This is a genomic window from Planctomycetota bacterium (genome assembly GCA_016235865.1).
Classification (GTDB): domain Bacteria; phylum Planctomycetota; class MHYJ01; order JACQXL01; family JACQXL01; genus JACRIK01.
In genome coordinates this window covers 57672-115342 of record JACRIK010000018.1, presented here as the reverse complement: position 1 = coordinate 115342, position 57671 = coordinate 57672, and the positions used below count along the sequence as shown (strand labels likewise).

Genomic DNA, 57671 nt, shown 5'->3' with positions numbered 1-57671 from the left:
CGTATTAAGAGTCAAGAATAATGAATATTTATCTATTTTTCCACCGCAGACAGGTAACCGTTGTCATTGGCCACATAAATTATACTATCGCCAATAGCCGGAGTGGAACGAACCTTGCTCTTTGTTTTGTATTTCCACACTTCTCGGCCCTCGTTAAGCGTTATCGCATAAAGATAAGAATCCTCGCTCCCAAAATACATCATCCCATCCTTCCGGGATATTGCCACACCACCGATTAAAGATGCCTTGGTCTCAAACTGCCAGACCGGCTTCTGGAAGATTGTGTCAAGAGCATATAGCGTGCCATCACAGCAGGGAACAAAAAGAATATTACCGTTTATATTCAATGATGCAACTACTTCCTGCTTCATACGGTAAGACCAGTGAACCTTACGGGTCAAGAGGTTAACGGCATAAACAGCATTATTAGTCCCGCCGACATAAAGCATATTCTCATTAATGACCGGCGAAGTCAGCTTTCCGCCCAGTGATAAATTCCAGAGTTTCTCGCCGTTAACCAGATTTATAGCGTGAAGCATGCCATCTTCAGAAGTGATGTAAACAATCTGCTTATCCACAATCCCGGCATTTACTATTTTGGCATTGGCATTATATTTCCAAATAACCGCGCCGTTTCCGCCAATCGCGTAAAGGTTTTTATCCGCGCTACCGATAAGGGTCACATTGCCATCGGGAGAAAAGAAAGCGGAAGCCCTGATGGGGCCGTTTGTTTTCACCTGGTAAATCTTAACAGCGGCATTTGAGCGCACCGCATAGAAGCTATTATCGTTGGCGCCGAATATAATTTGGCTGTTATTTATCATAGGTGACGAGTATATCTCGGTGGGATTATCCGTCCTAAAAGACCATTTTATCTTACCGGTTTCTTCATCAATCGCCTTGAGGTGTCCGTCTCTGGTGGTTATGAAAATCGTGTCGCCGACTAAAAGTGGGCTCGTCTCCAGTTGTGCGCCTGTATCCACAGCCCATTTAGCCGCTTTCTCCAACGCTATCATCATATAAGATTGCTCATATGATTTAACTTCTTTGGAATATCTACCAAACCCCCTTTTGAATACCGTTATCGTAACCGCCTCCTTGACCGGCAGGTAAATCTTTAAGGGAGTTCTGCCCTGCCGGGCGCCGTTAAGAGCCACTTCAGCATCAGAGGGAGTGGATTCTATTTTTACCGGAACCCGGGCGGATTTGGCAATACCGGAACCGGGATAACTATTAAGCAACTGCCTGATGGCTTTGGCAGCCTCATCCAACCGGCCCGTCTTATCCAATTCTTGAATTGTGGCGTATAAATCGTTCGCCTGCTTAAGATATTTTTCAGTATCGTTAATATTTCTTTTGACTGCTTCCAGGAATTCCTCATAGTTTTTAATCTGTTTTTCTGCAATATCCGAACTGCCACCCATTGAGGAAACTTTCTTACTAATGCCTTTCATGACTTCAATCGTCTGGGATTCCACATCCTTCATGATCTTTAGAGCCTCGTCAAAATTATTGTTCTTGTCCTTCACTGCCTGGCCGCCCTGATAAAGCTCCCTAAGATGAATCAATCCCGCATCTATAGTAGCTGTAATTTTATCTTCTTTATTGCGTGTCAGAAGCAATATCTCGTTGATCTCCTTCTGTACCGCTGATTTAGTATATATGGTAAAAGAATGCGGGAAAGAACGGTATCTAATAAGCGCCGATTCATATTCGCCTTTCGCCTTGACTTCATCCGCCTCCTTTTTAACCAGCAAGAATTCCTTATACGCCAAATAATCTCTCAATGAGAAAATGCCGCCCACCAGAATAACCCCTAAAAATACCGACGATATAATGATTAATCGTTTACGCTTTCTGCTCTGTTCCAATTGTATTTTACGCAGCGCATCCAACCGATAGCGGGCATCAGAATGCCGCGGTTCAACGCTCAAAATTTTCTCATACGCCTTGATAAGCAAATTTGTTTTCTGGGAAGGCACTTCTTTTATGGCCTGGTCAATTTCCTCCTTGGATTTATTATACTCGCCCATCTGGAAATAAGCCGCCGCCATATATGCCCTCAAGTCAATATCTGCCTTGGTCAATCCGGCTATCTTCTGGGAAAGCGACAGGATATCACCCATCTTTTTGGATTTGGCATGTATTTTTATTAATTCCTTGCCAACAGCGGCTGCCTCGGATGCCTGGCCTTGTAACACCCATAAATTAAATAATTGAGTGTAAACATCCTCATCTGCCGGCAGGTATACCAGAGCCTTCTTATAAGCCACCGCGGCCAGGTTCATATCATTCTTATCGGCGAGCAGTTTGGCTAATTCCTTATATTTCTGTCCGGCTTCTGTCGGACGTTCCAACTTCTCCAGTATCTCGGCTATATTTTCCAACACCACCCAGTCAGAAGGACTAATCTTCTGCGCTTGCTGGCAGAAAAATAACGCCTGCTCAAACTTCTTCTCTTTAAGAAGCTGCTTGGCATAGTTCTTGATTTCTTCGGGACCGATCTCCTTGATAATCTGGCGCTCTTTGAGACCGTGAACCGCCTTATAGGTCTCGAAAGCATCCAGTGGTGACTCATCCACGATGTCGTGTAATGTCTTAAACCCGCTCACCACGCGGAAAACCAACCTCTCATCCTCGGTCAGGTGAATCTCCGCCAGTTTGTCTTCATAATCCTCTGTTAATTTAAATATGGAGTTCGGATTGTTAAATAAATCCTTTACGTTTTCCCAATCCTGATTACGCTTGTTGATTTTAGCAATCAGGGAATTAACATCCAGTGTCAGGATGGAAACAGGATTTTGGTCGGACATCAGCGGCTCTGTAGGCGGCGGGCCTTCGATAAACTCAAACTTAGCACTCGACCATCTGAAAATATCATAGATTTCATTTTCAATCTGACCATGCACAATCCTTTCAAGCTCGTCCTGCTTGATATAACCAAGATGGCAAAGCACCTCGCCGAGTTTAATCTCGGTTGTTTTCTGGGTGGTCAATGCCTGGGAAAGCTGGGTTGGCGTGATAATCTTTTTTTTAACCAGTAACTCGCCTAAGGGCATCCCCTTTCGTTCGCCGGTTGATAACAGCCTGATACCGTCCTTGGCAAAATATATCTCCTTACGGCTTTTCTCGTCATAGACAACCAAAGTACCTTCCTTGCCTGAAGAAGTAATTAACTGAAAAACCTCGGTTAATGCCAGCGTGGATAAATCTCCCCTTAATCCCATAAATTATCGCACCCCTTCTGTATGATCATTCAATACAAACATCTCTTGTTAAGTCCATCTTATTCATAATTTTCTTTATCCGTTATTAATCCTTGGCTACACTTAATTCTTTCAGGGCTTTTATGGCCCGTTTCATGTCAGCATTGGTCATACCACTAAGGGCCTTTATATCCTTGATTACATCCATTGGCACCTTGTCCTTCTCGCCCAACTCAATTAAGGCAATCGCCGCCCAGCCGCGGGTTTCTTTATTGCCACATCTAAGAAGTTTCATTAATTCCGGCACGGCCTCCTTGTCGCCCAATCTTGCCAGGGCATATGCCGCGGATTTACGGACTTCATAAACCTGCGTTCTGACCGCCCTGACCGATTCTTCAAAAGGCATACGGTTACCGGCCCCGCCCAGTGAATTTATAACCAGCCGGCGCACCAACCACTTATCGTCCTTGAGTAATCTCATCAATTCAGGAGTAACCTCTTTTACCCCCATTTCACCGAGCGCATATGACGCGGCCTGGCGCAGTTCGTTATCATCGCCTTCTTTCAACATCCTCTTTAAATCCGGAATTATCTCCTTAACACCAAAATCCCCCAGGGTAATAATAACCGCCTGGGTCATCGTAACCACACTGAATTGTTTCATCAATTCAGGAATCGATTCTTTAGCTCCTAATTTGCCCAATGCATAAACAGCTCTCTGGGAAACCCCGGGATCCTTGTCGTTTAATAATTTAATTATATCAGGCGCCGATTCTTTCACATCAAGCTCAGCCAGAGTGGAAACAACTACGCCGCGGACATAGCCGGTTTCTTTATTCAGCCATTTTTTGAGATCCGGAACCATTTCGCTGCCGCACAGCCGTCCGAGCAGGTAAATAACCCAGCCGCGGACATAGGCATCATTATCTTTCAGCATCTTCTTTAAGTCAGGTATGGCCTCCTTGGCGTCAAGCTCTCCAAGCGCTACGGCCGCCGAAACATTCAGATCCCTGTCTTTGTGTTTGAGTAATTTGACCAGTTCCGGAATGACTTCACGGTGTCCTAATTTTGCTAGCGCAATAGCCGCGGTCGAACGCGGATATTTTTCGTTATCCTTAAGCAATTTAGTCAGTTCCGGTATTGTTTCTTTGGCGCCCAGCTCTCCTAGGAAAAGAGCCGCATAGCCGCGGATTAGCTCCTGCTTGCTTCCCAGTAATTTTACTAATTCAGGAATCGACTCTTTGGGGTCAACTCTTTCAATCGCATCTTTAACTAATTCGTAATTCCGCCAGCTATCCTCTTTTATCATCAGAGAAATCGACTCTTTGTCGCCGAGTTCCATCAAGGCATAAGCCGCTGACTGCGCCAGGGACTTATCCTTATCCTTGGCAGCCTCTTTAATACGCAACATTTCATCCCTGGCTCCAAGCAAACCCAGAGTACACGCCGCATAACTGCAAATTGCCTTGTCCGTATCGCTGAGCATTTTTACCAAATCAGGAATTGATTCCTTCGCATCAAGTTCGGCCAGCGCCAAAACCGCCGAAACTCGGATACCCCAGTTATTCTTCTTCACCAGCGCTGTCAAATCAGAGATAGCACCCTTATCGCCCATTTTACCCAGCGCATAAATGGCCGCTGTGCGCACCATGTCATCATCGTCATCGTTGATGATTTTTACCAGCGCGGGCACCGACTCTCGGGCGCGGAATTCGCCCATCGCCACCACCGCTGACTCGCGCACATCGCTGCTTTTATCTTTTAACAGCCGCATTATATCGGCGGCCAGGTCATTTGCTTCAAGTTTTCTCAAGGCATCAACCGCGGCTTGGCGCACGGTCCATTCCTTGTCTATCAGGAGCCGTTTTAATTCCAGAATGGCCTCTTTGGCGCCCATCTCGCCCAGGGCATAGGCCGCGGAACTCCGTAATGATTCCTTTTCGGAATCCAGGCGCTTGATTAACTCGGCTGCCCGCCCGTCTTTATTTTCCGCCCCGCCCCGCAGTGCCGCCGCCAAAACAATCAACAGCGCCAAAGAATAAACTAATATATTTTTCATATTTTACCTTTCGTATAGCCCGACCAGATGTTCCCCCAACCCGGGCTACCCAATTTCTGACAAATCCTTAATAAATTCCTTCCAGAGCTCGTATCGCCGGTCATTGAACAGCCTGAAAATACTCTGGTTGAATTTAGGCGCCTGCGGCTTGGCAATCAATTTCATCCCAGCCTCTTGGGGCAGACGTCCGCCCTTCTTGGTATTGCATTTACTGCAACAGGTCACCGCATTGGTCCATTCGGTCGTTCCGCCTCTGGAACGGGGTACAACATGGTCAATGGTCATTGAGTTTAAGGCCTGCTTTTTGCCGCAATACTGACACTGGTAATTATCGCGCATCATGATATTCTTGCGGTTGAACTTAAGCACCCGCCGCGGCAGTTTCCCGTATTCCAGGAGCCGTATCACCCGCGGCACCATTATCTGCACGCTCGGCGTATGGATATAATCCGTAAATTCCCGGCCGTTGGTGCGGGATTCCTCAATCCAGTGGTCAAACCGGTAATTCTCAAACCGGCCGTTGTTCTTATGGATGACCTCGGCAAAATCCTTGGCCAGGAAGACAAAGGCGCGCCGGGCGGAAATCACCCGCAAGGCCGTGTAGAATTTGTTTAAGACCAACACACTGCTGCTGAGAATACTGCCATTACTGTCAGGTTCCATAATTATTAAATAGCCCGGCTGACCTCTTCAATGGTATCCTGGTTTTCCACAGAGGAGATATCGCCCAGCGGTTCGCCCAGGTATTTGCGTTTAATCACGCCCCGGACGATTTTAGCAGAGCGCGTCTTGGGCAGCGCCCTGATAAATTTCAATGCCTCGGGCTTGAGGGTTTTCCCGAGATGCTTTACAACTTGCGCCTTAAGTTCCTCCCGGAGCGCTTCTGAAGGCACTACGCCCGGATTCAACACCACAAAACAAACCACGGTCTCGCCCTTGATGTCGTGCGGTACGCCGATGGCCGCGGCCTCGGCCACTGCATTGTGTTCTATCAGCGCCGCCTCTATCTCGGCCGGTCCGGTCCTCTTGCCGGCTACCTTTATGGTATCATCGCTCCGACCAAATAGGAACCAAAATCCGTCCTCATCCACCTTGGCCCAGTCGCCGTGATACCAAACATTGGGCCATTTGGAAAAATAGGTGTCCAGATACCTCTGCGGGTCGTTCAGGAATCCCTTGGTCATAGACGGCGCGGGCTTCTTGCAGACCAGATGCCCGATACCGCCCCGAATCGGCTGGCCCATATCGTCAAAAACATCTATGTCCATACCCAGGCCCGGACCGCGCAAGGTGCATGGTTTCAATTCGGTTATCGGCATCGGCGACAATAAGCAGCCCACTATCTCCGTTCCGCCTGAAATATTTATAATCGGACATCGTTTGCCGCCCACTTTCTCAAAGAACCACATATACGATTCTCCGTCCCACGGCTCGCCGGTTGAACCGAGTATCCGCAGGGACGAAAGATTATGCTTGGCCAGCCACTCGTCGCCGTAGGTAATCAGCAACCTGATGGCGGTCGGCGAAATGCCCAGTGAATTTATCTTATGCCTCTCGATAATATCCCAGAGCCGGTCCGGCTTGGGGAAATCCGGCGCCCCTTCGTAAATCACAAAGGTCGCTCCGAAGAACGTCACCCCAATCATCTCCCAGGGACCCATCATCCAACCGATATCCGTGAACCAAAAAAAGATATCATCCGGTTTGACGTCAAAATAATAGCCCAGTTCCTTGGCCATCTGGGCCAGGCATCCGGCGTGCGTATGCACCGTGCCCTTGGGCTTGCCGGTCGTGCCTGAAGTATATATAATAATGGAAATATCCTCTGCCTCCAGCGCCTCGGTCGGGCATTCGGCCGGCTGTTTATCGACTATCTCATCCCAGAAACGGTCTCGGCCTTTGGTCATCGGAGTATCTTTGAGTCCCAGCCGTTTTACCACGATGATGTTTTTCAGGGAAGGTATATCTTTGGCTGCGATATCCACCTCTTTCTTGAGCAGAACCTGTTTGCCGCGCCTGAGGCCGCCGTCCGCGGTGAATATCACCTTGGCCTTGGCATCGCTCAAACGGGTGGACAGGGCGGTTGAACCGAATCCGGAAAATATCGGAATCACCACTGCGCCGATTTTGAGGCATCCGAAAAAAGTTGCCACAATCTCCGGTATCATCGGCATATAGATGCCCACTGTATCGCCCTTCCTGATTCCCAATGACTTCAAAGCATTGGCTGCCTGGCAGACCATCTTATTCAACTCGGCATAAGAAACATTACGGATTACGCCATCATCACCTTCCCAGACAAAGGCGATTTTGGGATTTGAGATATGCCTATCTATGCAGTTGTAAACAATATTCATCTTGCCGTTGATGAACCACCTGGCCCAGGGAAATCCCTTGGAGTCATCCAACACCTTGGTGTATGGCTTAAACCACTCCATCCCAAGGTCCTTGAGGGCCGCATCCCAAAACCATTCAATATCCGACGTGGAACGCCTGACTAGTTCATCGTAGTCCTTGATGGAATACTTCTGCATAAAGCGGGTGATATTGCTCTTGGCCAGGTAGTCGCCGTATGGCGTCCAAATGACGTCTTTCATAGCCACAGATTACACAGATTTTATTAATTTATCAATATAATTAGTTGAAATTTATCCGGGTTTCTGCTATAAGTCGTGAAAATGGTTAAAGCGTGTTAATCAAAACATCCGTTTAATCCGCTTAATCCGTTTACTTAATTGTTATGCGTTGCCCATTTTGCAAGAAAGACAACGACCAGGTCATCAATTCACGTTCCTCGGACGAAGGCTTTGTGATTCGGCGCCGGCGGAAATGCCTGGCCTGTAAGCGCCGTTATACCACCTATGAAAAGCGCGAAGAAGCCTCATTAAGAGTCGTCAAGAAAGACGGCACCCGCCAGCCCTTTAACCACGAAAAGATCGTATCCGGTCTGATGAAGGCCTGCGAAAAAAGGCCGGTCTCAACCGAGAAAATAAAAGAGGTACTGAGCCGGATTGAACGGGCCATCTACGACAAATTCGACCGCGAGGTGCCGGCCAAGGAAATCGGCGAACTGATAATGAAGGAACTAAAATCGCTGGACCACGTAGCCTATGTCAGATTTGCCTCGGTCTATCGGGAATTCAAGGATGCCCGGCAGTTCATGAAGGAACTTCAGAACATCCACAAATAACCATTAGAACCAGTTAGGACCCCGAAAGCCTTCGGGGGACTTACTGGTTCTTATCCCGACAGTTTTTGTCGGGGTCATCCGGCCAAAACCATATTTACTCCACCCCGTTAGAGATACTGAACTTGACATTTAATAAAACACCTTTATTCGGATGTTTTGTAAGATTTATATCTTGTGCGCCATTAACACGATCGTCCCTTTGGGACGACCTATCTCTAACTGGGGTCCACCGGGTCATAGCCATGGCCGCCTAAAGGATGGCATCTTAACAGGCGCCGCAAGCCATAAAATACGCCCAGCAATATCCCCTTCTTGTCCACGGCCTGGATGAAATACTCCGAACAGGTCGGCTGGAAACGGCAGACCGGCGGATGCAAAGGCGAGATACCGTATTGGTAAGCCCGAACCAGAAATATGATAATACTGCGCATAAATAGAACAACCCCGCACCCATCCTTTAGGTAGGTACGGGGTTGTTTAATAATATTTATTTAGAACCTCAACGCTATTGCCGCTGAACCGCCAAAACTGGCAGGTATTTCACTGCCGGAATCCTCAACCTTCACATTTTTACTGGCCATCGCTCCGGCCAGGTCCAGGTCAAGGAACAGCAGATGGAACCCCAGGCCATAGGTCATTACCGCTGAGGGAGCCACCGATGCCATATTCTGGTATGTGCCCATGCGCAGTTTCAGGGTCCCGATTAAACTCACCTCCGCGCCTAACCCGAACATCTGCGACTCATAACCCTTTAATAAACTGGATTTGTTCTTGGTCACATCGTAATCAGCCGCCAGGGTAATCATCCCCAGATTCATGGCCACACCCGCCCTTATCTGCGGGTCCAATACCGCATCGCCTCTACCGGCATAGGAAAATTTAGGACTGTTGAGATTCCTGATAACCAGACCGCCCTTGAGAACGTCTGAAAACGATACCAAGGCGCCCGCATCAATACCAAAGGCGGTTGACGACTTGGTGTTTTCCTTGCTATTAACATTATTCATTAGCTTATCGGTGCCTTCCAAGTCGCTGTATTTGATTTCCTGATAGTAGGTCTGGCCCTGCATCAATTTAAGATTAACCCCCACGGACAACGTCTGACCGATAACATCCACAAAATCCCAGCTATGCGAAGCGCCGAATTCGCTGACGATAAGTCCGTTGATAATGACGCCGGTCTCGTTATTCTGGACAGTGGCTGTGCCGCCGGCCAGGTTCTGGGCCATAATCATTATGGTCTGCTGAACTTCCGGGTCTGAGGTATCGGCGCCGCCCTGCTCAGCCAGATAAACAAAGTTATCTGCCTGGAGCGCTGCATCGCCCGCGCCGGCTATCCACCAGGACTGTGAAGCAATATTGGATGCCAGTGTGCTATTGGCCGGAGAACCTAAAGAAACGCTACCGACCGTATTGGTAATGGCAGATGGACCGGAGTTGACAGCCAGGTTCTGGTCATCGCCCACCGGGTCCAGGTTCATATTCATAAATCCATTTCCGAAGACGGTCCAACTCCCCACGGCGAACGATAATCCACCGCTGCCATTAACCAGGAAACCCTGGCCGGGCTGGTTTAATTCAGTTGCCGCAGTGGAAAAGAATCCGATAACCTGCTGCGCCTCGGTCACGGTAAGCGGTGTTCCGCCGTTGACCTTGCCCATCACCGTGTTCCAGTCAATCCCGGCGCCCTTTTGGGCAACCTTATCCAAAGAGGCAACAACATCGCCTTCGGCTGAGGTTACCAATCCGCCGGTAATATAAAGGCCGGATTTCTCATTCTTGGTGGTGGCGCCCGGATTCCAGTAATGCGCCGTGGCGCCGTCCGCCGTGGCTACCCCGGCCCCGCCCATGCCCTCGGCCCGCGGCCCGTATATCGACCATTCCTCGGCATTGACCGCTAAACTGCTTACCATTATGATTGCGACAACCGCTGCTATCCATCTGGTGTTCTTCATCTTTTTGCTCCTCTTAGAGACTGTTAGTTGGGCGGCGCCTTAGCGCCGCACGACGTTACAGACTCTTATTAGTCGCTGTTAGACCTTTGGTCGTTACGACCACAGGAGTCCCGTTAGGGACAGCGACTTATCCCGATTACTCATCGGGAGACCCCGCCGCATGGCGGGGTATCTCTTCTCGGTTTTGATATTTAATATAATTTAATATATCCCTATTACACGAAAATGTCAAGTAAAATATTTATTTTATCCGCTTGTCACTGCCCGGCCATTATTTTCTCTCTATTTTTCTTGATTAGTTTATTTATCACAGGTATATTAACGACCCTCTTGGTAACCCCCACACCAAAGTATTGGTGTGGGGGTAAACCGTGATAATGAATGGCGCCAGTGGCGCCATCTAAGACCCAGTAACTCCCTGTCGGGATAACTGGCTCTAAGAAAGTGAGCACCAGATGGCAGTTGTATTAGACGGCTCTCATTTAACCATTGAAGACCTGGTCAAGATAGCCCGGCACAATGAGAAAGTGGAACTGGCGCCCGTTGCCCTGGAGCGTATCAAGGTCTGCCGGGCCATGCTCGAAGACAAACTCGCCAAAAAAGAGGTCATGTACGGCACCAACACCGGCATCGGCGAATTCTCCGAGAAGATGCTCAACGACGAACAGGTCAAGGAATTCCAGCGTTATCTGGTTTACAACCACGCGGCCGGCATCGGCGAGCCGGCGCCCATCGAACACGTCCGGGCGGCGCTGGCCGGGCGCATCAACGTCCACGCCCACGGCAACTCCGGCTGCCGTCCCGAGATTACGCTAACCATGGTGGCCATGCTCAATAAGGGCGTCACCCCGGTCGTTTGCGCCAAGGGCTCGGTCGGCGCATCCGGCGACCTGGCCCCGATGGCCCAGGCAGCTCTGCTGCTCATGGGTGAAGGCAAGGCATTTTATAAAGGCGAAATATTACCGGGCAAGACGGCCATGGAAAAGGCCGGCATCCCGATTCCCGGACTGCAGGCCCGGGACGGCCTGGCCGCCATCAACGGCTCTAACCTGCTGACCGCCATCTCGGCCCTGAACATCTTCGACATGGAACGTCTAATCAAGCAGTCTGAAATCGCCGCTGCCATGACCATCGAGGCGCTCCTGGGCAACATGAAACCCTACACCGGCAAACTCCACGAACTGCGCGGATTCAAAGGCGCGGTTGACTCGGCCGATAACATGCGCCGTATGTTCGAGGGCTCGGACCTGACCACCGGCAAGATGAAAACCAAGGTCCAGGACGCCTACTCGATGCGCTCCACCCCGCAGGTCAGCGGCGCGGCCCGCGACGCCATTGCCTACGCCCGCTCCCAGGTCGAAATAGAACTCAACGGCGTGGGCGACAACCCGATATTCGTTCCGGAACTGAAACTGACCCTGACCGGCGCCAACTTCCAGGGCTCGCCGGTGGCGCTACCCATGGATATGGCCGGCGCGGCTGTCACCATGGTCTGCGTCATCTCCGAGCGCCGCTTAAACCGGCTGACCAACCCGGCCCTGAGCCAGGGACTGCCCGACTTCCTGGCCCACGAACCGGGATTTTATTCAGGCCTGATGCTCTCGCAATACACCGCCGACTCGCTCATCGTCGAGCAGCGTATCCTGAGCGCCCCGGCATCCATTATGTCCATCCCGGCCGCGGCTGACCAGGAGGATTTTGTATCAATGGGCATGAACACCGCCCTGAAAAACACCCAGATTCTTGATAATGCCTACGGCGTCATCGGCATCGAATTAATGGCCGCGGCCCAGGCCCTGGATTTCAGAGAATTCACGCCCGGCAAGGGCTCGCTCAAGGCCCGGGAAATCATCCGCAAACACGTGGCGCACCTGGAAGTGGACCGGCCGCTGTTCGACGACCACAACGCCATGAAAGCGCTGGTGAAATCCGGCGAGATACTCGAAGCCGTGGAAAAGGTAGTGGGAAAGTTAAAATAACCGTTACAAGGGGTTATCCCTCGACCCCGTCGGGGGTCTCGGGACGAGAACCCCAGAGGGGCAAAAAGTTACAAGAGGTTACACATTCGCTTTGCTCAGTGCAAGCAAAAAGTTACCGCAACCTCATGTAACCTCGCCCGAAGGCGATGTAACATCCTGTAACATCATATTATATGGAATACGTTCCCGTTTCCGCCCCGCGGGGCGACAAGCTCACCTGCAAATCCTGGCAGACCGAGGCGCCCATGCGCATGCTCATGAACAACCTCGACCCCGAGGTGGCCGAAAACCCCAAAGACCTGGTGGTCTACGGCGGCTCCGGCAAGGCCTGCCGCAACTGGGACTGCTTCCATACTATAGTAAAAACCCTCAAGGATCTCAATGACGACGAAACCATGCTGGTCCAATCCGGCAAGCCGGTGGCCGTGTTCAGGACGCACGAATTCGCGCCCCGGGTCCTGATTGCCAACTCGCTCCTGGTCCCGGCCTGGGCTAACTGGGAATACTTCCGTAAATTAGAAGCCGAAGGCCTGATAATGTACGGCCAGATGACGGCCGGCAGTTGGATATATATCGGCACCCAGGGGATTCTGCAAGGCACCTACGAAACCTTTGCCGCGGCCGCGGAAAAGCATTTCCAGAGCGACCTCAAAGGCAAACTGGTCGTCTCAGCCGGCTTAGGCGGAATGGGCGGCGCCCAACCGCTGGCTGTTACTATGAATGACGGCGTATTCCTGGGCGTGGAAATCGACCCGACTAGAATCGAACGCCGGATTAAATCCGGTTACTGCAATATCCTGGTCGAGAATCTGGACACGGCCCTGGACATCGCCATGGAAGCCAAGAAACGCAAACAAGCCATCTCCATCGGCCTGGTCGGCAATGCGGCTGATATTATTCCGGAATTAGCCCGTCGCGGCGTGGTGCCTGATCTGCTGACCGACCAGACCTCGGCCCACGACACCCTGAACGGCTACGTGCCCAGCGGCCTGTCGCTGGAACAGGCCAAAGAACTGAGAAAGACCAACCCCAAGGAATACATCAAGCGGGCCGTGGAATCCATCGTGGTCCACGTCAAGGGAATGCTTGATTTGCAGAAGATGGGCGCGCACACCTTTGACTACGGCAACAACATCCGCCAGGAAGCCAAGATGGGCGGCCTGGATAACGCCTTTGACTTCCCGGGCTTTGTCCCGGCATATATCCGTCCGCTCTTCTGCCAGGGCAAGGGCCCGTTCCGCTGGGCCGCCCTCTCCGGCGACCCCAAGGATATCTTCACCACCGACGAGGCCATAATGAAGAAATTCAGGAAGAACAAGAAATTAGTCAAATGGGTCAAGATGGCTCAGGAACAGGTCAAGTTCCAGGGCCTGCCGGCCCGCATCTGCTGGCTGGGCCAAGGGGAACGGGCTGAGGCCGGCGAGATATTCAACAAACTGGTCCGAACCGGCAAGGTGTCGGCGCCCATCGTGATTGGCAGAGACCATCTGGATACCGGCTCGGTTGCCTCGCCCAATCGCGAGACCGAAGGAATGAAAGACGGCTCAGACGCCATTGCCGACTGGCCGATATTAAACGCATTGATTAACACCGCGTCCGGCGCCACCTGGGTCTCGGTCCATCACGGCGGCGGTGTCGGCATCGGATACTCCATCCACGCCGGCATGGTCACGGTAGCCGACGGCAGCAAACTGGCCGGCAAGAAACTGGCGTTAGTACTGAACAACGACCCCGGGATGGGCGTAGTCAGGCACGCCCATGCCGGGTATGAATCCGCCATCCAAACCGCCCAGGACAAAGGTGTTCGGTGGTTAGGTTAGGGACTCTTTGAACTAAGCGCAGCGTGACCACGAGCACCTACCGGAGCGGAGTGAACTTAGTGAATTAGAGACCCTTATCCCGACAGTTTTTGTCGGGAGGTAAAACCAACCCTATCTCATAGCCCAAACATGCCATTTTACCTGTTTTTTCTTCCGTAACTCCTTATAAATTAATATCTTATGTAGGCAGGGGGGGATACCCCACCCCCCTGACCTCTTCCACTCACCCAAATAACCAAATGAAGCGCCATTTTTACTACGAACAGACGGCATTTCTAATCAAGACAGCCAGCGCCGCTTGTCAACTTGCCAAAATGCACAGTATATAAGAGCCGGTATTTGATTGAAAAAGAAGTGGCATCTGATTAACAAACAAGCGGCATTTCTCATCAAAACAAACATCCCCGCTTGTAAACTTACCAAAATGCACAGTATATAAGCAGCGCCAAGAGTTATTAGCCCAAATCGTATTTCTTGGCAAAGGAATACGGTCTGTCGCAAAATGTTCTAAATCAGGTAGCAGGTAGGTGGGTATCCACTACTACCTCAGGGGGTATCCCATAGTAGGTAGGGGTATATCCATCAGTAGGTATGGGGGTATCCACTGCTAGGTCGGGGGGTATCCGTTACTACTACCGGGGGTATCCGTCAGTAGGCAGGGGTATATCCGTTACTACTATAGGGGGTATCCATTGGTAGGTAGGGGTATATCTATCAGTAGGTACGGGGGTATCCATTAGTAGGTAGGGGGATATCCGTCAGTAGGTATGGGGGTATCTATTAGTAGGTACCGGGGTATCCAGTAGTAGGTAGGGGGGTATCTACTGGTAGTGTAGGGGGTATCTATTAGATACCCTGGGGATATCCCCCCGGATATATGGGGGTATCCCCCCTATTTTTTACTCTTTAATCCGGGTTAATCCGGGAACACATACCAATTTATCGACATTCTACAACCCGGCTGGAGGAATGCCAACTTATCAGGTCAATTTCCTCACCCTTTTGGCGATGAGTTTGCGGATTTTGTCATAGGACGGCGGCGGGCCGGTGCGCACCTCCCTGCCGTCTATAAACAGGGCATCGGCTATGCCCCATTCCAGAAAGGTATCACGGTCGGATGTATCAATCTTTTGGAATGCCACCCGGTCGCCGAATCCGGTTGCGGCCTTCTTGGCCCGTTCGTGCACCATGTTCATGGCCGGACACCAGCCGTTGATGAATGATGTCACCGCCACCTTACCCGGAATATTTTCAGGTATCTTCTTTCTCCGAATCCATTTGGGAGCCAGCGCATCGTCAGTAAACGGTTTCCATAATAGCACCGGGCCAAGGAATCCCAGTTTATCCGCCGGTTTATAGCCCTGCTTCTTGAACCAGGAGGCGCGCATCCAGAACGGCAGCGGAACGCCCCAGGCCGCGATGCCCTGGGCGCCCAGCGTCTTAGCATCTGTTTCCGCGGCCTGAAGCAGTGCCTTGCCCATGCCCTTTTTCTGCAGGTTGCCCACGCCTTTGCCCTTGTAGCCGTGCACCCAGATGCAGGGTATGAAATAAAGGCCTTGGCCTTCAATCCAGGAATGTTCCACCGGCAGGTATTGTATCATCCCGCCGACCGCGCCGTGGTCGTCCAGGACCAGTTTTACCCGCAGTCCCTTGTCCTTCATCTTGCCGTACCAGATGGCCTTGTGATTGCCGGCCTCTTTGATTTCGTCGGACCAGTCCTCCAGGCACATAAAATAGAGTTGTTGATGATTTTCCGGCAGATCTATTATCTTCATATGCTGATTCCCAGTAACACCTGTTCAATTCACCGTTAGACAGTATTACTGCTTCTTAAACGCGGCCTGCTGCTGCTTGGCGTATTCCTGTATCTTGATGGCCAAATCAGCCGGGTTCTGGGAGTATTCCATCATGTCCTGATATGTAATCTTCTTCTGGAGGAACAGCTTGAAGAGGTAATCGTCTAAGAGAACCATGCCCAGTTTTGTGCCGGTCTGGATGGCCGAGATGATTTTGTGCGGTTCGTTTTCCCGGATAAGGTGCTGGACGGCCGGCGTGGCAATCATTATTTCATAGGCCGCAACCACACCCTTGCCATCGGCCTTGGGCATCAAGACCTGGGAGATGATGGCGATGATGGCGGTCGCCAGCTGGGTGCGAATCTGTTCCTGCTGCATATTCGGGAAGGCATCCACGATGCGGTTGATGGTCCGGGCCGCGCCGGTAGTGTGCAGAGTTCCGAAGACCAGGTGGCCGGTTTCCGCGGCGGTAATGGCGGTGCCGATAGTATCCAGGTCGCGCATTTCGCCGACCAGAATCACGTCCGGGTCCATTCTCAAGGCCTTGCTGATGGCCTCGGAGAACGAGCCGACGTCGTTGTGGACTTCGCGCTGGGTAATGATGGATTTCTTGTGCTCGTGGTAATATTCAATCGGGTCTTCAATGGTGATGATATGGCAGTCGTCGTTGGTATTAATGTGATTTATCATGGCGGCCAGCGAGGTGCTTTTGCCGCAGCCGGTCGGGCCGGTGACCAGTATCAGGCCCCGGGGCCGGTTTATCAGTTCCTTTATCACATCGGGCAGGCCCAGTTCCTCAATGGTCCGCAACTTGTTCGGGATAAGGCGCAGGACCAGGCCGGTCTGGCCGCGCTGGGTATAGACGGCCACGCGGAACCGGGCCTTTGTGCCGTAGGCGAATGCCAGGTCGCAGCCGCCCTTTTCTTTCAGTTCCTGCTGGTGGCGCTCCGAGGTGACCGAATGCATGAAGGCCACGGTATCGTCATTGGTCAGGGGCGGATGGTTGAGCGGTTTCAGGTGGCTGTGCACCCGAATCATCGGGGGCAGGCCGACCGTCAGGTGCAGGTCCGACGCGCCCTGGTCAACCACTACATCAAGTAATTTATTTAAATCTACGGCCATGCTGTTCCTCCTAAATGTTACAAGAAGTTACAAGATGTTACATTGATGTTACAAGAGGTTACTGTAACCTTTTGCTTGCACTGAGCAAAGCGAATGTGTAACCCCTTGTAACCGGTTGTAACCTTATGTAACCTCTTTTAGTACCCGATATCCTCCCGCTTGGCCAGCGACACAACCTCTTCCAGTGTGGTCAGCCCGTCCAGAATCTTTCTTACGCCGTCTTCCATGAGCGAGGTCATCTTGCCGCTGATTTTGGCTTCTTCGTAGAGTTTCACGGTCGGCTCCTTGCGGAAGGTCATTTCTTTCAGGGTGGAGCTCATTTCCAGGAGTTCAAAGATGCCGCGCCGGCCTTTGTAGCCCTCTTTGCAGTCCTTGCAGCCGACCGCCTTGTAGATGGTCTTGCCTTCGATGTCTTTCTGCGTCAGGCCGAGCATGGCCAGTTCCGGCTCTTCCGGCGTATAAGGCTGTTTGCATTTGGGGCAGAGTATCCTGATGAGGCGTTGGGCCATAATGGCCTGGATAGAGGCCGCGACCAGAAATGGTTTTACGCCCATATCCAAAAGACGCGTCAGTGCGGACGGCGCATCGTTAGTATGAAGGGTGCTGAAGACCAGGTGGCCGGTCAGGGCCGCCTGGGTGGCTATGGTGGCGGTCTCGGCATCGCGGATTTCGCCGACCAGAATAATCTGCGGCGCCTGTCTTAACATCGCTCGTATGATAGAAGCAAAGGTAAATCCGATTTCACGCTTGGCCGGACACTGGTTGACTCCGCTCATTACGTACTCCACCGGGTCTTCGGCTGTGATAATCTTGACATTGGGCTTGTTGAGTTCCTTGATGGCCGCATAGAGGGTGGTGGTCTTGCCTGAGCCGGTCGGGCCGGTAACCAGGAAGATGCCGTGTGGTCTTTTGATGATGGACCTGAATCGGCGGTAGTCCTCGCCGTGGAATCCCAGGTCATCCAAACTGGCCAACGATTGCTTTTCCAGCAGCCGCATGACGATACTCTCGCCGTATTGTGAAGGCAGTGACGAAACGCGGATATCAAAATCCTTGCCGTCAATAGAGGTGGCAATCCGGCCGTCCAGGGGCCGGCGTTTTTCGGCAATGTCCATCCCGGCCATAAGTTTGATACGGGAAAGGACCGGTCCCTGGAGCCGTTTGGGCGGTGATTCTATCTCGCGGCAGACGCCGTCAATCCGGTAGCGGATGCGCAACGCCTTTTCCATGGGTTCGATATGAATATCGCTGGCCCGGACCTTGACCGAGTCGGAAATAATGGTGTGAACCAGCCTGATAATCGGCGCATCATCCTCAACCGCTTCCTCTTCCTTGCCGTCGCGCTGGGCGATGTCGATGTCGCTGATATCGCCGACCAGGTTGCCGTAGTCGTCAATCGTCGAGCCGTAATATTTGGCGATGGCCTGGTTCAGTTCATCCTGCGCCGTCAGGACCACTTCGATATCGCTGTTCAGGGCGAAGCGGAGATTATCCAGGGCGAACATATCCGGCGGCGAAGATGCGGCCACGGTCAGGACCTTGCCTTTTTTCTGGAGCGGCATAATCTTGTGTTCCAGGGCCAGGCTCTTGGGCACCAGTTTAATTATCTCATCGGTAATCGTGCCGGAGGAAATCCGGACGAATTTAAGGTTGGCCTGTTTGGCCAGGATGGCCGTAACCTGGGAGGCGGAAAGGATATTTTTCTCGACCAGAATCTCGCCGGTTTTCTTTTTGACCGGCTTGGCACCGGTAGCCAGGGCCTTCTGGGCGGCCAGCGCCTCTTTAATCTGCGCCGCGGTCGCCAGTTTCATCTCGATGACGATCTCGCCAAACGGTTTCTTCGTCTTTAAGGCACTCATATTTATATTATTATATATTGAATTCACCCAGGCAAGAAATATAATCCTAATAATTGAGAAATTAAACAACAGGATTTAACGGAATAACAACCCCCGCAGTCCCCCTTAACAAAGGGGGAATAAAAGGGGGTTATTTAATCTAGTTGTTATCTTTGAAATTCTTCAGATTATGACCGAGAAATCAGAATCACTTCCGGGCTACCAGGTATTGGGCAAATTAGGCGCCGGCGGAATGGGCCTTGTCTTTAAGGCCCTGGAAATCAAGACCAACCGCACGATGGCCATTAAGATGATTTTCCCCAAGACCGTGGCCAATCCGGCTTTCTTCAAGAGTTTTCAGCGGGAAGCCCGGCTGCTGATTAAGTTCAACCACCCCAATATCATCAGGGGCTACTATGTCACGCCGCCTGAGGGCATTAACGGACTGCATTATCTGGTCATGGAGTATGTGGCCGGCGACTCGGTCCAGAAACTGATAGACGAAACCCAGGAAAAGGCCGGCACCGTGGTCGGCATTAATGATGAACTGGCGCTGCTGATCATTATGCAGGCGGCCAATGCCCTGGACTACCTGCAAAAGAATAATATCCTGCACCGGGATATCAAGCCGGATAACCTGCTGCTGGACAAGAAAAAGGGCGTAATCAAGCTGTGCGACCTGGGATTTGCGCAACCCATCAGCCAACCGACCGGCCAGCCGGCCAATACGGCGATTACCACCTCGGGCACGATTGCCTATATGTCGCCGGAACAGGCCCGGGGCCAGGCGGCCGATATCCGGAGCGATATCTATTCGCTGGGCGCCACGCTTTACCACCTGATTACCGGCAAGACCCCCTTTTCCGGCACCGGCGACATGGAAGTGATGGCCAAACAGGTCCTGGCCAGCCTGCAGTCGGATGAGATAAAGAACCGCGGCATCTCGCCGCAGGTCCTGTATTTCATCGAGAAGATGATGGCCAAGGAAAAGGAAATCAGGTATCAGAATCCGCAGGAGGTCATCGCCGACATCAAATCGCAGACCGAGGGATTCAAGAGTCTGGAATTCCACCCTTAACCACAGATTACACAGATTACACAGATTACACAGATTACGCAGATTAAAATAATATTTTAATTGACACTCCATAACTGCAGTTATATAATCCCTCCGCAATGGAAATATTTTCCAAGTGTTACAATTATACCCGCGTTAAAGAAGCCAAGGAACAGGGCTACTACCCCTATTTCAAGGCCATCCAGTCCGGGGCGGATACCGAGGTGTTTATTGACGGCCGGAAGATGATCATGATCGGCTCTAATAACTACCTGGGCCTGACCCAGGACCAGCGGGTCAAGGAAGCGGCCATCAAGGCCGTGGAGAAATACGGTTCGGGCTGCACCGGCTCGCGATTCCTGAACGGGACACTCGATATCCACGAGGAATTAGAGCGGGAACTGGCTTCGTTTATGCGCAAGGAAGCGGCGCTGATTTTCTCCACCGGATTCCAGACCAACCAGGGCGTCATTTCCACCGTGGTCGGTAAGGACGATGTCGTCCTGGTTGACCGGGGCGACCATGCCAGTATCGTGGACGGCTGCCGGCTGTCCTTCGGCAAGACCATCAAATACAAACATAACGATATGGCCGACCTGGAACGGATTCTGGCCGAACTGCCCGCTCCGTCCAATGCCCTGATTGTGGTAGACGGCGTATTCAGCATGGAAGGCGACCTGGCCAACCTGCCTGAAATAGCCAAACTCAAGAAGAAATACAAGTGCCGGCTGATGGTGGACGACGCGCATGGCATCGGGGTGATGGGCGAGCACGGCCGCGGCTGCGCGGAACATTTCAATCTGGAAAATGACGTTGATTTGGTGATGGGCACCTTCAGCAAGTCATTCGCCTCGCTGGGCGGATTCATTGTCGGCGAGGAAAAAGTCATCAGTTACATCAAGCACCATGCCCGGGCCCTGATATTCTCAGCCAGTATGCCGCCGGCGGCCGTAGCCACGGTCCTGGCGACACTAAAGATTATGAAAACCGAGCCCCAGCGCCGCCAGCGGCTCTGGGAGATTACCCATAAAATGCATCGGGAATACCGCAAGCTGGGATTCAATATCGGCCCGACCCAGACGCCGATCGTGCCTTTAATCCTCGGCGAGGATATGGTCACTTTCGGGTTCTGGAAACAATTATTTGAGCGAGGCATATTCAGCAACCCGGTAATTTCGCCGGCTGTACCACCGGACGGCGCGCTGATTCGCACCAGTTATATGGCCACCCACACGGATAAAGAATTAGATAAAGTATTAGAGGTTTGTCAATCTGTCGGCAAGGAGATGAAGTTACTATAAATTTCTCGCTGTTAGTCATGGCGCTGTAGGCGCCAGGGCGTTACAGCGAGTTATCCCGCCCGATAAACATCGGAGCGGGGTTATATGGCAACACTCACCGACCAGGAACTTGACAAGGTGCTGGAAATTTGCCATACTGTAGGAAAAGAAATGAGGTTATTGTAGAACATAATGAGTATTCAGAATAAACAGGAATTGGATACCCTGAGACATTCCATCTCGCACATAATGGCGGACGCAGTCAAACGGCTTTTCCCGGCCACTAAACTGGCCATCGGACCGGCCATTGACGACGGCTTCTATTATGATTTTGACACGCCCAAGCCGTTTTTACCGGAAGACCTGGCCTCGATAGAAAAAGAGATGGCCCGGATCGCCAAGGAGAACAGCAAATTCGAGCGGACGGAATTAAGCAAACCGGAGGCAGAAAAGCTCCTCAAGGATGAGCCGTATAAACTGGAGATGCTCCGGGAACTGCCGGACGAGAAGGCGACTTTCTACAAGCACGGTAATTTCATGGATATGTGCCGCGGGCCGCACATAGAGCGGACCGGACTGGCCAAATATTACAAACTGCTTTCAGCCACCGGCGCTTACTGGCGCGGCGACGAACATAATAAAATGCTCCAGCGCATCTACGGCACGGCATTCCTGACCAAAGAAGAACTGGACGGTCATCTAAAACACATTGAAGAAGTCAAGAAGCGCGACCACCGCCGTCTGGGCAAGGACCTGGATTTGTTCAGCATCCAGTATGACGACGCCGGCCCGGGCCTGGTCTTCTGGCATCCCAAGGGCGCGATGATTCGCAAGACCATGGAGGATTTTTGGCGCAATGAGCATCTCAGAAACGGCTACGAGATGATTTTCGCGCCCCATATCGCCCGGATTGGGCTGTGGAAGACCTCGGGACACTGGGATTTTTACCACGAGAATATGTATTCCCCGATGGATATCGACGGCCAGGAGTATATCCTGAAACCGATGAACTGCCCGGGCCATATCCTGGTCTATAAAACCAAGGTGCGCAGTTACCGCGACCTACCCATCCGCTGGGCGGAATTGGGCACGGTTTACCGCTACGAGCGCTCCGGCGTGCTCCAGGGCCTGTTCCGGGTGCGCGGGTTTACCCAGGACGACGCGCACCTGTTCTGCCGGATGGACCAGTTGCTGGAAGAAGCCAAGGGCGTGATTAATTTCGGCCTGCATATCTTCCGGGCGTTCGGGTTCAGCGATTTCAAGATGCGGCTCTCGACCCGGCCGACGGAGAAATATGTCGGCACGATTGAAAACTGGGACAAGGCCACGGCCGTACTCAAAGAAGCCATCGTGCAGACCGGACTGCCTTATACGGTGGACGAGGGCCAGGCGGTCTTTTATGGGCCCAAGGCGGATATTGATATCAAGGATTCGTTGGGCCGCGACTGGCAGTGCTTCACGCTCCAGGTGGATTTCAACCTGCCGGAGCGGTTTGACCTTTATTACAACGCCCAGGACGGGACCAGGCAGAGGCCGATAATGCTGCACCGGGCGCTGATGGGCTCGCTGGAACGGTTTTTCGGGATATTGATTGAACATTACGCCGGCGCATTCCCGGTCTGGCTGGCCCCGGTCCAGACCACGGTCATCCCGGTGCTGGAAGGGCAAAACGAATACGCCAAGAAAATACATTCGGAACTGCTGGCGGCCGGAGTGCGCGCCAAGATAGACCTACGCAATGAGCGGCTGTCCGAGCGCATCAAGGACGCGGCGGACCAGAAGGTACCTTATATCCTGGTGGTGGGCGAAAAGGAAGAGAAGGAAAACACCGTGGCGCTGCGCGAACGGGGCCAGAGGGAAATAACCGCCCTGAAACTGGATGAGTTTATCAAAAGAATAACCGGAGAAATAGAACAGAAGAAATAATCATGAAAATCCCGCCTTTCGGCGGGATCTAACTCGCTGCAACACTCCCTTGTCGTTAACAGCGGGTAAGAAAAGAGAGGTGAAATCATTAAAGACCTAAGAAAAAACGACCGGATCAGAATAAAAACCATCCGAGTAATTGACGAGACCGGCACGCATCTAGGGATTATGCCCACGGCTGATGCCCTGAAAATGGCGCTGGAAAAAGGATTTGACCTGGTTGAGGTCTCACCTGATGCCGCGCCACCGGTTTGCAAGATAATGAGTTACAGCAAATATAAATACGAGGAGCATAAGAAAGAACAGAAAGCAAAGAAACAACATCATCAGGGACGCTTAAAAGAACTCAGGCTACGGCCGATAACCGAAGAACACGATCTTATGGTGCGGGTGAACCAAGCCAAAGGTTTTCTGAAGAAAGGCGACCGGGTGCTTTTCAATCTCTTCTTCAAGGGCCGGGAAATCGCCCACAAGGAAATCGGATTTAAGTTGATGGAACGTATCAGGGACGAATTAAAGGGTGTGGCCAAGGTAGATAAGAATATCTCCAGGGAAGGTCATCGTCTAACCCTGATTTTAGCGCCGAGTAATACGCAGTCGGAAAAACCGGTTGCTACGAATACATAATGTATATCCCGATACTCGTCGGGCTCTAATCTGGCGCTTCCAAAAGGAACGCCTTAAGAAAGAGAGTTTATATGCCGAAAATGAAAACCTGCAAGGCCGTGTCCAAGCGAATCAAACGCACCGCCACCGGAAAACTGCTCAGGCACAGGCCCGGAAAGAGCCATCTCTTATCCGCCAAGAACGCCAAGAGAAGGAGACACATCAGAAAGGTCGGACAGATTATTTCCAAGCCATTCGTGGATAAGATATCAAGATTAATCTTGCATTAGGTTATGGCTAAATTCCCCGCAATTCAGGATTCCGGCAATGAGCTAATGGCACTCAAAATGACGCCGATGATAGACGTCATATTCCAGTTGCTTATATTCCTGATGTGCGCGCTTCATTTCAGGTCGCTTGAAACCAAACTTGAAACCGTCCTACCGGCTAACAAAGAGATAACAAAACCGCTGACCGGTGTAAATCAGGTCATCATCACACTTACCCACAATGACCGCAATCCGATGATGCCAACGATAAAACTTGACGGTATATCCCTGACAAATTATGATGAACTTACCAAGACATTAGAAACCATCAGTAATTCAACCAGGGAAATATCTGTCCTAATAGAACCCCAAAAGGAAATTCCGACCCAGTGCGTGGTTGACGCGATAGACGCCTGCAATAAGGCGGGCATGAAACCGAAATTAGCAAAATGAAACATTTTTATTCCCCGTCAGATATTGATAATCTCGATTACAACATCAATTTGGGCCTGCCCGGAGAATATCCGTTTACCCGAGGCGTGCATCCGACGATGTATCACGGACGGCTCTGGACCATGCGGCAGTATTCCGGATTTGCCACGGCTGAAGAGACCAACCGGCGCTCCAAATTCCTGCTCCGGAAAGGCCAGACCGGCTTAAGCATCGCCTTTGACCTGCCCACCCAGATGGGCTATGATGCAGACCATCCGATGAGCCGGGGGGAAATCGGCAAGACCGGCGTTAATATCAGCTCGCTGGCCGACATGGCAATACTCTTTGACGGGATTCCGCTGGATAAAGTCAGCGTCTCTATGACCATCAACGCCACCTGCCCGATTATCCTAGGGATGTACCTGGTGCTGGCCGAACGGCAGAAGGCGAAATTTACCGACCTGGCCGGCACAGTCCAGAATGACATCCTCAAAGAATATGTGGCGCGCGGGGCTTACATATTCCCGCCTGACCCGTCCCTGCGCCTGGTGGTGGATATAATAGAATACTGCCTGAAGAACACGCCCAAGTGGAATTTCATCAGCGTCAGCGGCTATCATATCCGCGAGGCCGGCTCAACGGCCGGGCAGGAAATCGGATTTACCTTAGCCAACGGCATTGCCTATGTCCGGGCCTGCCTTAAGCGCAACCTTGATATTAATGAAATCGGCAAGCGCATCTCGTTCTTCTTCAATGCCCATAATGATTTCTTTGAAGAGGTGGCCAAGTTCCGGGCCGCCCGGCGGCTCTGGGCCCGGATTATGAAGGAACAATTCCAGGCCACTGACCCGCGGGCCATGATGCTGCGCTTCCACACCCAAACGGCCGGCTGCACCCTGACCGCCCAACAACCGGACAATAATGTGACGCGCGTGGCACTTCAGGCGATGTCAGCCGTGCTGGGCGGCACCCAAAGCCTACATACCAATTCACGGGACGAGGCCCTAGCTTTGCCGACCGAAAAATCGGTCCAGATTGCCCTGCGTACCCAACAACTCCTGGCCTATGAAAGCGCGGCCGGTAAAGTCGTTGACCCGCTGGCCGGCTCTTATTATCTGGAAACCATTACGGATAAACTGGAGAAAGAAGCAGTCAGTTATATTGATAAGATTGACCAGCTGGGCGGCTCAACCAAAGCTATTGCCAGCGGATTCTACCAGCAGGAAATCTCCCGAACCGCCTATGAATACCAGAAGAAAATTGAAACTCGGAAACAAATTATCGTCGGGTTGAACAAGTTTACCGATAAGGAATCAAACCGGATAAAAACCCTCAAGGTCACGCCGGCTTTGCAGAAAAAGCAGGTAATGCGAATAACTCAATACAAGAGAAAGAGGGATATAAAAGCGGTCAACCAGGCGCTGGTCTCGCTGAAATCAGTTGCCCAATCAAGCGATAACCTTATGCCGGCGATTATGGAGTCAATAAAACAGAACGCCACATTAGGCGAAATCTCATCCGCCTTACGCGAGGTATTCGGGGAACATAAGGGAGCAATTATCTTTTAAATACAATTAGCCACAAAGGCACCAAGTTCTTCTTCGTGCCTTAGTGGCAAGAAATAATTTATGATAAAACTAGACCACATCGGGATTGCCGTAAAGAAAATAGAAACCGCCCTGCCCTTTTACCAGAATGGGCTGGAACTGACACCTCATATAGAGGAGGTGCCAGTAATGAAGGTCCGGACGGCCAAGCTGCCAACCGCTAATATGGTAATCGAATTAGTCGAGCCATTGGAAGGCGAGCAGGCAGTCAGCAAATTCCTGGCCAAGCGCGGTGAGGGCATCCATCACCTCTGCTTTGCCGTGGCTAACATCAGGGAAATGATGAAACAACTTGAGGCCAAGGGTTATAAGCCGCTATATCCGGAGCCGAAGACCGGTGCCGGCGGGCATCTGGTCAATTTCCTGGCTCCCCAAGACACTTCCGGTGTTTTAATCGAAATATCGGAGCATCCATAACCGACATCATTTCTTCAAAAATATATCCTTAAGGTCGGCGATTTCGTTGTCCACAATCGAGATTATCTCGTTCTCCGTGGCTACCTGCTGCAAGGCTTTTTCTGATTCCTGAATCTCCGCCTGAACGTCCTGTTTGACCATGGCTGAAAACGTTTTTTGCAACCGTTTCTTCAGTATCGTAATCCGCGCCTCTAATTCCTCTTTATTAGCTTCGCTTTCTGCCTTAAGTTCCTGGAGAAGCAACGAACGGTATTGTTCAAATCCGCCTGAGGCCTCCAGGTCTACCCCGTAATTTTCCTTGATTCTCTGCAACAACATTGTCTTGTCTTCCGGGGAAACGGACTGGGCCACATCCTCCACGGGAATAACATATGAAACGTTTATTACCTGATATGCAGGCGGTATCTTAGGCGAGAAGGAAGGCAGCTTTTGGAGCGTTATCATCAGCGTTCCCTCATCAAATACCACCACTTCTTTTTCACCCCTGGGAATACCGCTCATCCGGTAGGTGTTAACCACCTCGGCGGTATTGTCCATAATTCGAATATTCAATTCTTTGGTCTGCTCATCCTTGATATAATCATAACTGTCAAACAGCTCAACTAAATAATCTTTTATATCACTGTACGAAAGTTTGGCGCCATCCGGCGTGGCGATCTCCACCCGCTTTGAGAACACATCCATATATCCATTAACATCTTCTTTAGCCGTGGACTCCTCCATCTTTTTAAAAACCTTTTTAATCAGGATAATATCCTCGTTTTCCGGAACCACAGTGGAGTCCCGATCACTTCGGGATGGAGCCGGGTTCGCGGGCGCCGGTGTGCCGTTGTCAGCCCCATAAAGCATTACGCCAAAAAGGACAAGCAGAAATATTATAACTGTTTTTTTCATACAAACTCCCTCCGCTTGATGAAAGTATAAAATATAATCCGGAATCAGCAAGAAAAACGCAACCTAAAGATTGCGGCTACGAAAATATATAAAACACAGGCAAATAAACCCAGGACTAATCACCGTAAGGTTATCTCACCATTTTTCTTGACCCCGCACATAAATGATGTTAATAATTTCGCATAATAGGCAGATAAACCGGTGTTTATATATGCCGCCCTTTGCGAATGAAATAAGCAATGGTCGGGAGCACCCCAGAGAGGAGCGCACCGGGAACATAGTTAACCATTATTATGTGCGGGGTTGACACAACCCGCCGATAGTTATAGAAGGAGCGGACTATGCCAGAGAAAATCCTGGTAACCGGCGCATTCGGGCAAATCGGGACAGAACTTGTTGAAGCATTGCAGAAGAGATACGGAATTGATAACATCATCGCTCTAGGACATCGCAATATCCCGGCTGATTTCAAGGGCATACTGGAAAAAGGCGGCACCGAAGACAAGGAGGTTATGCATTCTATTCTCAAGAAGCATAAAATAACCCAGATATACCACCTGGCTTCTATCCTCTCCGCTACGGGAGAGAAGAATCCGCAGCTGGCCTGGGATGTCAACGTTACCAGCCTGAAAAATGTCCTCGACCTGGCCGTGGAGCAAAAGGCAAAGGTATTGCTGCCCAGCTCAATTGCCGTTTTTGGTCCGACCACTCCCCGGTCAAATACGCCCCAACACACTATGCTCGAGCCGACCACGATGTACGGCGTTACCAAGGTCACCGGCGAATTGCTGTGCCAGTATTATTTTGTCAGATACGGACTGGACGTCCGCGGCCTGAGATATCCCGGATTAATCAGCTGGAAAACCGAACCGGGCGGCGGCACCACTGACTACGCCGTGGCGATATTCTATGACGCCATCAAGGCTGGCAAATACGCCTGCTACCTCAGGGACGATACAACCATGCCGATGATGTATATGGACGACGCCATAAAGGGAACTATCGACATCATGGAAGCTGACGCCAAGAAAATCAGGGTCCGAACCAGCTACAACATGGCGGCCATAAGCTTTTCTCCAAAAGAAATCGCAGCGGAAATCAAGAAGCATATTCCCGCCTTTACCTGCACCTACACTCCTGATTTCCGGCAAAAAATAGCGGATTCATGGCCCATGTCCATAGACGATTCGGATGCCCGTAAGGACTGGGGCTGGAAACACGATTACGATTTGCCCAAAATGGTGGCGGAAATGCTGACGCATCTCCGCAAGAAGCTGGTCGTGAATAGTCCGGCATAAACGGCTTGTTTTGCGCAGAGGGCCGAAGTAAAAGAAAGCTAAACCTGATATGAAACCATTTGAACTTGAGATTATAACGCCTGAGAGCACGGTATTCAAGGGCCAGGTTTCGTCACTGATTTTTCCGGCTCATCACGGCTACATGGGCGTTTTGGGCGGACATGCATCATTTGCCGGCTCTCTGGGAACCGGCAAAACCACCTTTAATATTGTTACCGAGGATGCGTCCAAACAGAACGAACCCAAACCCTCCGTTAAGACCTATTCTGTCAAGGATGGCTTTATAGAAATAACATCCAAGCCATTCTCTACAACCAAGATAACGATTCTGGCGGAGAATATCGAAGAAAAAGATAAGATAATGAAAGAAAAGGAATGAAGGCGGTTTACTCATCATCTTTAATCTTTCATCTGTCATCTCTTTACTCACATGATAGAATTTAATGGCGTTAAAAAAATCCTGGGCAATAAAACCGTTTTGAACGGAGTAAATTTTAAGATAGCCAAAGGCGAGACCTTTGCGATAATCGGCCGAAGCGGAGCTGGTAAAAGCGTGACTCTCAAACTGATGGTCGGATTGATGCAACCTGATTCAGGCAAAGTTACCGTTGACGGCACGGATATCACCAACCCGGATGAAATGCTACTCAGCAATATGCGTAAGAAATTCGGATTCCTCTTCCAGGGCAGCGCATTGCTCAATTCACTCACGGTCGGCGAGAATGTCGGACTGCCCTTAAGGGAACACCAGGAGATGCCGGAAGAAGGCATAAATAAGCGGGTTACCGAGGTTCTGGAGATTGTAGGTCTGCATAACGCCGAAAACCTGATGCCGGCTGAATTAAGCGGCGGCATGCGAAAACGGGTCTCGCTGGCCCGTTCCATTGTCCGATACCCGGAAATCATCCTCTATGACGAGCCGACCACGGGCCTGGACCCGATAATGTCCAACGTGATCAACAACCTGATTATCCGCCTGAGGAAAAAACTGAATATCACCTCGGTCGTGGTAACCCATGATATGAAAAGCACCTTTATGGTGGCAAACCGGATTGCCCTGCTCTATCACGGCAAGATTATCCAGACCGGTGATGTGGAATATTTCCAAAAATCTCAAGACCCGTTTATCAGGCAGTTCGTGGAAGGCGATTCCGAAGGTCCGTTTGAAGAGGAAACCTAAACTGATAGTTCTATTAAATCATAAATCGTTGCAACTATTTCCTGAACCCAGGGGTATAATATAATGAAAGAAACAGGCCAACAACTTCCTGATTCGGCGCTGGTTAAACAGGCGCAGAAAGGAGACCGTAAAGCATTTAATGCCCTAATAGAAAAGTACCATAAGGCCATCGTTAATTTTGTTTACCGCAATATCAACGATGCCTCGAGGTCGGAGGAATTGGCCCAAAAGGTCTTTGTCCGCTGTTATCTTAATATCAAACACTATAACCAGCGGTATAAATTTACCACCTGGTTATATACGATTGCGGTCAATCTCTGCAAGAACGAGCTCCGGGATAAAGCCCGGCGCCCCCGGAATGTGGAGCTGACCGATTTGGTCCGTCCCGATGTGAATCGGGACGCCTCGCCGGTAGATGCACTGGCAGATAAGGAGATACGGGAAAAGGTGTCCCGGGCAGTCCAGTCACTGCCTGAAGACCAGCGTGAGGCCATCATAATGGCGGTTTATAATGATTTGCCTTATAAGGAAATCGCCGATGTCCTCAAAACCAATGAGAACACGGTAAAATCATGGATATTCAGAGGCAAACAAATGCTCTTTGAGATGCTTAAAGGATACGTGAATTAGAATATGAATAATTGCGATAAAATCAGATTGGCCACAGATGCTTATATAAAGGGATTGTTGCCTGAGGAAGAAATGCGTTCAGTTACCAATCATCTTGAAAGTTGCCCGGAATGCAAGAATGTTCTTATCCAGTCAAAGAAGGTCTCGGCAATACTTCATAAATGGGCCGATATCACGCCCAAAGATAACTTTATAGAAGCCGTCAACGAGAAAATAGATGAATTAGGCGTCCATGAGTACCCGGAAGTAAACCTGTTTTATCGACTCAGGTATGCATTTGCTTCAGCCGCGGTAATATTATTAGCAGTAGTTATCTGGCTGGCCAGCCCTAAACCACCTGAAACAATCCAGCCGATTTCCCTTGATAGCGGAACAGTATCAGTCCGGCAAGACAACCAATCTCAGGAGGCAACCACAAAAGGGACATATTACATCAAAAGCGATACGGTAATGCAAACCGCCGGAACCAAGGCCGTGTTATCCCTGGCTGACCGGACCAAAATAGAGATGGACCGGCAAACCGCCCTGAATATCACCCAACCGTCCGAGAAGAGCCGGGGCAATATCCTCCTGCACCAAGGTTCTATTTACCTTGATGTGGCCAAGAATCCTAAAACGTTATATGTCGAGACCGAATCAGGCCGAATCAAGGTGGTCGGAACCAGATTCAGGGTTAATCACCTGAAATACAATGCGCCGGTCCGGAAACAGATTGATGACAACGTAATAAGCGCCGAAGGTATCAAAATCACTACGGTCAGCGTTGATGAAGGAACCGTGCAGGTGGAGTGGAAAAATTCCGTACATCCGGTAAAAGCCGGTGAACGGGTTGCCTTCAGCATCAGCATAAAACCAATCGGATTTGATTTGCCGGTCGGCGATAATATGGCCGACCGAGCTAAACATCTCCTGGAGCTGCTCAAACAGTTCAGCGAACGTAATGACTTTGACAAAGCATTGGCGGCTGAGGCAATCCTGACCGGAATGGGCGAAGAAACCATCCCTTCTTTGATGGAAATCCTTAAAAGCACGCCATCAGGAAAATATAACTCCGTGTATCTGGGCCGGGTTTTAAGCCGGGTCGGCTCTGAAAAACTGTATCCGGAACTTGAGGCGATCATAAAATCATCCGGCTATTATATAGAATACCGTTCAGCCGCGGCCGAGACGCTCGTGGGGATTAACCCATCCCGCGGCGCTATAATCTTGCTGGATATCTTCGCAAATACGGACACCGATACCAGGAAACTGTGCCTGACCGCACTTCAGGATAAAAAATCCATCGGCGCGGCCAATACCGCCGAACTGATAAAGATTCTGGTCAATATCATAAAAAAGGGCGAGAGTAAAGACAACCCCCTCTTTAACGCGGCCCTGGAATCCCTAGCCGGCATCTCGGATAACTCGGCGCTGCCGCTTCTTTATGAGCTACTGAAGAACGAGACCGATTACCGAATAATATTATCTGCCAGCCGGGCCATTGTCCGCTTGGGAGACAAATCCGACCGTGAAAAGACACTCGTGCGGCTCTATGCCTTATCCGAAGACAAGAATGACCTGGTAAAGCTGGCGACCATAAAAACGATTATGTCACTGGAGAACGCCCAGGGCAAACAGCGCCTGGTCAACCGCCTGGTTGATATCGGCCTGGCCAGCACTGACCCCAAGGTCAAACTGGCCTGCCTGGAAACCGCCGTTATTTTGGGAGATACCCAGGCATTTGAACTTCTCAAAAATATCATTGCCCAGGGCAATAGCGACCTAACCCTTCAGGCCATCCAGAAGATAGCCCGAATTACCTCTTCGGACGCCTTTTCCGGCTTTTCAGTGGAACTCCTGGTCAGCGGCTATTATGACCTGATTAACCGCTGGAAAAGAACCCAGGATCAAATCTACCGCAATCTGGCAGACCAGATTACCCGCTCGCTCCAAGGCATTAAAAACCAGCGCTCCCTGCCGGTTATCAGGGGCCTATTGGACAGCAACGAGCCGGATTTGGTGCTCAGCGCGGTCAGAATCCTGGCCAATATCGGCGAAAAAGAGGATATATTCACCCTCAGAACACTGCTGGGCAAGGTTACGAATGAATCCATGCGTGGAGAGATCATAACCGCCATCGCCACCCTCAGAACCACCCTGGATATCCGTGATGAATAACCGGTCTTTACCAGCTTTTCTTGCTTCATCCCCTTTATCATAATACGGTTAGACATAAATAATATTTTAAATAAAATATTATAAATCATTGACATATTGACGATAATTTAGTATATAGTCTTTTAATTATTCTTTCCCTTTCCACCGAAAGGGGGTGAAAGCTGATGGTATGAGGTCTCGGCTCATACTGAAGAAGGGAAGGAACGAGCCGGGTTTTGATAAGGACCAAAGCCCCTTCTGTCACGAGGCGGCAGAAGCAATCCAAAAGTCGGTTATCCGGATTAGATAGCAGGATTTGAGGATTAAATGTCCTAACTTTAAGGAGAATAAATAATGAAGACACTATTATGCGTAATCGCGGCCATCGCCTTTTTGGCGCTTCCGGTATTAGCCGAAGATGTCAAGGTAACATTTGATGGCAGCCGCCTTGCCGCTGGTTATATGGACAATGGCACACTAGGTAACACCACCCCAGGCACTTTCGGCGCTCCGGATGCCAAGGTAAAACTCAATGCCACTTTCGACGCAGACACCTCAGCAGTCCTGAGATTAAACTTTGACAACGGCACAGCTAATGGCGCTGATTATGCTTACGTTAAATTGACCAATGTCATTAAGAAATTGGCCAAGAGCGACACGGTCAACCCGGATATCTATGTCGGCCTGATAAAAGTTAACTTCGGCGAAGAGACCTGGAGCAACAACCCGGTGGAAAACGCCCTGGTTAACAATTCAATCGGCGGCTTAGCTGGCGAAGACCTGGGCGTTGAATTCAGGCAGAAGGCGCTCCCAATCGAACTGCCGGTAACCTTGGGCTATTCACTGTCATTTCTGAATGGTAATGGCGCAACCGATGACACCAATACCAAGGCATACGTCGTAAAAGCAATGGCCACAATGAAGAGCATGCCGCTTTATTTCTCTCTGTCACAGTATGATTCAGGGAGATTAGCAGGCGGCGGCAATACCATTGCAATGTCAAGCGACCTGTTTGATAGCTTCCTAGCCACACTTGCAGTTCCTCCCGGATTACCCGCGGGAATGTACAGCAAAGGCTACGAACTGAACGTTCGTCTTGACGTGCTGGAAGGCGCCCAGAAGTTTGACCCGACCAAGGCCCCGCTGGCCAGCGATGCCAAGGCAGTACTCAGACTGGCTTACGGCGCAGGAGCCAAGGGACCAATGAACCTCATTGAAGAGACAACCACAATGATGCTTGACGCTCTTTACAATGTAGACAAGCAGTGGTTTGTGGCATTCCGTTACAGCTCTGTTGATGATACGGTTGATACCTGGACCCGTATGTCAATCGGCGGCGGCCACAAGCTTTCGGACAATTCAACTCTGAAACTGGATTACACAACCAACACCGAACCAGATACAGTCACAGGCGGTCCGGAAGTTGACAACAACTCAGTTTCTCTGTTAATGACCGTACTGTGGTAATTAACGCACACGGGTTTTAAGAAAAACCCCTCCGATGTAAAAGTCGGAGGGGTTTTTTGTTTATGGCCTGTTTGAACGCGGTGACTCCCCCCCGCCTCGCTTAGTTTGGGCCGAAATAAGATCTTACCACGAATGCGCAATGGCGCCTGGGGCACATGATTTAACACAGGGCAGGTCTGAAGCTGATTTATGCTCGGCGCCCTTACAAGGTGAACAGGAATACTTGATTTTCTTGCGGTGCTCGTCGGTCACGGCCACCACCGGTATCTCTCGGAACGGGTCGCTTTCGTCGGTTATCATCTCCAGAACCTTAGCCGGGCAGGCTTTGATGCAGTCGCCACAGCCGGTGCATTTATCCGTGTCTATGGTAATGAAGAAATCCCCTGAACCGTCCTTGTAACCATAATTTGCGAGCATAAATTTCTGCTATTTAGCTTTCTCCACCAATGCTTTTGCAAACAATGCCGCGCCCATGGCCCCAGCTAATGCCGCATCATACTTGGCCGGCCTGGGTAGCGCGATTATCTTCAACTCGTTTTCTATCCTTTGTGTCACACCTCTGTTCTTGGAGATGCCGCCGGTAATAACAAAATCCTTTTCCACCCCGACCTTTTCCAGCAGAGTAAATACCCGATGGGCCATAGCCGAAGAATAGGCCGCAATGACCTTTTCCTTGGTCCAGCCCTGACGTAACAAACCGACTGCCTCGGATTTGGCAAAGACCACGCAGGTTGAGGAGACCGGGTCAGGTTCCTTATCAACCGTGAATGACAGGTCGCCCATCTGTTCTATCTGGACCGAGAGTAGGTCGGCAAAGACCTCCATGCCGCGTCCGGTGCCGGCCGCGCATTTGTCGTTCATTAGGAATGCGGTAACCTTGCCCTTTTCGTCGCATTTGATGGCCTTGCAATCCTGTCCGCCCATATCCAGCACGGTCTTAACGGTCGGTCCCCAGATAAAATTAGCGCCTCTAGCGTGGCAGGCAATCTCGGTAATGGCCTTCTTGGCAAAGGGCACATTGACCCGGCCGTAGCCGGTGCCGACCACGTAATGAATCTTATCCATGGTCAGTCCGGTGCCTTCCATAGCCCCGTTAATGGCCTTGGTAGCGCTCTGGGCGCTGTCCGAGCCGGTGCGCATCAAACTATAGGAAAACAGCTCGCCGTCCGCCATAATGGCGACCTTGGAGGAAACCGAGCCGACGTCCACGCCGGCCGTGATAATCTTGGCGTCCTTCCAGTCCTTGGCCCCGTCCACCTTTTTGTTATACTCTTTCCATCTCCAGAATTCCTGTGACATATCTCTAACCTCTCCTATCTATCATCTTTTTTCTATCATCTCTCATCTTTTGAGTTAGTTGTGCCCACCGGACAGAAACAAATATATAGTCGCGATGGCGCCGAGTAAACTCAGCCAGGCATACGCCTTCGGGCTGATTTTATTCTTACCCTTGCTCACGCCCCAAATAAGGAACAGGATAACCACCCAGTAGATAAAAATAGCCAAACTCTTGTTATCGGCGTCGTTCCAGGCCCATACCTGCGGCACGCCGGTCCAGGGCCGGCCATAAGCCACTCCGGAGACATACAGCCCGATGGGGAAACTGGTCAGGAAGAAGAATATATTGGCCCACCAGCCGGCGTGAACCGCCCGGCCTATCGGGTAGTCGCTCCGGGCAATGTGCGCTAATGAAGAATAAACTACGTGGAGCATAAAGAATACCACCAGAATCATCAGCGCGATATGCAGCACCGTCACCCAGTGCGTGCCTTCGCCGCGGTAGGTAATACAGCCGGGCTCTGGATTCTTGGCATCTCCGGCCGGATTGAAATCGTAGGCCTTGCCGGATTCGTCAGTCAGGACAAAATAATAAAAGTACTGCGCGGCCATCTCCTTCAGCGGCGGCAGAATCACCGAATAAAGCCCGCTGTTGCCGGCCTGAATCATCGGCCTGGACTCAAACGTCTTTGTCATGGGGATCTTGTGATAAATCATGGCCGGGCCGGCTTCTTCACGATTCAAGGTGTAATACGCCAGGTTAATAGATTTCGGTTTCGCCTCGGAAACCACCTGGAGCATCAGCCGGCACGGGACACCCAGCATCCGCTCGCCCCGTTCCGAGAATTCCACTTTGTATGGTCCGGCCTCTTTGGCCCGATGCTTGCTGGTTACCGCCATGAGCATCCCGAAGGAATAATACAAGGCAATAATCAATCCGACACCTACGGTCACATACAACGGCCATTTTGGAAATTTACTTTCATCTGTCATCTATCATCTCTCCTCTTTTTATAGGTCTCCATGCGGGATGGCAAACCGGACCACTATGGTCAGGATACCGCCCAGAATCGCCACCCAGGCATAGGTTTTATAACTGATTAAATCTTTGGCCTTGTCCTTGGAGAAGATGGTCCCCTTCAACAGGATAACCACCATTGCCCAATAGACGAAATTAAACAGCGTCTTGGAGTCCGTTATATCCCAGCCCAGCGGGAATCCGGTCCAATAGGTGCCGTATTTTTCGTATTCAATCCAGATACCCAGCGGGAAGGCCGAGATGCCGTAGCAGAGGATGCCCCAGAACAGCGAAGAGGCGGATTTGCCGATAATCCAATCCTGGCGATTCCAGAGATAGTTAAAGGCGTAATAAAAGGCGTGAATCAACAACATCAACGCCACCAACATCAGCACGATATGAACCAACAAGCCGTATTTGTTGGGGTCTGTTTTGTAAGAAATCCCGTAGAATTGGTGTTTTTCCAGCTCATTACCTGTACCGTTTGATCCTAACCTCGGCGGATCGTCAGGTAAAGGTGGCATAGTCGCAATCAGGTTATTCTGGGCATCATTAATTTCCATAAACATGGCGTAACGGGTGTTCTTCTCCCTGGTCGGCAACAAAGCGGTAAACAGGCCGTCGCCGGTGGTTTCCATGGTGGTGACATTGAAATCTGATTTCTGCAGGTTATCCTTCTTGGCCCGGTAATCCTCGCCCTTCATCCAGTAGACCTTGACACCGTCGGCCGGAACCTTAACCGAGCGCGAGGAAACGGTCAGGTTAAAACGGTAGGGATATCCGGCGTCTTCCTCCTTGGCATGCTTATAAACAATCCTCAGATCGCCCTTGGTCAGCATATCTGGCACGCGCGAACTTATGAAACTATTAGATGCAAATACTGCCACCAGGCACAGAAAGATTACCATTATATACAGCGGCGTCTTAGACATAGTTGATTTATCTCCTTCTTTATTGTTAAATACCCGATTCATTTTATCTTTGAACTTGACGTAGGCAAGGATTATCCGCAAAAATAGCATCATGGTCTTAGGATTCATCATCAGCCAGAGCTTCAACGACTTCAACTGGGCCTTAAGCAGCAATACGCCGCCGACCGTGGCCACGGTAATCCCGGTCCAGCGCACAATAATCAGCAAGGTAGTCATCTCAGCCTTAAGCGTCATCGGCAGATAATAACCGATTAGAAACAGGAATCCAAAGGTAAGTATCAGGTAGTAGTATTTCCGATTTTTACGGTAGAGATTGCCGAATGCCAGGGCGTGGATAATGAAGATGACAAGTAAAAATGGATACTTCATCAGGCGTTATTTATCAACCCAGCACATAATTATGAGGTCTAATGTTTAACTGAACAGTACATACAATGAAATTACTGGAATAACAGTTTAATCTTATTTCTTATGTGCTGGGTCAATCACGAACTTATAGCCGTACATCCAATTGCCGGTTTCCTCGCGTTTCTGCTTGCGGAAGACCATCTTGACCCGGGTGCCGGACTTATTCTTGGTGGGTTCGGCCGGATGAACGTCATTCTCGCCGCAATCAACCACCTCACCGATGATATGGATGCCGTCATCCAGTTTAATAATACATATCTTGCGGGGCGACAATTCTCCGTAGCCCATCGCCGGATAGCCCATCACCTCCAGCTGGAACGAAATTACCTCGCCGGTCCGGGCGCATTCATACGGCTCCATATTAATCGCGTGGCATTTGGGACAGGGAAGCCCAACCCGGGGCGGAAACCATTTCTCGGAGCATTTACGGCATCTGGTACCCTGGAGACGATATCGGCCATCATGCTCGCGCCAGGTCTTTATCGTGGAATAACTCTCCAGACGGGGTATCAGTTCGGGAAATTGTGTATTCACCCAGCCCTTCCTTTCTGATTTAGGGAAGGGCTGGGTTCATCCCAACCCTTCTTCATCACTCTTATTTTACGGTCTCGCCAGCATCTGCATCCCGGGCCGGCTTCCGAATTGGCTCTGGCCCTGCCAGCCGAATTTCTGCGCCATAATATCCCCTAACCGTGGCTTAGAAATCTCTTCTATCTCATAGGTCACCTGGACCCAGGGCTTGTTTATCTTGACTATCCGGGCCAGGTTTATCGGGGTGGCAATAATAACCACGTCGCAGGGACAATTCTCAATGGTTTCTTCAAGATCTTTAATCTGCCTGGAACTATAACCCACGGCCGGCAGAACCTGGGTGGTCTTGGGATACTTCGCAAATACCTCTTTGATACCCTGGCTAGCATAGGGTCTGGGGTCAACAATCTCAGCCACGCCGTATTTCTTAGCCGCGATAAAACCAGCACCATAGCCCATCTCGCCGTGCGTCACGGTCGGGCCGTCCTCTATAACCAGGACCTTTTTCCCCTTAATCTTATCCGAGTCAGAAACAAAGACCGGCGAATTAGCCATAATTATCTGGGCATTGGGATTATACTGCTTAGCATTCTTGAGGATGGACTCCACATCCTCGGTCTTGGCCGTATCCACCTTATTTATAATCAGAACATCAGCCATCTCGAAATTCTCCCGGCCCGGGTAATAGGAGAGTTCGTGTCCCGGCCGGAGCGGGTCGCAAATCGTGATGTGTAGGTCCGGCTTGTAGAATGGCGTATCGTTATTGCCGCCGTCCCAAATAACCACATCCGCTTCCTTTTCCACCTCGCGCAAAATCTTCTCGTAATCCACACCGGCATAGACCAAAGCGCCTTTTTGGAGATGCGGCTCGTATTCCTCACGCTCCTCAATGGTGCAATCGTATTTGATAAGGTCTTCAAAGGTGGCAAAGCGCTGGACCGTGCTCTTGACCAGGTCGCCGTAGGGCATGGGATGGCGCACCACCGCGGTCTTCTTGTTGTATTTCTTGAGGATATCAACCACCCGACGGCTAGCCGGGCTTTTGCCGGCGCCGGTCCGGACCGCGCAGACCGCGATGACCGGCTTGGTGGACTTGAGCATCACCTTAACCGGGTCCAGCAGGGTAAACTCCGCCCCGGCGGCCTGAACCATCTTTTTCTTGCCATCAATATATTCGTAAGAAACGTCGCTATAAGCAAACACCACCTCCTGAACCTTATGCTCTTTAATCAGGTCAACCAACATGGCCTCCGGCTTAATCTGGATTCCCTTGGGATACATTGAACCGGCCAGTTCTGTCGGATACATCCGGTTATCAATATTAGGTATCTGGGTAGCGGTAAAGCAGACCACCTCATAGTCCGGATTATCCCGGTAGAGGGTATTAAAGACGTGGAAATCCTTGCCGGCCGCGCCCATAATCAACAGTTTTCTCTTCATGCGTAGAACCTTTCTAATTAGCCAGTGTCAACCCCGTTAGAGATAGGTCATTCCATCGGGATGACCGTATTACCAGTATCTTGTTACTAATCACCATTACTAAATATCCTGATACTACTAATCATTTAGTATATTAAACATCTCTAACGGGGTCAATAAAAATGGTATTTTAATGATTGATAAAAACTATCTGACCACTATCACCTCACCCCCTAACCGCTATGACCTCGCCGATGATGCTGACGAATTATCTGTAAATAGATAAATGAAAGCCAACTAAGTATTTTACCGATTCCTTCTCAGTAAAAACCAATAAATAACCTCTTTTTTTACCACCCTATAGGGATGGTGAGCATACACCGATGATAGTGCCGGTGACGTGCCTCCGTAGCGCCGGAAGCATACCTCCGTAGTGCCGGAAGCATACCTCTGTAGCGCCAGAAGCATACCTTCGTAGCGCCAGAAGCATACCTTCGTAGCGCCTGGAGCATACCTTTGTAGCGCCTGGAATGTACCTTTGTAGCGCTTGGAATATACCTTTGTAGCGCCTAGAATATGCCTCTGTAGCGCCTGGAATGCACCTCGGTAGTGCCGGTGACGTACCTCCGTCGGGCCGATAACGTACCTCCGTAGCGCCAAGGGTACTACCCCCCACCATACCCCCTCCCCCTAGTTTTGCAGAGTAATATTTTATACAATATTCTATAGCATAATGAGTTATATAAAAAAGACATGATAATTATGCTCGGATTATGACAGGAACCAAGGTGGAATTTAGGGTTTATCCCTTTGTGGGGTTTATACTGAAAGAATTCTAAATGGCTTAACCCCGATATGCATCGGGACCCCGCTGATGCAGGATAAGGGGCTGTAATTCGCCCTAACCATTCGCTTTGCTCAGGATAAGTCGCAGTAATTAATTGCGTTCAAACCGCGACTAAAAATACAAATCGCGTTTGCCGTTCTTGATATCGGCCAGGCGCCGGCGGGTTTCGGCGCGAATCGGCTCGTCTTCTATCTGCTCCAGATAATCCACGATGAGCTGCATTCCTGATTCCGTAATGCCGTTGGTGGTGCAATCATAGAGGTATTCGGCAAAGGTCAGCAGCGCATTAGGCCGGCAGAATTTGTGGATTTCACCGGGCTTGGATAGTTTCATAAACCGTTCGCCGGTCCGGCCGCTCCGGTAACAGGCCGTGCAGAAACTGGGTATCATCTTGTCCTTAATCACTTCACGGATAACCTCTTCCAAAGAACGGTTGTCGTGGACCGTGAACTGGGCCTGCAGTGATGCCTTGCCGTAGCCGCCGGTGGTGGTGACCGAGCCGGCGCTGGCCTGGGAAATGCCTATCTTAAAAGCAATCTTTCGTATCTCAGCACTTTCACGGGTGGAGATAATCATCCCAGTATAGGGCACGGCCAGACGCAATATAGCAATAAGCTTCAGGAAATCATTGTCAGAGACCGGGTATTCCGGTTTATAATCCACGCTGCTGGCCGGGCAGATTCTCGGCACGGAAATAGTATGCGGACCTACTCCGTAGGTCTGATCCAGATACAAGGCGTGCGCCACCAGGCCCAGCGTCTCAAAACGCCAGTCATAAAGACCGAAGAGAACACCCAGGCCCACATCGTCAACCCCGGCCTCGAAGGCCCGGGTATGGGCGGTTATCTGGCGGTCATAATCGGCCTTGGGGCCTTGGTGCAGTTTCTCATAGGTCGGTCGGTGGTAGGTTTCCTGGAAGAGCTGATAGGTGCCGATTTTGGCGGACTTTAGTTTCCGGTAATCATCCACGGTAGTGGCCGCGATATTGACATTGACACGCCGGATATTGCCCTTGGGAGTCCGGACCGAGTATATCCGGTCAATCACGTCAACCACATAATCAATCTCATTATGGGCCGGGTCTTCGCCTAATTCAAGAAGAATCCGTTTATGGCCGTGATTGATGATAAATTCGGCCTGCTGGGCTACTTCGTCAAGGGTCAGCCGCCGGCGCGATAATTCCTTATTCCGGGTATGGAAATTGCAATATGCGCAGTCATTGACGCAGTAATCAGAGACGTATAATGGCGCAAAGAAAACCAACCGCTCACCGTAAATCTCCTGCTTAATCAGGGCGGCCGTCTCAAAGAGTTCCTTTAATAACGATTTATCCTTAATATTAACCAGGTAGGCGACTTCTTCTACGGTTAATCCCTTTTTAAGGCGGGCCTTGGCTATGATACGGCGGATGGCCGCCGGCGCAGAATCCTGGCTTTCAGAGAGCATCCTGCTTAAAGCTTCTTCATTAATAATGGATTGTGCCGTCTTCACTCTTGCTTACCCTCGATAGTATTCACGATGATAATATGGTCCGGTCTTTTGGTAAAAGCCAGCCGCGCCTTTTCCATAATAGTTTCCTTGGCCAGGACCTTAAAGCAGGTCCGGAATGCTCTTTCGCTCAGGTCGGCCTTTTTCCCCAGGCCAATCTGAACCTTGGTTACCTTAACAATATCATTCTTAGCGGCTTGTTTCTTAACCTCTTCCACCACATCAGCCGTCAATCCCCATTCGTGCACAATAGCCTCCTTTGCCTAAACGTTCATTGTCGCTTCTGTCAAATGCTTATTTACTCCCATTTCCTTGGGACTATAACCGAATGCCAGACCCATCAGTTGGGTAAAGTAATATATCGGGATGTTGTAATCGGTATTGTATTTGGCATTAATATCCGTCTGCCTGGTGTCCAGATTGGCGTGGCAGAGCGGACAGGCCACGGCAATGGCATCAGCCCCGACCTCTTTGGCGTTCTTGAGAATCTTCTGGGTCAGGGTCAGAACCGCATCGGTTTCGCTCAGGGCAAAGCTGGCGCCGCAACAATCGGTCTTATAAGACCAGTCCAGGATTTGATAACCGGTATTTTCCAGAACCTTGTCCATGGTCATCGGGTATTCCACATCGTCAAACTGCATTACCTTGGGCGGCCTGGTCAGCAGACAGCCGTAATAACACACTACCTTTAACGCCTTGTCCTTATGGTTTTCTTTAACCTGAGCTTTTAATGCGTCCGGAGGTATCTGAGCGAATATTTCCAGCGGATGTAAGACCTTGACTTTATTCTGGAATGATGAACCGATAACCTCCTTGACATCCTCGGCCAATTTATTGTCGTGCCCCATTTCATAGGTGGCGAACTTAAACCTGGAATAGCAGGCCGCGCAGGGAACCACCACGTCCTTAGCCATGGTCTCAACCAGGGAAAGATTCTTAACCGGCAAGGCAATGGACAGGAGATGTGAAGCGCTATGGGCCGGTGAAGTCCCGCAGCAAACCCAGCCCGGAACCTCGGCCAGTTCTACTCCCAACTTCCCGGCCACCTTCTTGAATGACACATCATATTCAGCGCCGGTGGAATGCAGCGAACAGCCCGGATAATAAGCATATTTTGTATTCATTAGTTACTCCTATCTTTCTTGGCAGACCTGGAGAATATCTTCCAGGTGGTCAGGGTCCGGCCCGGGGAAACCGAAGGAATAATCTTCAGTTTGCCCTTCATAAACATCTTCATGCCCAAGCCCATATCCTTAAAGAACTCAAAGGTGCGCATCTTCAGGTCGCCAATCATGCCCAGTTCATACATCCGGCCCAGCCATTTGATGTTGCGCAAGGCCGCCTTATTGAACGTATGCACGCTGGAAACTGGGGGTTTAATCCCCTCGGCCACCGCAAGGATCTTGACCGTATCCATCACCCTGGCAATATCAACCTCCTGCGGGCAGCGGGTCGTGCAGGTCTGGCAGGAAGAGCACATCCACATAGTCTTGCTGTTAATGACAATATCCTTCAATCCCAGGCGAATGGCGTGGATAAGCTGAGCCGGAGTATAGTCCATGGCATAAGCCATCGGGCATCCGGCCGAACACTTCCGGCACTGGAAACACAGATTGACATTTACCTTGATTTTATCGTCCATCTGTTTAAGGAACTTAGCATCGGGCATTACAGTTGCTTGGGTTGGCATATTTCAAATTCTCCTTGTTTATTTCATGATTCAAATATCTATTATAAATAAGCTCGCTCATATTAATAACCGATTTCTTAAGCGGCTCTGACAGCCCCCTGGTCATTTCCTTGGGAATCCCCTGCGGCTGGCAGGCCAGAATCACTATCCCAACACCGCAGATATCCCTTAATTCCCTAAGCAGATTTGATGTCGGTCCCTGGTGGAACGAGAAATCGTCTACCTTTTCCTTGCAGAGATTATCCAGCGGAATTTCGAATATCTCGCCCGGCTTCTTACCTTCACAGGTAACCGCATCGACCACCACAATACATTTTGGCCTCTGTTCGCTCAATAAAATATCAAATATAAATCCCCGGGTGGATAAACCCAGGTTTACCACCGCGGCATTTTCCGGTATCTTATAATTGCTTGAAATATAATCGGCCACATCCGGCCCGAATCCGTCATCGCCGTAAAGGATATTGCCGCAACCCAGCACCAATATATTCTTACTATAATAATCAGATGTTTCCATAATGGGTATATAGGGGCGCCCCATTAGCCGGGACGCCCCTATTTTTGTCCTTTTTAGTTTACCAGTGTATCAACCACTTTGCCCTTGGCATTCATAATGGTAACCTTAACAGGTAAAGTCCCGTCAAGATTATGCGTCGCGCAAGACAGACAGGGGTCATAAGCCCTGATAGCCATCTCCACCTTATTCATCATACCCTGATCATATTTTCCGCCTTTAATCAGGAGTTGGGCCGCCTGCTTGACGGACATATTAATCGCGGCATTGTTGTGGGTGGTGCCAACTATCAGATTGCAATTAGTCAAGAGACCGTCCGCATCGGTGGTATAGTCGTGAATCAGCGTCCCGCGGGGCGCTTCCACGCAACCTACTCCACGTGCGGCCCTGGGCGTTACCTTCACCCGGGTCTCCTTGCCTGTGATATCCTTATCGTTCAGGAGTTCCACCGCATGTTCCGCATGATACAGGAGTTCAATCAATCTGGCCCAGTGATAAAGCAGGGTCAATTGGGCCGGTCGGCCGAAGTTCTTGCGGAATTCCTCAAATTCCTTCTGCGCCAGCGGGGTAGCCATTTTTTCCGCCACGTTAATGCGGGCCAATGTATTGGTCCGGTAGATTCCCTTAGGATTGTTCAAATCCATAGAGAAGCCCTCACCCCAGGTCTTGGCATACGGGAACTTGAGATATGACCAGTTAAGGATTTTCTCCTCGATGTAATCCGTGTACTTGTCATAGGTAAAATCGGTGTATGTGCCATCCGGCTTCATCAATCTGATTTTACCGTCATAGCAATTAAGCGCTCCATCCTTGTCCACCGTTCCCATAAATCCAGTCTTAATGACCGCTAAGGTCTTTACAACATCAAGGTATTTGGGGAAGATGCTCTCCTTAGCAAACTTGATGGAGAACTTAGCAAACTCCAATACCTCTTCAGCCATGGGCAGGACCTTTTTGCGTTCATCCTCGGTAAGCGGCTTGGAGAATCCGCCCGGAACCGCTGTGACCGGATGAATGGACTTACCGGAAACGATGTTAAGCATCCTGGCGCCCAGGTGCCTGTTACGAACCACCTTCTTGCCTATCTCAGGATTGGCCTTGGCAATCCCAATGACATTTCTTACTGACGGATCGGCATCCGGTCCCATTACGAAATCCGGACCGCCCAGGAAGAAGAAATGCAGGATATGCTCCTCGGTATAGGCAATACTGTTGCAGAGGTCTCTCAGTTTTGCCCCGGTCGGAGTCGGTGCCACCCCGAAAACCGCATCGCAGGCCTTGGCTGCCGCCAGATGATGCGACCAGGGACAAACACCGCAGATGCTCGTGACGATACGAGGCATCTCTTCCACAGGCCGGCCCAGGCAGAACTTCTCGAAACCTCTGAGTTCCACGACATTTACCCATGTATCTTGGACATTGCCGCCGTCATCCAGTTGAATGGTTATCTTGGCGTGACCTTCAATTCGGCTGACCGGCGCAATAGTTATGGTCTTGCCTGGCATTCTGCGCCTCCTTTCTGTGCTTGGGCTCCACCCTTTGGTTCAGGTATGGGCTTCAAGCGTCCCTGACCGCCGATATACCTGTTAAGCAAAGCCCTGCGGTCTGCAACTTGTTTGGCATCTAGTCCGATTGAGGAAATCGCCGTCATCATATCAACCAATGGATTGGCGCCTTTGCGGATTGGCCCAAAACAGCCGCGGCAAGGCATATAGCCCTTGATGCAACGTGGCACTTTTGATTCACCTGGCTCGGTGGTCCCACCGGCGCATCCGGCTTTGGTCACAGGACCCAGACAAAGGAATCCCTGTTCCATAAAGCAACGGGTATTTTCCCATGGCTCACCCTGCTTAAAGGTAATCGATTCCAAAGGTCTCTTAATCTGGCCGCCGGCGGCTTTCTTCTCCCGCTTGGTCGGGCATTCATCACAGACGCTCTTTTCCGGCATGACAAAAGGCTTGCCGGTCAGAAGAGAAGTCAATGCGCCGACCACCCAGTCCGGAGACGTCGGGCAGCCGGGGATGGCCACATCAACCTTAATCACCTCGTCCAAAGCATATACCCTGTCAAGGAGTGGCGGTAGGTTTTCCTTGGGGGTCTCGCCCTTCTCTGTCGTGACGCTGTCACGATAGACCTTGTCATAAAGGCCCTGCAGATTCCACATGTTCGCCATAGCCGGAATTCCGCCAAAGCAGGCGCAGGAGCCGAGCGCAACAATGGTCTTGCACTTCTTGCGCATTTCCTCAGCCACATGCTTTTCCTTTTCATTGCGGATACCGCCGGAGATGATTCCCACATCTGCCTGGGGAATCTCCATAGCGCTCTTCTCGCCGACCTGCCCGAAGTATTTGTTGTCCGCCAGCACCGGGATGTGCACGAACTCCAACTGGGGCAGAAGGTCCAAGAGCGGTTCGCCTATGTCCAAAATAGTAACTTCACATCCGCCACAGATGTTCAGCCACTCTTCAGCCACTCTTACTGGCATATTTCCCTCCTTTCGGGTTTATAATATTATTCTTTAACTCGCGGTAGTTGACGCGGCAGCCACACGCCGAGTATAAATATAATGTTTGCCTTCCTCCTGGATTAATTGGACGTCAAAGTTATCCTTCTTGTAACCAGATGCGGCATTAAGGGCATCACCCTCGTTGTCATAGACCTTGCCGTCCCACATATATTTCTTGTTGCTGATAACGCGGTAATTTATTGGCATACTTTAACTCCTTACTGGCTGTTAGCGACGAAGGAGCTTTACAGCCAGTTATCCCGATAGTTTTTATCGGGATGATTCATTTGGCTCTAACACCACCCGCCTCGTAGGCAAAGTGGCTCTCGTATTTCTTGTTTTGCTTACCACATAAAGACGTCTTAATAATAAAAATCGGACAAGAGGGACAAGCCTTACCGTCGCATATTTTATGGTGCGTCACTACCTCCCAGCATTGCTTGTCTAATTTACCGTAGGCCGGACATTGCCGGCGGTTGCACTGCTTGATTTCCCAGCAAGAAGACCTGAGATAAAACTCCTTCAGCCCGTTAATGGTCATCCTTTTCTCGGCCAGATAATATCTGATATCCTTGATAAAACCCGCCTCGTTAACCGTGAATAAGCGCCGCCGGTTGACCTTCTTCGGTTTGATTAATCCCTGTTTCTCATATTCTCGCAGCATCCTTATCGGAGTCGAGCAGAGCTTGGCCACAACCGAAATAGAATATAGTGGAAGGTTATTGTCTATCTTCATACTAACTCCTTTTACCCTCTCCACCGCCTCAACGCCCTACTATAGGGCGCTCCTACTAAACTAACTAATACTGCCTGAACGAGCTGGGACCAAGATTCTTTATCTGCTCTGTCATATCCTTGATAACCTGGGCGAAGCGCGGGCCTTCCGAAGCCGAAACCCATTCCAGCCGGAACCGATCCCGTTCCACACCCATATCATCCAGCAAAAGCTGGATGGCCTCTATGCGCCCCTGGGCCTTTAAGTTTCCTTCCAGATAATGGCAATCGCCGATATGGCAACCCAACATCAAAACCCCATTAGCTCCTTTGGTTAATGCCTCCACGACTAAATTAGGATGAACCATGCCTGAGCACATTACGCGGATAATGCGAATATTTGACGGATACTGTAAACGTGATGTCCCGGCCAAGTCTGCGCCGGCATAAGAACACCAGTTACAACAGTAAACAATAATTAATGGTTCAAATGTATTAGTCGCGGTCTGTTCCCCGGTTGAAGTTTGTGTCTCACTCATAATCTACTCCTCATTTAAGTTGTCGACGACTCTAATGCTGCGGCCACCATCGCCTGTATCTGCGGCAATTTAAAGTTATTGACCACAATACCACCCTTGGGGCAGGTGGCCTGACAGACCCCGCATCCCTTGCAGAGCGCCAAATCACGGTCAATCGTCTTCTTGATCGCCCCGTCGCGGGCATACTCAATCAAGGCCAGCGCATGGTACGGGCAGGGGTCAACGCAATAAGCGCAGCCATCGCAATTCTCGTCAACCACCTCGCTGACAATCGCATCAAGTTCAATCCTATCCTTACCTAAAATAGTTGATGACCTTGAAGCCGCGCCGCAGGCCTGAATAATACTTTCATCTATATTCTTCGGTGAATGCGCCAAGCCGCAGAGATAAACGCCTTCCGTGGCAAAGTCCACCGGCCGCAACTTCATATGGGCCTCCAGGAAGAACTTGTCCGCGGTCAGCGGAACCTTGAGCTTCTTGGCTAATTCCTCATTGCCCGGCTCGGCAACCGTGCCGGCTGACAATACTATTAAGTCTGTCTCCAACATTACCCTCTGGTTGATGATCGGGTCGGTAATAGTTACAGTCAGCTTGCCGTTCTTCCGGGCCACTTCCGGCTTCTCGTCATCATTATGACGCAGGAAAACCACACCCTGCTCGCGCGCATTACGATAGTATTCCTCGTTAAACCCATAAGACCTGATGTCGCGATACAGGACATAAACCGGCGCCTCCGGCTTGAATTTCTTAAAGCGCAGGGCGTTCTTTATGGCCATAGAACAGCAGATACGCGAGCAATAAGGATGTTCCTTGTCGCGCGAACCCACGCACTGAATCATCACCACGGAATTCACCTTGTCCAAATCCGGGTTGCTGGCCGCGCCCACCAATTGCGGCTTGGAAACATAAGAACCCTGCGTATGCGGCTCGATATTCGTCTTGCGGGCTATCTTTTCCTCAAACTTTACCTGCGTAATGACCATTGAGTCCTGGCCATAGAGATACTCCTTGGGCTTGTATTCCTCAGCTCCGGTGGCTACCACTGCTGTGCCGTGTTTGAATACCACCTCGCCTTTAGGCGTTTCCAGGGTGGTCTTGAAATTACCCATTGAACCCTCAATCACCTTTACATTGGTTGAGGTATATAACTTAATCTTGGGATGTGTGCTGACTTTGCTAATCAAAGCCGTCAATTCATCCTGCGGTTTATAACTTTCTTCCAGCATGTAATAAAGGTGTTTCATCTGGCCGCCCAGCTCCTCAGAACGCTCCACCAGATGCGTGGTAAATCCCTGATTGGCCAGTTCCAGCGCCGAGGTCATTCCGCTGGCGCCTCCGCCGATGACCAGTGCATCATGCTCCACATCAAGCGAACGGTTATAGAGCGGCTCCAGCATCCGTGACTTGGCAACTGCCATCCGAACCAGGTCCTTGGCCTTCTGGGTGGCCTTGGCCGGCTCGAACATATGCACCCAGGTATTCTGGTCGCGGATATTCGCCATCTCAAACAAGTATGGATTCAGGCCCGCCTCGCGGCAGGTATTGCGGAACAGCGGCTCGTGCGTGCGCGGCGTGCAGGATGCCACTACCAAGCGGTTAAGATTATGCTCCTTAATCATCTCCTTGATTTTCTTCTGGGTATCGGACGAACAGGTATATAAACTATCTTCCACATAAACCACATTGGCCAGGGTCTTGGCATAATCCCTGATAGCCGGCACATCAGCCACGCCGCCGATATTCTTGCCGCAATGGCAGACGAATACGCCGATGCGCGGCTCCTGGCCGGTCACATTCATCTCGGACGGATATTCACGCTTGGAAATCAATGTCCCGCGCGCCTCGCTCAACAACATCATGGCCTTGGAAGCCGCGCCGGATGATTGCATTACCGTCTCAGGAATATCCTTGGGCTCGGTAAACGGGCCGCAGGCATAGATGCCCGGCCGGTTGGTCTCGACCGGAGTAAATTTGGTGGTCTGGCAGAACCCGTGCTTATTGAGTTCTATATTAAACGTCTTGGCCAGGTTCCTGACTGAGGCCGGCGGATTCAGACCGCAGGACAGCACCACGATGTCAAATTCCTCTTCGACCTTCTGGTTCTTCTCGTCGTAATAGGTAACCAGCAGATTCTTGGTGGCTGGAATTTCCCTTATGGCCGACGGCTTGCAGCGGGTATATTTGATGCCCTGTTCCTTGGCCCGTTCGTAATACTGTTCAAAACCCTTGCCAAAGGCGCGGATATCAATATAGAAAATATGGCATTCCAAATCCTGCTGGTGTTCCTTGGCGATAATCGCCTCCTTGGTCGCATACATACAGCAGACCGAGGAACAATAATTGTGGTCCACTTCGCGGGAACCGACGCACTGGATAAACCCAATCTTCTTGGGATGTTTCTTGTCAGACGGCCTTAGAATCTGCCCGGTATAAGGACCGCTGGCCGACATAATTCTTTCAAACTGCAGCGCCGTTACCACGTTATCATAGCGGTCAAAACCCAGTTCCTTTTTCTTCTCCGCGTCAAATAGTTCAAATCCCGGCGCCAGGATGACCGCGCCGGTATTAATAATCTGTTTCTCTTCCTTTACCATATCGTGATTAACCGCCTTGGCGCCGCAGGCCGCCACGCACAACAGACACTCGCAGCAGACCGAGCAGGACAGGCACCTGGACGCCTCTTCCTTTGCCTGCTCTTCGGTATAGCCCAGTTCCACTTCCTTGAAATTACCCACCCGCTGGGCCACCGGCAATCTGGGCATCTTAACCCGCGGTTTCTTTTCAATGCCTTCAATATCCTTCTTGGTCTTGGTCCGCTCCGGCTCCTCCCGCCCCATCTTCAGGTCTTCGCCCTTGAGATAGCGGTCAATAGAAACCGCTGCCCGGCGGCCTGACTCAATGGATTCTATGGCCGTGGCCGGGCCTGAAACCGCATCGCCGCCGGCAAAGATGCCCGGCACCGCGGTCTCTAAGGTAATCGTATCCACCTCAAATAAGCCCATCGGGTTGTTCTTTATGCCCGAACCTTTTACTGCCTCAAGTTCCGGCTGCTGGCTGATGGCCGGAATCAAAACATCGATCGCGATGGTAAACTCAGAACCCTTAAGCGCCACCGGCCTGCGCCGGCCTGAGGCATCCGGCTCGGATAGTTCCATCTTAATGCATTCTAACTTGGTCACCTTACCGCCTTCGCCCAATACCTTGGTCGGCGCGGCCAGGAATGTAATCTTAATACCTTCTTCAATGGCCTCCTCAATCTCCCAGGGATTGGCCGGCATCTCATTACGGCTCCGGCGATAAACGATATTGACCTCGGATGCGCCCAGACGCCAGGCGCTGCGCGCCGCATCCATCGCCACATTGCCGCCGCCGATGACCGCCACTCTTTTGCCCTTGATATTATCGGGTTTATCTAAATTAAGATTCCTCAATAAACTAACCGCGTCTATCACACCTGAGAAATCATTCTCGCCCGGGATATTGAGTTTCAAACCCTGCCAGGCGCCGATGGCGATAAAGATTGCCTTGAAACCTTGTTTCTTCAAACTATCTATGGTCACGTCTTTTCCCAATGCAACATTGGTCTTTAATTCCACGCCCAAATCAAGCACCGCATTCTGGACCTCCTGCTTGATTACCTCCTTGGGCAGGCGATATGAAGGTATGCCGTATCTGAGCATTCCGCCGGCCTCGGGCAGTGACTCAAACATCGTCACCTGGTATCCCCTGAGCCGCAGTTCCCGGGCCGCCATCAGTCCGGCCGGTCCGGCACCGATAATTGCCACCCGTTCATCTTTCTGTGTAATCTGCGGAACCGGCGGTTTCTGGTCCGGATGCGCCGCTTCCCAGTCAGCCAGGAACCGTTTCAGGACCGCGATAGAAACCGGCTCGTCCAGTTCATTACGGGTGCATTCGAATTCACAAGGGTGCGGACAGATGCGTCCGCAGATTGACGGGAATGGATTGTCGCGCCGCTCTACCTCCAGCGCCTCGGCATACCGGCCCTGGGCAATCAGGACTACGTAGGCGTGGGCATTGACATTGGCCGGACAGGCAAACCGGCAAGGGCTGACGCCTTCCTTGTCTATGGAAAACGCGCCCGGCACGGCCTGGGGATAGCGCCGGTATATGGCGTTGCGCTTGATTAAATCGGTGTCAAACTCGCTGTCCACCTTGACCGGGCATTTCTCCACGCACAAACTACAGCCCGTGCATTTATCCAAATCAATATAACGGGCCTTCTTATTGATGGTCACCTTGAAATTGCCTGGCTCGCCTTCTATCTTCTCCACCTCGGCGTCGGTGATTCGGTCTATATTAAGATGGCTGCCGGTATCGACCAGACGCGGCGCCAAGGTGCACATGGCGCAGTCATTGGTCGGGAATGTCTTGTCCAGTTGGGCCATGGTCCCGCCGATACACGGCTCCTGCTCTATCAGATGGACCTTGTATCCGGACTCGGCTAAGTCCAGGGATGCCTGCATTCCACCCACGCCGCCGCCCACCACAACCACAGAACCTATCTTTTTCTTATTCTCGCTCATAATTATTGCTCTATAAAAAGGTTATTAAGACCTGTCTGCTGTATAGCAGTTATTTTGTTCATATCGTGCAGACAGGTTTGTGATAATAATCACTACATGACATTGTCATGCCTTCAAGTCAGCTTGTGATGGTTATCACAATCACTATCTTACTAAAATAATATAATATGTCAAGTAAAATTACCATTTTTATGTCAAATTAGTCTAATATTACTTGAATAAGGCCCATAATTAAGTTATTATATACCTAAAGTAGTGGTGCTATTATGAATTCATTAAGAAGCAAGGTCATTATCAGTTTCGTGATTGTGGTGATTCTCACCGGCGCCATTGCCACCGTCATCGGCGTGCACCTTATCGGCGAGGGCATCATCAAACAGGCCCAGGATAAGGTCCGAACCGACCTGAATTCGGCCCGCGAAATCTACCAGAACGAGGTCGGCAATATCAAGACCATCGTCCGCCTAACCGCCGAAAGATTCTATGTCAAGGATGCCCTTATCCGGAAGGATTACCAGCGCCTTAATTCCGAGATTGCCGCGGTCCGGGCCAGGGAATCGCTTGACTTCCTGACCCTGCTGGATGCCCAGGGCAGGGTGATTATCCGGCCCAAAAACCCCGCGCTTATCGGCGATGACCAGACCTGGTCCGCGCTGGTCCGCAAGGCATTGGCCGAGAAGGACACATTCGCCGGCACCGAAATCGTCCCGAAGGAAGAGATGCTCAAGTGCTCCGCTGAACTGGCCGCTCAGGCCTATTTTAAGATTGTCCCCACCCCGCACGCCAAGCCGACTGACCAGACCGAGCAGACCTTCGGAATGACCATCAAGGCCGCCTCGCCGGTGGTTGACTCCAACGGCAATCTCCTGGGCGTCCTCTACGGCGGAAATCTGCTCAACCGCAATTATAAAATAGTGGACAAGGTCAAGGAAACCGTGTTTGAGAAAGAGGTTTATAAAGGCAAGGATATCGGCACGGCCACTATCTTCCAGGGCGACCTGAGGATTTCCACCAACGTCACCACCAGGGAAGGCGAACGGGCGGTCGGCACGCGCATTGCCGCTGATGTGGGCGAGCAGGTCCTGGCCAAGGGCCAACCCTGGATTGAACGCGCCTTCGTGGTCAAGGACTGGTATTTCACGGCCTACGAGCCCATCAAGGATATTGAAGGCCGGATTGTCGGCATATTGTATGTCGGCATACTTGAGGCGAAGTTTATGGATATGGAAAACCGGGCCATCTGGTGGCTGGTGAGTATCACTATCCTTGGCATTATCGTGGCGCTAATTACATCATATTTTCTGGCCAACAGCATCACCCAGCCGGTTCGCTACCTGGCTAATGCGGCCCATCAACTGGCCAAGGGCGACTTTAACCAGGAAGTGACCGTCCGGTCCAAGGACGAAATCGGCGAACTGGGCAATGCCTTCAACTTTATGATTTCATCCATCAAGGAGCGGGACGACAAACTCAAGGCCCACACCCAGCAGGTGGTGGTCCGCTCCGAGCGGCTGGCCATGATCGGTCAGATAGCCGCCGGCGTGGCGCACGAAATAAATAATCCCCTGGCCGGACTGCGCACCTATGTCAAACTCATCAGCAAGGAAATCTCAGACCTGGGCGTGCCTGAAGGCAGTTTCCCCAAATACCTGTCGCTGATGGAACGCGAGACCATCCGGTGCAGCGAGGTAGTCCGCAATCTCCTCAACTTCGCCAAGCAGACCGAGAGCCGGCCGCAACTGATTGATATCAACCAGATATTGAACGAGGCCCTGTCCTTCCTAGAGCACCAGATTATTATGCTGGATATCAAGGTTGAGAAGAACCTCAATCCCCTGCCCCGGACCGTGGCTGACTTCTCCCAACTCCAGCAGGTCTTTATGAACATCATCCTCAATGCCTGCGAGGCCATGACCGCCCAGGGCCGGCTCTTCCTGAGCACCCGGCACCTGGCCACCCATAACCTAATTGAGGTCAAGATTCAGGACAACGGCTCTGGGATTGCGCCTGATGCCCTGCCCCGCATCTTTGAACCGTTCTTTACCACCAAGCAGAAAGGCACCGGACTGGGGCTCTCGGTGGCCTATGGCATTATCACCCGTCTCAAAGGCACGGTGGACGTGGACAGTACAGTCGGCGTGGGCACGACCTTTACCGTAAAACTGCCGGTCCAGGCCGTCTTGCCCAAGGTGGATAACCACGATGCGCAAGGAAAGATGAAAGATGAGAGGTAAGAGATGATAGTTTTAGTTATCCTCTTTCATCTTTATTCTTCCATCTATCATCTCTTCTTCTTGGTGTCTTAGTGCCTTAGTGGTAAGTATTATTAATGTGGAAAATATTTATATCAGACCTGTTGGAGAAGTGGACGAAAAGATGATTAAATACCTGACCGACGAACTGCCCTTAATATTCAACAAGATGGTAAAGCCCCTGCCATCCATCCCGGTTCCGCCCCAGAGTTACGATGACCAGCGCCAACAGTGCCTTTCCTCAGAGATACTCAAGGCCATCCTGGAATCTGCTCCGGCAGATGAGAACAAAATCATGGGCGTTACCGAGGTTGACCTGTTTATCCCGATATTCACCTATATCTTCGGCGAGGCGCAACTGGACGGCCGGGCCGGATTAATCTCTCTGGCCCGCCTGAAACCCGATGCCAATGACGAATCCCCGGACGAAGAACTCTATAAACTCAGGGCTCTGAAAGAGGCGGTCCACGAACTGGGCCATACCTTCGGACTGAAACACTGTCCTGAACCGGCCTGCGTCATGCGCTTTGCCAATAATATAATAGAAGTGGACAGCAAGGACTGCTCCTTCTGTCCTAGTTGTCATGATTTTATTGTAAAATCCCAATAATCTGTGTATATCTGTGTAATCTGTGGTTAAAAGGAGTTGATTTATGGATAACTTCCGTATTTTAGTCATTGACGACGAAGAAATCGTGCGCGAGTCGCTCTCGGACTGGCTCCAGAAATTCGGGTTCTACGTGGAGACGGCCGAGAACGGCGCCAGGGGCGTGGAGAAAATCCGCTCGGCCCAATGGAACATCATGCTGGTGGACCTGAAACTGCCGGACACCAACGGCCTGGAAATCCTCAAAGAGGCCCGCCAGGTCCAGCCCGCGGCCGTGGTCATCATCATCACCGCCTATGCCACGGTGGACACAGCCATCCAGGCCATGAAGGCCGGCGCATACGACTACATCACCAAGCCCTTTGACCCGGACGAGATTAACCTGGTCATCCAGAAGATTATCGAGCACCAGAAACTCCTGGACGAAAACCTGTTCCTGCGCCGGGAACTGACCAAGCGCTACACCTTCCAGGACATCATCGGCAAGAGCCCGAAAATCCAGGAGGTCTTTGAACTGGTCAAGACGGTCGGGCCGACCAAATCCACCGTCCTGCTCCGGGGCGCCAGCGGCACCGGCAAGGAACTGGTGGCCCGGGCCATCCACCAGCTCAGCCCGCGCAATGAAAAGCCGTTCGTGGCCGTCTCCTGCGCGGCACTGACCGAATCCCTGCTGGAAAGCGAACTCTTCGGCCACGAAAAGGGCGCGTTCACCGGCGCCATCGCCCAGAAAAAGGGCAAGTTTGAACTGGCTGACAACGGCACCATCTTCCTGGACGAAATCGGCGACATTGACCCCAAGACCCAGGCCGACCTGCTGCGCGTCCTGCAGGAGCGCGAATTCACCCGGGTAGGCGGACAGGAAACGATTAAGGTGGACGTCCGAATCATTGCCGCCACCAACAAAGACCTGAACAAACTGATGCAGGAAGGCAAATTCAGGCAGGACCTGTTCTACCGGCTCAATGTGATTACTATTAATATACCGCCCTTGCAGGAGCGCCGGGAGGATATCCCGCTCCTGTGCGAGCACTTCCTGCACAAGTATAATATAGAAAACAGCAAGAAGATTCAGCGGCTCTCCGAGGACGCGCTCAAGGTCCTGCTGGAGCACAACTGGCCCGGCAATGTCCGGGAACTGGAGCACGCCATAGAGCATGCGGTGACCATAGAAAAGACCAATGTCGTCACGATGGAAAGCCTGCCGCCCGCGTTCCGGGCCCAGGGCGCGTTCCCCTGCGCCTATGTGGCTGAGGACAAACCGCTGGACGAGGTGGAAAAGGAATACATCCTCCGGGTCCTGAAGAAGCACCAGTGGAACATCCAGAAGGTGGCCGGCATCCTGAACATCGACCGGGCCACGCTCTACAGCAAGATAAAGAAATATAATCTGGAGCAGAAGTAAATATCCCTTTTACTCCCCTCTATCAAGAGGGGATTTAGGGGTGTGTTAAATCCGTTTAATCAATTGGCAGAAAACCATAATTAGCGAAAAAAGTATTGACAAATCTATTTGCTTGAGTATAATCAGGCATAATCTTTACTGGATTCTAGTAAAAAGGAGGGCAGAAAAATGAAGGTCATAAATATCAGCGAGAACCACAAAATCTGGCCGCAAGTCCAGAAGCTATTTCCCGACGTGATGAAGTGGCGGGCCGACAAGACGGATAAAGGCGATTACCATTTTATCTGTGCGGTAGATTCAGGCGCGCGCATCAATGCGGCTATGGCTATGGATATCGGTCCCATGGCCATTGGACCGCTAAAGAACAACCGGATTGCTTTCATAGAGGGTTTGGCATTCCGTGTCGGCCATGACACCAAATCAGGCCCGACGCTGATTAAGAACACGCTCCGGTATCTGAAGGCAAAAGGTTGTAAGCACGTCCGGGGACAGATAGGTTACAATCAAAAAGGCGCCTTGCAGGTAATGCAAAAACTCGGCTTTGCCACCGTGCCTATTGACAATCCCGGCGAAAGGTGCAAGACAAACCAATATCTGGTGGTTAAATCATTATAAAAATGATGTAGATATGAAAAAGGTAATCATTCTCCTCTGCATCATCATTACTATCGTAATCGGGTGCAGCGCCACGCCAATAGATTCGGCTAACAAGGACATTAAAATATGGTGCGATGAGGCGTCCAGATTATGTGATGCAGGTAAATTTGTCGAGGCACTGACCGCCTCTGAAAAAGCCATAGAGATTGCCCCTCAATCAA

General features: G+C 50.9%; 49 protein-coding genes (1 of these 49 only partly in view). 22 read left to right on the top strand and 27 right to left on the bottom strand.

The genetic code is table 11. The annotated features are described in order from the left end of the window. Positions 1-32: 32 nt before the first annotated feature. The 4 genes from HZA49_05445 to HZA49_05430 form a co-directional block, all read right to left on the bottom strand. Positions 33-3227: a PQQ-binding-like beta-propeller repeat protein gene (locus HZA49_05445; protein MBI5778882.1), complete on the bottom strand. Its 3195-nt coding sequence runs from the start codon at positions 3225-3227 to the stop codon at positions 33-35. Between the two features lie 85 nt (positions 3228-3312). Beyond that, entirely contained in the window at positions 3313-5265 is a 1953-nt protein-coding gene (locus tag HZA49_05440) for a HEAT repeat domain-containing protein (protein ID MBI5778881.1), read from the bottom strand. 45 nt (positions 5266-5310) lie between these two features. After that, positions 5311-5928, bottom strand: coding sequence for an HNH endonuclease (locus HZA49_05435; protein ID MBI5778880.1), 618 nt, complete (start codon positions 5926-5928; stop codon positions 5311-5313). A gap of 5 nt (positions 5929-5933) precedes the next feature. Then, entirely contained in the window at positions 5934-7862 is a 1929-nt protein-coding gene (locus HZA49_05430; GenBank protein MBI5778879.1) for an acetate--CoA ligase, read from the bottom strand. 143 nt (positions 7863-8005) lie between these two features. Here HZA49_05430 and nrdR point away from each other — a divergent pair, with 143 nt between their 5' ends. Next, positions 8006-8455, top strand: a complete 450-nt coding sequence (gene nrdR / locus HZA49_05425; protein MBI5778878.1) for a transcriptional repressor NrdR — start codon at positions 8006-8008, stop codon at positions 8453-8455. Between the two features lie 215 nt (positions 8456-8670). On the opposite strand, the gene yidD is transcribed toward nrdR, so the two are convergent. Next, positions 8671-8886 (bottom strand): membrane protein insertion efficiency factor YidD, encoded by a 216-nt coding sequence (yidD, locus tag HZA49_05420; GenBank protein MBI5778877.1) that lies wholly within the window; start codon positions 8884-8886, stop codon positions 8671-8673. Positions 8887-8946: 60 nt separating this feature from the next. After that, on the bottom strand, positions 8947-10410 hold the full coding sequence (traF, locus tag HZA49_05415) for a conjugal transfer protein TraF (protein MBI5778876.1): 1464 nt from the start codon (positions 10408-10410) through the stop codon (positions 8947-8949). Between the two features lie 455 nt (positions 10411-10865). Between traF and HZA49_05410 the strand changes: the two genes are divergently transcribed. Then, a complete protein-coding gene (locus HZA49_05410; GenBank protein MBI5778875.1) occupies positions 10866-12389 on the top strand; it encodes an aromatic amino acid lyase in 1524 nt (507 codons plus the stop codon). 173 nt (positions 12390-12562) lie between these two features. After that, on the top strand, positions 12563-14209 hold the full coding sequence (gene hutU / locus HZA49_05405) for a urocanate hydratase (GenBank protein MBI5778874.1): 1647 nt from the start codon (positions 12563-12565) through the stop codon (positions 14207-14209). A 980-nt stretch (positions 14210-15189) separates the two neighbouring features. On the opposite strand, the gene HZA49_05400 is transcribed toward hutU, so the two are convergent. The 3 genes from HZA49_05400 to tadA all read right to left on the bottom strand — a co-directional run bounded on the left by HZA49_05400 (position 15190) and on the right by tadA (position 18986). Next, a complete protein-coding gene (locus HZA49_05400; GenBank protein ID MBI5778873.1) occupies positions 15190-15984 on the bottom strand; it encodes a hypothetical protein in 795 nt (264 codons plus the stop codon). A gap of 45 nt (positions 15985-16029) precedes the next feature. Then, positions 16030-17127, bottom strand: coding sequence for a type IV pilus twitching motility protein PilT (locus HZA49_05395; GenBank protein MBI5778872.1), 1098 nt, complete (start codon positions 17125-17127; stop codon positions 16030-16032). Positions 17128-17264: 137 nt separating this feature from the next. Next, on the bottom strand, positions 17265-18986 hold the full coding sequence (gene tadA / locus HZA49_05390) for a Flp pilus assembly complex ATPase component TadA (GenBank protein MBI5778871.1): 1722 nt from the start codon (positions 18984-18986) through the stop codon (positions 17265-17267). A 169-nt stretch (positions 18987-19155) separates the two neighbouring features. Here tadA and HZA49_05385 point away from each other — a divergent pair, with 169 nt between their 5' ends. The 8 genes from HZA49_05385 to mce all read left to right on the top strand — a co-directional run bounded on the left by HZA49_05385 (position 19156) and on the right by mce (position 26559). Next, complete coding sequence (locus tag HZA49_05385; protein MBI5778870.1) at positions 19156-20043, top strand: serine/threonine protein kinase; 888 nt, start codon at positions 19156-19158, stop codon at positions 20041-20043. A gap of 98 nt (positions 20044-20141) precedes the next feature. Further along, positions 20142-21323 carry a pyridoxal phosphate-dependent aminotransferase family protein gene (locus tag HZA49_05380; protein ID MBI5778869.1) on the top strand — a complete coding sequence of 394 codons (1182 nt, stop codon included), beginning with the start codon at positions 20142-20144 and terminating at the stop codon, positions 21321-21323. Positions 21324-21491: 168 nt separating this feature from the next. Continuing rightward, positions 21492-23228 (top strand): threonine--tRNA ligase, encoded by a 1737-nt coding sequence (locus tag HZA49_05375; protein ID MBI5778868.1) that lies wholly within the window; start codon positions 21492-21494, stop codon positions 23226-23228. 84 nt (positions 23229-23312) lie between these two features. Continuing rightward, on the top strand, positions 23313-23855 hold the full coding sequence (locus HZA49_05370; GenBank protein MBI5778867.1) for a translation initiation factor IF-3: 543 nt from the start codon (positions 23313-23315) through the stop codon (positions 23853-23855). A gap of 71 nt (positions 23856-23926) precedes the next feature. Then, positions 23927-24124 (top strand): 50S ribosomal protein L35, encoded by a 198-nt coding sequence (gene rpmI / locus HZA49_05365; protein MBI5778866.1) that lies wholly within the window; start codon positions 23927-23929, stop codon positions 24122-24124. Between the two features lie 45 nt (positions 24125-24169). Beyond that, positions 24170-24556 (top strand): biopolymer transporter ExbD, encoded by a 387-nt coding sequence (locus HZA49_05360; GenBank protein MBI5778865.1) that lies wholly within the window; start codon positions 24170-24172, stop codon positions 24554-24556. Next, positions 24553-26103, top strand: coding sequence for a methylmalonyl-CoA mutase (locus HZA49_05355; GenBank protein MBI5778864.1), 1551 nt, complete (start codon positions 24553-24555; stop codon positions 26101-26103). The genes HZA49_05360 and HZA49_05355 overlap by 4 nt, the downstream gene beginning before the upstream one ends. A gap of 60 nt (positions 26104-26163) precedes the next feature. After that, the gene (gene mce / locus HZA49_05350; GenBank protein MBI5778863.1) at positions 26164-26559 is read left to right on the top strand and encodes a methylmalonyl-CoA epimerase; all 396 of its coding nucleotides are present in this window, start codon (positions 26164-26166) and stop codon (positions 26557-26559) included. 6 nt (positions 26560-26565) lie between these two features. Here mce and HZA49_05345 read toward each other — a convergent pair whose 3' ends face one another. Further along, the gene (locus HZA49_05345) at positions 26566-27453 is read right to left on the bottom strand and encodes a hypothetical protein (protein ID MBI5778862.1); all 888 of its coding nucleotides are present in this window, start codon (positions 27451-27453) and stop codon (positions 26566-26568) included. Positions 27454-27794: 341 nt separating this feature from the next. Between HZA49_05345 and HZA49_05340 the strand changes: the two genes are divergently transcribed. The 6 genes from HZA49_05340 to HZA49_05315 all read left to right on the top strand — a co-directional run bounded on the left by HZA49_05340 (position 27795) and on the right by HZA49_05315 (position 34164). After that, positions 27795-28751, top strand: coding sequence for an NAD-dependent epimerase/dehydratase family protein (locus tag HZA49_05340; GenBank protein MBI5778861.1), 957 nt, complete (start codon positions 27795-27797; stop codon positions 28749-28751). Positions 28752-28800: 49 nt separating this feature from the next. After that, positions 28801-29130 (top strand): F0F1 ATP synthase subunit epsilon, encoded by a 330-nt coding sequence (locus HZA49_05335; protein MBI5778860.1) that lies wholly within the window; start codon positions 28801-28803, stop codon positions 29128-29130. Between the two features lie 51 nt (positions 29131-29181). Beyond that, complete coding sequence (locus HZA49_05330; GenBank protein MBI5778859.1) at positions 29182-29931, top strand: ABC transporter ATP-binding protein; 750 nt, start codon at positions 29182-29184, stop codon at positions 29929-29931. A gap of 63 nt (positions 29932-29994) precedes the next feature. Continuing rightward, complete coding sequence (locus HZA49_05325; GenBank protein ID MBI5778858.1) at positions 29995-30561, top strand: RNA polymerase sigma factor; 567 nt, start codon at positions 29995-29997, stop codon at positions 30559-30561. 3 nt (positions 30562-30564) lie between these two features. Further along, a complete protein-coding gene (locus HZA49_05320) occupies positions 30565-32718 on the top strand; it encodes a FecR domain-containing protein (protein ID MBI5778857.1) in 2154 nt (717 codons plus the stop codon). 333 nt (positions 32719-33051) lie between these two features. Further along, positions 33052-34164, top strand: a complete 1113-nt coding sequence (locus HZA49_05315; GenBank protein ID MBI5778856.1) for a hypothetical protein — start codon at positions 33052-33054, stop codon at positions 34162-34164. Positions 34165-34287: 123 nt separating this feature from the next. Here the strand turns inward: HZA49_05315 and HZA49_05310 are convergent, their stop codons facing one another. The 17 genes from HZA49_05310 to HZA49_05230 form a co-directional block, all read right to left on the bottom strand. Then, positions 34288-34581, bottom strand: coding sequence for a 4Fe-4S binding protein (locus tag HZA49_05310; protein MBI5778855.1), 294 nt, complete (start codon positions 34579-34581; stop codon positions 34288-34290). Positions 34582-34590: 9 nt separating this feature from the next. Then, positions 34591-35463: a benzoyl-CoA reductase, bzd-type, subunit Q gene (gene bzdQ / locus HZA49_05305; protein ID MBI5778854.1), complete on the bottom strand. Its 873-nt coding sequence runs from the start codon at positions 35461-35463 to the stop codon at positions 34591-34593. A 54-nt stretch (positions 35464-35517) separates the two neighbouring features. Beyond that, positions 35518-36435 carry a hypothetical protein gene (locus tag HZA49_05300; GenBank protein ID MBI5778853.1) on the bottom strand — a complete coding sequence of 306 codons (918 nt, stop codon included), beginning with the start codon at positions 36433-36435 and terminating at the stop codon, positions 35518-35520. Positions 36436-36453: 18 nt separating this feature from the next. Continuing rightward, positions 36454-37761: a hypothetical protein gene (locus tag HZA49_05295; GenBank protein MBI5778852.1), complete on the bottom strand. Its 1308-nt coding sequence runs from the start codon at positions 37759-37761 to the stop codon at positions 36454-36456. A 93-nt stretch (positions 37762-37854) separates the two neighbouring features. Next, positions 37855-38334: an OB-fold domain-containing protein gene (locus HZA49_05290; protein ID MBI5778851.1), complete on the bottom strand. Its 480-nt coding sequence runs from the start codon at positions 38332-38334 to the stop codon at positions 37855-37857. 66 nt (positions 38335-38400) lie between these two features. Further along, positions 38401-39771: a GTPase gene (locus HZA49_05285; protein ID MBI5778850.1), complete on the bottom strand. Its 1371-nt coding sequence runs from the start codon at positions 39769-39771 to the stop codon at positions 38401-38403. Between the two features lie 937 nt (positions 39772-40708). Continuing rightward, a complete protein-coding gene (gene hydG, locus HZA49_05280; GenBank protein ID MBI5778849.1) occupies positions 40709-42088 on the bottom strand; it encodes a [FeFe] hydrogenase H-cluster radical SAM maturase HydG in 1380 nt (459 codons plus the stop codon). After that, complete coding sequence (locus HZA49_05275; GenBank protein MBI5778848.1) at positions 42085-42333, bottom strand: hydrogenase maturation nickel metallochaperone HypA; 249 nt, start codon at positions 42331-42333, stop codon at positions 42085-42087. The genes hydG and HZA49_05275 overlap by 4 nt, the downstream gene beginning before the upstream one ends. 15 nt (positions 42334-42348) lie before the next feature. Next, positions 42349-43209, bottom strand: a complete 861-nt coding sequence (locus tag HZA49_05270) for a CoB--CoM heterodisulfide reductase iron-sulfur subunit B family protein (protein ID MBI5778847.1) — start codon at positions 43207-43209, stop codon at positions 42349-42351. After that, positions 43209-43775 carry a 4Fe-4S dicluster domain-containing protein gene (locus tag HZA49_05265; protein ID MBI5778846.1) on the bottom strand — a complete coding sequence of 189 codons (567 nt, stop codon included), beginning with the start codon at positions 43773-43775 and terminating at the stop codon, positions 43209-43211. Before HZA49_05265 ends, HZA49_05270 begins: the two co-directional genes overlap by 1 nt. Next, positions 43741-44292 (bottom strand): hydrogenase maturation protease, encoded by a 552-nt coding sequence (locus tag HZA49_05260; protein MBI5778845.1) that lies wholly within the window; start codon positions 44290-44292, stop codon positions 43741-43743. Before HZA49_05260 ends, HZA49_05265 begins: the two co-directional genes overlap by 35 nt. A 53-nt stretch (positions 44293-44345) precedes the next feature. Then, positions 44346-45794: a Ni/Fe hydrogenase subunit alpha gene (locus HZA49_05255; protein ID MBI5778844.1), complete on the bottom strand. Its 1449-nt coding sequence runs from the start codon at positions 45792-45794 to the stop codon at positions 44346-44348. After that, a complete protein-coding gene (locus HZA49_05250) occupies positions 45776-46774 on the bottom strand; it encodes a methyl viologen-reducing hydrogenase (GenBank protein ID MBI5778843.1) in 999 nt (332 codons plus the stop codon). The genes HZA49_05255 and HZA49_05250 overlap by 19 nt, the downstream gene beginning before the upstream one ends. A gap of 33 nt (positions 46775-46807) precedes the next feature. Continuing rightward, positions 46808-47002 carry a hypothetical protein gene (locus HZA49_05245; protein ID MBI5778842.1) on the bottom strand — a complete coding sequence of 65 codons (195 nt, stop codon included), beginning with the start codon at positions 47000-47002 and terminating at the stop codon, positions 46808-46810. Between the two features lie 76 nt (positions 47003-47078). After that, positions 47079-47531, bottom strand: a complete 453-nt coding sequence (locus HZA49_05240; protein ID MBI5778841.1) for a MerR family transcriptional regulator — start codon at positions 47529-47531, stop codon at positions 47079-47081. Between the two features lie 64 nt (positions 47532-47595). Beyond that, positions 47596-48048, bottom strand: coding sequence for a hydrogenase iron-sulfur subunit (locus HZA49_05235; protein ID MBI5778840.1), 453 nt, complete (start codon positions 48046-48048; stop codon positions 47596-47598). A gap of 14 nt (positions 48049-48062) precedes the next feature. After that, positions 48063-52592, bottom strand: a complete 4530-nt coding sequence (locus HZA49_05230) for an FAD-dependent oxidoreductase (protein MBI5778839.1) — start codon at positions 52590-52592, stop codon at positions 48063-48065. A 266-nt stretch (positions 52593-52858) separates the two neighbouring features. Here HZA49_05230 and HZA49_05225 point away from each other — a divergent pair, with 266 nt between their 5' ends. From HZA49_05225 to HZA49_05205, 5 genes are all read left to right on the top strand, one after another. Then, on the top strand, positions 52859-54826 hold the full coding sequence (locus HZA49_05225) for a cache domain-containing protein (protein MBI5778838.1): 1968 nt from the start codon (positions 52859-52861) through the stop codon (positions 54824-54826). 97 nt (positions 54827-54923) lie between these two features. After that, entirely contained in the window at positions 54924-55454 is a 531-nt protein-coding gene (locus HZA49_05220; protein MBI5778837.1) for an archaemetzincin family Zn-dependent metalloprotease, read from the top strand. 43 nt (positions 55455-55497) lie between these two features. Further along, complete coding sequence (locus tag HZA49_05215; GenBank protein ID MBI5778836.1) at positions 55498-56853, top strand: sigma-54-dependent Fis family transcriptional regulator; 1356 nt, start codon at positions 55498-55500, stop codon at positions 56851-56853. Between the two features lie 168 nt (positions 56854-57021). Next, complete coding sequence (locus tag HZA49_05210) at positions 57022-57468, top strand: hypothetical protein (GenBank protein MBI5778835.1); 447 nt, start codon at positions 57022-57024, stop codon at positions 57466-57468. 13 nt (positions 57469-57481) lie between these two features. After that, positions 57482-57671 carry the start of a tetratricopeptide repeat protein gene (locus HZA49_05205; protein ID MBI5778834.1) on the top strand. Its footprint extends 1487 nt past the window's final position, so the window shows 190 of its 1677 coding nt (coding positions 1-190); the start codon lies at positions 57482-57484; its stop codon lies off the right edge, out of view.

Bases quoted from the DNA above. Each gene is read 5' to 3' on its own strand.
- HZA49_05295 (MBI5778852.1), bottom strand. From the start codon at position 37,761: ATGAAGTATCCATTTTTACTTGTCATCTTCATTATCCACGCCCTGGCA.
- HZA49_05325 (MBI5778858.1), top strand. From the start codon at position 29,995: ATGAAAGAAACAGGCCAACAACTTCCTGATTCGGCGCTGGTTAAACAG.
- HZA49_05230 (MBI5778839.1), bottom strand. From the start codon at position 52,592: ATGAGCGAGAATAAGAAAAAGATAGGTTCTGTGGTTGTGGTGGGCGGC.
- HZA49_05355 (MBI5778864.1), top strand. From the start codon at position 24,553: ATGAAACATTTTTATTCCCCGTCAGATATTGATAATCTCGATTACAAC.
- HZA49_05430 (MBI5778879.1), bottom strand. From the start codon at position 7,862: ATGAAAGACGTCATTTGGACGCCATACGGCGACTACCTGGCCAAGAGC.
- HZA49_05240 (MBI5778841.1), bottom strand. From the start codon at position 47,531: ATGAAGATAGACAATAACCTTCCACTATATTCTATTTCGGTTGTGGCC.
- HZA49_05260 (MBI5778845.1), bottom strand. From the start codon at position 44,292: ATGGAAACATCTGATTATTATAGTAAGAATATATTGGTGCTGGGTTGC.
- HZA49_05360 (MBI5778865.1), top strand. From the start codon at position 24,170: ATGGCACTCAAAATGACGCCGATGATAGACGTCATATTCCAGTTGCTT.
- HZA49_05440 (MBI5778881.1), bottom strand. From the start codon at position 5,265: ATGAAAAATATATTAGTTTATTCTTTGGCGCTGTTGATTGTTTTGGCG.
- HZA49_05435 (MBI5778880.1), bottom strand. From the start codon at position 5,928: ATGGAACCTGACAGTAATGGCAGTATTCTCAGCAGCAGTGTGTTGGTC.
- HZA49_05385 (MBI5778870.1), top strand. From the start codon at position 19,156: ATGACCGAGAAATCAGAATCACTTCCGGGCTACCAGGTATTGGGCAAA.
- HZA49_05310 (MBI5778855.1), bottom strand. From the start codon at position 34,581: ATGCTCGCAAATTATGGTTACAAGGACGGTTCAGGGGATTTCTTCATT.
- HZA49_05395 (MBI5778872.1), bottom strand. From the start codon at position 17,127: ATGGCCGTAGATTTAAATAAATTACTTGATGTAGTGGTTGACCAGGGC.
- mce (MBI5778863.1), top strand. From the start codon at position 26,164: ATGATAAAACTAGACCACATCGGGATTGCCGTAAAGAAAATAGAAACC.
- HZA49_05400 (MBI5778873.1), bottom strand. From the start codon at position 15,984: ATGAAGATAATAGATCTGCCGGAAAATCATCAACAACTCTATTTTATG.
- HZA49_05270 (MBI5778847.1), bottom strand. From the start codon at position 43,209: ATGAATACAAAATATGCTTATTATCCGGGCTGTTCGCTGCATTCCACC.
- HZA49_05330 (MBI5778859.1), top strand. From the start codon at position 29,182: ATGATAGAATTTAATGGCGTTAAAAAAATCCTGGGCAATAAAACCGTT.
- rpmI (MBI5778866.1), top strand. From the start codon at position 23,927: ATGCCGAAAATGAAAACCTGCAAGGCCGTGTCCAAGCGAATCAAACGC.
- HZA49_05245 (MBI5778842.1), bottom strand. From the start codon at position 47,002: ATGCCAATAAATTACCGCGTTATCAGCAACAAGAAATATATGTGGGAC.
- HZA49_05320 (MBI5778857.1), top strand. From the start codon at position 30,565: ATGAATAATTGCGATAAAATCAGATTGGCCACAGATGCTTATATAAAG.
- HZA49_05285 (MBI5778850.1), bottom strand. From the start codon at position 39,771: ATGAAGAGAAAACTGTTGATTATGGGCGCGGCCGGCAAGGATTTCCAC.
- HZA49_05210 (MBI5778835.1), top strand. From the start codon at position 57,022: ATGAAGGTCATAAATATCAGCGAGAACCACAAAATCTGGCCGCAAGTC.
- HZA49_05265 (MBI5778846.1), bottom strand. From the start codon at position 43,775: ATGCCAACCCAAGCAACTGTAATGCCCGATGCTAAGTTCCTTAAACAG.
- HZA49_05340 (MBI5778861.1), top strand. From the start codon at position 27,795: ATGCCAGAGAAAATCCTGGTAACCGGCGCATTCGGGCAAATCGGGACA.
- HZA49_05410 (MBI5778875.1), top strand. From the start codon at position 10,866: ATGGCAGTTGTATTAGACGGCTCTCATTTAACCATTGAAGACCTGGTC.
- HZA49_05235 (MBI5778840.1), bottom strand. From the start codon at position 48,048: ATGAGTGAGACACAAACTTCAACCGGGGAACAGACCGCGACTAATACA.
- HZA49_05380 (MBI5778869.1), top strand. From the start codon at position 20,142: ATGGAAATATTTTCCAAGTGTTACAATTATACCCGCGTTAAAGAAGCC.
- yidD (MBI5778877.1), bottom strand. From the start codon at position 8,886: ATGCGCAGTATTATCATATTTCTGGTTCGGGCTTACCAATACGGTATC.
- HZA49_05215 (MBI5778836.1), top strand. From the start codon at position 55,498: ATGGATAACTTCCGTATTTTAGTCATTGACGACGAAGAAATCGTGCGC.
- bzdQ (MBI5778854.1), bottom strand. From the start codon at position 35,463: ATGTCACAGGAATTCTGGAGATGGAAAGAGTATAACAAAAAGGTGGAC.
- HZA49_05335 (MBI5778860.1), top strand. From the start codon at position 28,801: ATGAAACCATTTGAACTTGAGATTATAACGCCTGAGAGCACGGTATTC.
- nrdR (MBI5778878.1), top strand. From the start codon at position 8,006: ATGCGTTGCCCATTTTGCAAGAAAGACAACGACCAGGTCATCAATTCA.
- HZA49_05250 (MBI5778843.1), bottom strand. From the start codon at position 46,774: ATGCCAGTAAGAGTGGCTGAAGAGTGGCTGAACATCTGTGGCGGATGT.
- HZA49_05345 (MBI5778862.1), bottom strand. From the start codon at position 27,453: ATGAAAAAAACAGTTATAATATTTCTGCTTGTCCTTTTTGGCGTAATG.
- HZA49_05225 (MBI5778838.1), top strand. From the start codon at position 52,859: ATGAATTCATTAAGAAGCAAGGTCATTATCAGTTTCGTGATTGTGGTG.
- tadA (MBI5778871.1), bottom strand. From the start codon at position 18,986: ATGAGTGCCTTAAAGACGAAGAAACCGTTTGGCGAGATCGTCATCGAG.
- hutU (MBI5778874.1), top strand. From the start codon at position 12,563: ATGGAATACGTTCCCGTTTCCGCCCCGCGGGGCGACAAGCTCACCTGC.
- HZA49_05315 (MBI5778856.1), top strand. From the start codon at position 33,052: ATGAAGACACTATTATGCGTAATCGCGGCCATCGCCTTTTTGGCGCTT.
- HZA49_05255 (MBI5778844.1), bottom strand. From the start codon at position 45,794: ATGCCAGGCAAGACCATAACTATTGCGCCGGTCAGCCGAATTGAAGGT.
- traF (MBI5778876.1), bottom strand. From the start codon at position 10,410: ATGAAGAACACCAGATGGATAGCAGCGGTTGTCGCAATCATAATGGTA.
- HZA49_05300 (MBI5778853.1), bottom strand. From the start codon at position 36,435: ATGACAGATGAAAGTAAATTTCCAAAATGGCCGTTGTATGTGACCGTA.
- HZA49_05445 (MBI5778882.1), bottom strand. From the start codon at position 3,227: ATGGGATTAAGGGGAGATTTATCCACGCTGGCATTAACCGAGGTTTTT.